Here is a 57,671-nt window from a genome sequence, read left to right as displayed (position 1 = left end):
GAGGTCATGCGGATCGTTCATGAAAAGGCGCATGAAGATGCCAATATTATCTCCGGCATCGTTGTTGATGAAGAGTTTGAGGATAATCTCAAGGTGACCGTGATTGCGACCGGCTTCGGCTCGGCCTTTGACAAGACCCGCAGAATCGAGGAGGAACTGAAGGATCGCCCGGTCGGTCTGCCGATCAAGGAAGATAATCATGACCTGCCGACCTTTATCCGGATGAAGCAGAAGGAATCGCCCCGGGCAATGCGCCAGGCTGTGAACAGTGATGATGAATACGATATTCCGACCTTTATCCGCAGGCGGGTCGATTGATCTCCATACTGTGAACGCAAAAAAGGTGAAATAAAACGTAATTGTTGACACCGCGGTCGACGGCCGCACGCTGTATACATTGAATGTTCTGATTCAGACGCTTCTCTGCTGAACTCCGCCCGGCACCAAGGAGAAGCGGGCTGCTATGTAATGACGACTCCCTCGTCGGGGCTGCTTGTGCAGCCCCTTTTTCTTTAATGCGAGTAGCTAGTTGGCAGTAACCAGTTGACAGTAGGCTGCCGGCAATGTTTGTTGATCGGTTTTTACTGACAACTGGAAACTGTTCACTGTAGACTGTTTTTATGTCCCGCAAGTTACAGGCAAAAGCACGAAAGCGGCGCGCCGCCGAATCCGGAATCCGCTCCAGCCCCTGGGGCGGGCGTTTGACCGTTGCCCTGGTTTATCCCAATACCTATCATCACGCGATGAGCAATCTCGGTTTCCAGACGGTCTATTATCTGCTCAACAGCCGGGACGATACGCTCTGTGAACGGTTCTTCCTGCCGGACCATGAAGACCTGGAAGAACACAAAAAAACAGGAACACCCATCTTTTCCCTGGAATCCGGGCGAAGCCTGACCGATTTTGATCTGGTCGCGTTTTCTCTCTCCTTCGAAAACGATTACCTCAATCTGCCGGTGATCTTTGAGCTGGGTCGTATACCCTGGCTTTCCAGGGATCGAGGAGATAGCTTCCCACTGCTGCTGGCCGGCGGCGTCTGCGCCTTCATGAATCCGGAACCGCTGGCCGAGGTGATCGACCTTTTTGCAATTGGTGAAGCCGAAGCAATCCTTCCCGGTCTCGTCACAGCACTGTTCAGCCAAGGGTCTGGTAAGAACGTTTTATCCGATCTCTGTCGTCTTCCCGGGATTTATATACCCTCACTCTACCAACCAACATACGATACAGCCGGTTGTTTGACCGGCTGGGCGGTTTCCGAAAACGCGCCGCTGCCAGTCGGGCGGGTCTGGGCCGCCGACCTCGAGCAAAACGCAAGCCGTAACTTTGTCCAGACGACCGCTACCGAATTCGGCGACATGGCGCTGACCGAGATTTCGCGCGGCTGTTCACGTGGCTGTCGGTTCTGCGCCGCCGGGTTCCTGTTTCTGCCGCCGCGTACCCGAAGCCTGGAGAGTTTAAAGAGTCAGATCGATGCCGGGCTCTGCTGGCAGGATAAGCAGGGACTGGTCAGCCCGGCGGTTGGCGACCACCCGGAGTTGGCCAAAATTGAACAGTACATCCTCGATCACGGAGGGGCCGTTTCGGTCGCGTCATTACGGCTCGATGCGATCACTACAGCCGATATTGAAGCGCTCAAGGTTTCGGGTCATAAAACAGTGACCCTGGCGCCCGAGGCGGGGAGTGAGAAGTTACGCAAAGTCATTAACAAGGGGGTCACCGAGGAGCAGATACTTGAAGCGGTCAAGCGCATCGCCGGGGCCGGCATCCCGAATCTCAAGCTCTATTTCCTGATCGGTCTGCCGCTGGAGGAAGAGAACGATATTACGGCGATTATCGATCTCACCGCAGCGATCCGGACGGTCTGGATTGAAGCCGGCAAAAAGCGGGGTTGGCTCGGCTCGATTCATCTTTCAATCAACCCGTTCGTACCGAAGCCGTTCACGCCGTTCCAGTGGGCACCGATGGCGACCGAGGCGGAATTAAAAAAAAAGATCAAGGCGATCCGTTCGGCAATCGGCCGCCTGCCGAACGTCGTGGTCTCCTTCGAGTCACCACGCGAGGCGATTCTGCAGGCGCTTCTGTCGCGCGGTGACCGGCGGTTGGCCGGTCTGATAAAGAGAATCGCCAGCGGTGAGAAATATAAAAAGGTCTGTCGGGAGTCTGGAATCGACTATGAATCCTTGTTGCATCAAGAAAGAACTCAAAACGAAAATTTTCCCTGGGATCTCCTCGATAGTCGCGTGCAAAAAAAATATCTCTGGCGTGAGTATCAGTCCGCTAAGGCTGAAACGACAACACCCCGCTGTGTGGCGGGGTGTGTAAGGTGCGGTGTATGTAGTAAATCAGAAGGTTAAGTTTTAGTCACCATCCTTGCTGTAATCGATGCCTTCTTGCTTGCCGAAACCGTAAACCGAAATTTTGGACAACATATGTGGGCCGCCCTGGCTCGATACTGCAATGATGTATTCAATGTTAAATCCAGGCTTAGCTAGCTTTTTCAATGCTTCGGGGACATCGTAACTGATCGCAATGCCGGCCGGCATCCAGAGAGAATTGTTGTCACCGGTCGAACCAAAGTACATGAGTGGGTCACCATCGGTATTCAAAATCTGGACGTTCTGAAAAGCGACGTCAACAGCATAGATGTTTCCGTTTTTATCGACCGCGGTCCCCTTTGGTCGGGCAAAATTACCGGCCCGGTCTCCGGGAGAACCAATTTGTTTGATCGAAGTACCATCCTTTGTATAGAGGCGAAGTGCAGCTGCGAGTGTTTCAGTGACAAGAAGATTACCATTCGGCATCAGGGAAATTGAGGTCGGCCAGCCAAGTCGATCATTCTGGCCAAAGGTGTTCAGCAACTTACCGGTATCTTTATCGAAAACCCTGATCAGGTTGGCTTTTAGGTCTGATACATAAAGTCTGTCGTCTATTATTTGCAAACCGGTTGGCCAAAAATTCTTTTCATCTAATTTGATTTTTCTGAGATATTTATCATTTTGATTGAATACTATCACGGCTCTGTTAACAGTGTCGGAGATATAACGGTTACCTTCAGCGTCTATTGATATATGAATTGGCTTTATAAGCTGTCCGGCGTGTCTCTCCATTGTGGAAAGATCAAAGTCGACTATCAAATAACTAGGGGATGCTTTACCGGAATCAACGATGAAAAGCTTACCGTCCTTAAAGGTGAGGCCGAAAGCTTTTGATAAGGAATCAGATCCGGTATCCCCAATTATAAAATCAAAAAGCTTGTTGTCTTCTTTAAGGGTCGAGCCGTTATGGAATTGCTTAAGCAACTGAATGCGCGGCGCCGCTGGTTCCGGTGGGAAGAGCGTATACTCCACTGGTTTGGTGGCACAAGCCGACATCAGGCTCGATAATAAAAAAACGATTATTACCCTGCAAAAGCTGCTGGTTAATGTTTTATGTGCTCGATATTTCACTGTCTGTACCCTTTATCCTTTATAGAAAAAGAGAAATAATTTGTGAACTTGTTCGTTATCTGATTATCTGTAAATTTGAAAGGAAGATCAATAAGAAAACTGGCGATCAGACCTGCAGCTCCGATCGCCAGTATCAGGTGTTACTTACTTAAGCCAGGCAAAATTACTTAATGTGGCAGGCCAAGCACATGTTACTACCAGCATTCGAGAAACGGAGCAGCGGAGCAACATCAAACGAGTTGTGAACATCGTGGCAAGATGCACATTCGACCTGATTTGAACAAGCGCAGTAGAAAACGATGCCATCAGCTGTAGCATTGGCGATCGTATTGTAAGCAGCGTCTTGAGCTGTATCGTAGGTAATGCTGATCGGATGGTCATCACTCAAGTCAGTGCCGAGGTTTGCAGCAATACCTGCGGTCATTGTAGTGCCGGTAGTGGCGCTGCCGATGAAGTCGTCGAGGTTTGTCTCGCCGTCATGGCAGCTCAGGCATGCCAGAGATTCAGCTTGCGGAGAGCCTGCGATGGTCATATCAATGGTTGCGTTCGAGTACATGGTAAACGAAGTCGCGGTAGCCGATGAGTGTGACCACAGTGGTCCGACACCAGTTGTTCCGTTATGAGGAACATGGCACGGTGCGCAGATGTCATTGGTAAACGTTCCGGTGAAATCATGACCGGAGTTGGCAATCAGCGCAAAAGCGCTGCTGCTCATAAAAACCAGAGCAGCGGTTAGGACAATAAACTTCTTCATACCTTCTTCTCCTTTTGTCTGTTGGCCAGCATCACCTTCAACCCCATCAGTCTGCAGCCTTTGAGGTTCTGCAGGGAAGATAAGACCGGCATTTCATGGATATGGATATATAGGAATCCACGTTTGAAAATAACTAGCAAGCAATATACCAAAATCAGAACTTTATTGTCAGTTTAGGGATTTGGCCGTGTTTTTTTTGTAAGCAATTGATTTCATAGAACTTTATGGCGTGGAGTCATGTTTAATCTTTTTGCTAATGGATTATGATACGAGCCTTGGCATGAACTCAAAATTAATATGTGTTAAATCACGGTACCAAAAAACGTAAATTGACAAGGCTGCCAGAGATAATAATCATTATTGATGCTTTCTCTGGTTGGTTGCGTCATTCGTCTTGATATGGTAATTGATAACCCTGTTTGTCAACAATCAACGGACCCTCAAAATGAATATTGCACAAATGAAATCGGTTCTTCACGAAATCATTCTTCACACCGAGCTCACACCATGTGTTGTAGGTCACCGCGGAGTCGGCAAATCGGCCGGAATCCTCCAGGTCTGTAACGAGATTGGTCGGAAATATGTTTCTCTCCGCCTCGGCCAGATGGAGGTTGGCGACCTGGTCGGCATCCCGTATCGCGAGGGCAAGGTCATGTACTGGTCGCGGCCGTCGTGGTGGCCGGATGATGAGAACGAAGCGTCCATCATTCACTGCGATGAGCTCAACCGGGCCCAGCAGGAGGATACCCTGCAGGCGATCTTCCAGTTCGTCGAGCCGCCGCTGGCGGGTAGGTGTCGAGCTTTACATACCCACACCCTGCACCCGAAGCATAAGGTTGTCGTTTCGATCAACCCGCCGGATGGAAGCTACCAGGTGGCGACTCTCGACCGGGCCCTGCTCGACCGGATGGTGATGCTTTACGTTGAAACCGATTACCGCTGTTGGGCCGACTATGCCCGGGAACAGGATTTCGATGAATCGGTGCGGCAGTTTCTCTCCGGCCAGCCGCAGTTCCTGGCGCGCCAGGGGGCGCCACTCGATATGCAGATGGAACCGAGCGAGCGGGCCTGGGAGATGGTCAGCACCTTGCGCAGGTCGTGCCGGTTTGCTGACGAACTCGAAATGGAAGTCTATGCCGGCATCGTTGGCCAGGAAGCCGCGGTCAGCTTCCTGCGCTGGTGCCGTGAAAAAAGCGAACGGCCGGTTAGCGCCAATGAAGTCCTCGATACCTGGCCGGAGGTCGAACCCCGGGTTGTTGCCCAGCGTGATGATGCCCAGGCGGTGACCATGAACGACCTGGTGTCGACCCTGCAACTGGAGCCGAGCCTCAGCCCGGTGCGTGAGAAACATCTGGTCGCTTACATCGCGGTCCTGCCGCGTGACGCCCGGTTCGGACTGGTCAAGTCACTGGTCAAGATCCCGGAGGTAGCAGCTTTGCTCTGCAAGGATGAACACGATGCCTTGGTACTCGACGCCATCAGTGCGATCAGCGAAGAGGCTTCCTGATCGGTGACCGCTATGGCTGAATTCTCCTCATTGCAGCAGAATGGACAACGTGCGCTCGAGAATTCGGTCATCCGCCTGTTGAAGGAAAAGCCTTTTTACGGGCATTTCCTGATGAACTTTCGCCGTGAATTGACTTCGACCGATGGCTGCCTCGGCGCCACGGTGCGCAATGGCACTCCCCTGCTGGCGATCAACCCTGAACCTTTTCTTCAATTCAGCAACTCGGAACAGCAGGCTCTTCTTGAGCACGGACTCAAACATATCCTGCACATGCACCCGTTTCGCCGTGGAATATTTCATCCGCTGACCTGGGATGTCGCAACCGACCTGGCGATCAACCCGACCATCGACAACCTGCCGGCCGAAGCTCTGCAACCCGACCGTTTTCGCCTCGAACCCGGTCGGGCCGCCGAAGAGTATGCCCGCCTGCTGACCCCACAATTCGATACCGGCAACCTGCGCGGCGATGGCTATGGTACGGCCACCCCTGAAAAGGAAAGCGCTGACGGCCCGGAAAGGGAAAGCACTTCGGCGCAGTCCTTTGCTCCTCGTACCATTGATGACCACAGCCTCTGGGATGATGCCGGCTCGACACCGGAGCGCCTGGCGGAACAGGCCGTTCGCGATATGGTCGTTGATGCGCACCGGAAAAGTGGCGGCGAGGTGCCGGCCGATGTCCAACAACTGGTTGAAGGCTGGCTGGTCCCACCGGCCATTCCGTGGCGAGAAATTCTGCGCCAGTTTGTCGCGACCGCCGGACGGGTCGGCATACAGTCAACCTGGAAACGCCAACATCGGCGTTTTTCGCACAGTACCCCGGGAGTTCGCAAGAAAAAGCGCCTGAATCTGCTGGTCGGTATCGATACCAGTGAGTCGACTGATATTCTCGAATTGCGGAAAGCGTTCGCCCGCGAACTGCTGCAGATCGCCAGAAGCCGCGACAGCCTGATCACGGTTCTTTATGCCAACAGCCGCATTCAGAAGGTCGATTCTTTCACCGGCAGTAATGTGGTTGCTGAAGTCGTGACCGGTGGCGGGTTTACCGATCTGCGCCCGGTTTTTGCATATGCCCGAACCATGCAGCCGCAACCGGCCGCCGTCATCTATCTGACCGATGGTTATGGTCCTGTCCCGGAGACGATGGAGTTCCCGACCCTCTGGGCTCTGACCATCGATGGCCAGAAACCGGCCGACTGGGGAGTGGAGCTGCGACTGCACACGTGATAAATGACAGGCGTGTTTGCCACGAAGGCACCAAGAAGTTATTAAAACTCACGGCATTTAACGGAGAGGCGGAGAGAGGTAGAGGCAACAGGAAACGAGTTATCAAGCGTCAGATCGAATACTGAATTTTTTGTGTGTGTGGATTCCCTCTCCACCTTCGCGTCTCTCCGTTAAAAGGTGTGTCTATTGAGATTGTTTTTCTTCGCGGCCTGCTGGCGAATTTATTTTTAGAAAAGGAATTTGTTAATGACCGAACAAAAACCGATGACCGAGGAGACGGTCAAGGAAATGCTTGACGCGGCCGGTGCCCGGGCGATGTCGCGCAGTGGCCGAACCGATAATTACAGCGCGCCGCGCGAATATTCGTTCGAGGTGCGGGCGCAATTTCCGAATGGTTTGATGCTCAACATTATCGCTCGGCAATATGATTATCGTGATCCCTGGGAAGCAGAGGGTCGGGTGAACGAGATGGTTGACGTAATGTTGATGCGCGGCGGCCGACCCTCTGAATTGCCGAAAGGGTATGCCTGGTTTCAAGGGAAAGATGAGGAAGAGAGGGTTGATGAACAGGGTTTGCAGGATATTGTTGAATGTGTCAAAATCCTGAATCCGAAATTGTTCAGGCTTCAGAAATTAACAGGGGATCTCTGAAATCTCTCCACTAATAATCTAACTATAGGATCTACAAGGTTTTTCAGGTGAAAAAGCTTATTGGAAAATATAGCCAGATCAATCACCCTCTCCAGGTGGTCGGCCTGATAGTCGTTACTGCAAGTTTTTTCATCTTAGCTATTGAACCGATCTCGGACATCGACATCTGGTGGCATCTCGCGACAGGACGGCATATCTGTCAAACCGGATCCCTGTTGAATCATGATCCTTTCGGTCTGGCCGGTCGAGCTATTTCTCCAGATCGTGAGATAATTCTGAACGGCTATTGGCTTTCCCAGATTATACTTTATAAGGTTTTCATCTTTAGTGCTGAACAGGGCATGGTTATCTTTCGCGCTGTCCTCATCTCTTTACCCATTGTTGTTACCTTTTTATATTTCCGCATCCGTAATATCAGCTTCGAAGTCGCGATCCTAGCTTCACTGCTTTTGGGATGGGGGCTGGTCTATGTTCCCGGTCTGAGGCCGAATCATTTGACTTTGCTATTAGTCCCAATATTTTTCATACTCCTGGCAGCAGTCGGTTTTTCTGCGGAGATGGATGAAAAGAAGCAATACAATTTGCGAGCGGCAATACTCCTTCCACCGTTTATGCTGCTATGGGCCAACCTGCACGGTGGTTTTCTCCTTGGGGTTGCTGTTCTCGCTCTTTTCATTGTATTTGAAAGTGGTAGTATACTTCACAGCGGCAACCCTAAAAAAAGACTCATGATTTTATGGGGGATTATCGTTCTTGCAATTTTTTCAACTCTCCTTAATCCGAACGGACTCAATATTTACATGCAGTTTATCCAGTCCCAAGGGGGGCTGATTCAACAGAAATCATCGGAATACCTGTCGCCCTTTGTTCTTGCGAAAAGAGATATTCTGGTCTACTGGCCATATTTTTTCGCTCTTTTCCTTTTTATTGCAATTCTGTTCTTAAACAGACTGAAAATATCATTAACCAAACTCGCCATTGTCTCTTTTTTGTTTCTCGTCAGTACGACGGCTTTTCGTTACGCTCCGTTTTTCATCAGTGGTTTTGTCGTTTTCATCTTTGATAAGTATGAAATCAGGCGTCGTGAGAATAATACCTTGAAAGTATTTACTGCCGGAGTGACCCTGTCACTGATAGTCCTCCTGGCGTGGCAGGCTGTACGCCAGGTTTCGGAAAGTTACCGTGTGTTGTCGGAAAACCCTGTGAATGAAAGACGGTTCCCGGAAGAAGCTGTCGCATTCTTGCAATCCCATGAGTTGTCAGGAAATATTTTTAACCATTTTAATTGGGGGGGCTACTTGGCATGGCATGCACCGGGACAGCTTGTCACATTTATCGATGGCAGAAGTTTGAACCTTCGTCTTTTCGACGCCTATACGCGTGTGTTGTGGCTGCCTGATAAAACGAAAAGGATTCTGGATTCAAATCAGATTGATATTATCCTGGTTCCGAGACTAAACCCTTTTACCGGTGAGTTGTACAAATTAACAGATTATTTATGGCAAACTCCTGAGTGGAGTTTTGTTTACCATGACGAAGTTTCCATGGTTTTTCTAAGAAGAAACGCGTTCCCCAATTCTAAATTACCTGAAATTAAAAACAGGTCAGTGATTTATCGGGATGTTTTGAAGGATATTGCATTTATGGAGCAGACATCAGGAATGAACAGGGATTTGTACGCGGCTCAACAATTCGCCTACCTCAGGCTTGGCAAAAGCAGCTCTTCTCAATAATGAAAGGTGAAGTCTTTACTCGATTCTGACCGTTCCCGGCCGTCCGCATGATATAACGCCGACGATGCGGGCATCGACCCCTTTGTTGGCAAGAAGCTGGATCAATTGTTCTTTTTTGTCGGCGGCAACCGATATCAGCAGCCCTCCCGAGGTCTGCGGATCGGAGACAAGGTCGATGATGTCGGTTGTCGGTACGTGGCCGTCGAGAACTTTCGGCCAGTAATAGTTGCGGTTCCGCCGGTTGCCGGCCGGGATCATCCCCATCGCAGCCATCTCGCGGACGCGTGGATAGACCGGAAGTTTTTCGGCTGAAATTTCAATGCAGACCGAGCTTGCTTCAGCCATTTCGATGGCGTGACCGAGAAAACCGAAGCCGGTAATGTCGGTACAGGCATTGACTCCGACGGCCAGCATCGCTTCGGATGCATCGCGATTGAGAGATTCCATCCCGGCAATCGCTTCAGCAATATCCACCTCGGTGAGAACCTCGCCCTTGAGTGCTGTTGCCAGGATGCCGGTACCGAGCGGTTTGGTCAGAATCAGAACGTCGCCCGGCTGGGCTCCAGCGGTCGTGATCATGCTGTCGGGGTGAATCAGTCCGGTCACTGCCAGGCCGTATTTTGGTTCATCGTCTTCTACGGTATGGCCGCCGACGATAATGGTTCCCCCTTCGGCGGCTTTTTCAGCCCCCCCCTTGAGGATCTCGACGAGAATGCCGTGATCGAGGCATTTCGGGAAGCCGACCATGTTGAGGGCCGTAATTGGTTTGCCGCCCATCGCATAGATATCGGACAGGGCATTGGCGGCGGCGATGCGGCCGAAGGTCGCCGGATCATCGACAATCGGCGTAAAGAAATCGACCGACTGGACAAGGGCGCAATCGTCCGCTATCCGGTAAACTCCGGCGTCGGCAAAGAGAATCCCGGCCGTCAACAGATTGGGATCTTCAGTTTTCGGTAACTGACGCAGCACCTGCGCCAGCGGCTCGGGGGCCAGTTTGGCGGCTCAACCACTGGTGCGTGAAAGGCTGGTCAACTTGACCTGTCCAGACATTTATCATCCTCGTTTGGCTAAGTTTTTTCGGGCAGTTTCCATGCGACCCTGACATCACCTTTGCGCATCGTGTATTTCTGCGCGTCAAAGTATTCGAGTAAAGCCTGGACCGCCTTGCGGGCACTGCCGAGTTCATCGCGAAACTCGGCAAGGCTGAACTCTCTATCGGCAAATTTATCACGGAGCAGCGAGATGGCGAAATCAAAAGTTTTATGATGAAAAAAGTTTTCGTCATTCAAGCGGATCAAAAGCCCTTCGGCAAACAGGTAGCCCAGGCAATCGTTTGCCTCGGCTTCACTCAGATTGAGCCGGGCCAGCATTTCCGTCCGGTTTTTGGCTAATGCCCCGGCGTCCTCGTAGTTTTTCAGGATGGCGTCGATGTTTTTCTTTTGCTCAGGTGATGGTTCCGGCCGGAAACCGGGCAGAGCCGCGTTGTCGAGACGCCGCGTCAGCTCACCACGCTCTTCGAGCCGGTTGAGCAGTGCATCAAACCCCTTGGCAGCCAGGGGGTGCGGCAAAATCCCTTTCAGGGTTGCCAGCGGAATGCCGTTGAGGAGCGGGTTGTCCGCGTGGAACCGGGTGCATCGTTCAAGCAGCAGTCGCTCCCAGGCGCGAACCGTCTCTCCGGTCAACCACTGATCGCCAAGCCGGATGACCGTGCCATCTTCTGCCAGTCTCTCGAGGTGGTCCTCGATCCTTTCCCGACCGAGGCCGGAGGCCTGCTCAAGCTCCTTGACTTTCGGGCCGGTCAGTTCACTGATTTTCTGCAACAGGAACGAGGTCTCACCCGATTCGAGCTCGGAGAGGGTCTGCATGACCTCATCACGAAAACGTTTGTGCTTGGCCGGTCCCGGATCGATGATCATGCCGCCGCCAATGGTGGTCATCGGCGAATAGGAACGGACGATAAATCGATCCTGGCGATGGGCGACCAGGGGCCGATCGAGATGGATCTGAACGATGGCGGTTTCACCAGGTTTGAGTTCATCGCGGTCGAGGAGGGCTACGATTCCAACGACCCGGGCGGTACCGAGGTAAAAGTGGACCGGATCACGGAACTTGAGAGTCCGCGGAGCGCCCGGCAGAAGGTTGAGCCGGACGTCGATCATTTCGGTCTGTTCAAAGATTCCGGGCGTACCGATCACCGCTCCCCTTTTCAACTTGGCGCGGTCAACGCCGGCGAGGTTTAGAGCAACCCTCTGCCCGGCGGCTGCGGCCTCGACCTTCTTGCCATGCACCTGAATTTCACGGATCCGGGCTTCGATTCCGGGCGGCAGCAGCTCGGTGGTAACGCCGGTGTTGATGCGGCCCGAGAGCAGGGTGCCGGTGACAACGGTGCCGAAACCGGCGACACTGAAATGGCGATCAATCGGCAGGCGCAGGGGGCCATCGCAATCCTTCGATTCGACCTGCCTGAGGATTTTGGCGATCTGCTCCTTCAGCTCCGCAATGCCGCTGCCGCTGATTGACGAAACCCGGCAGAAGGGAGCATGTTCGAGGAATGTTTCCTGTAGCTCTTCACGGACCTCTTCTTCGACAATATCGATCCAGTCATCTTCGGCGAGATCGCACTTGGTCAGGACAATGATTCCCTGTTGGATTTGCAACAGTTCGAGGATCTGCAGGTGCTCACGGGTTTGCGGCATGATCCCTTCCTGAACATCGATAACCAGCAGCACCAGATCGATTCCGCCGACGCCGGCGAGCATATTGTGAATAAAACGTTCGTGACCCGGAACATCGACGACACCGGCCACCGAGCCGTCCGGAAGTCTGAACGGGGCAAAGCCGAGATCGATGGAGATGCCGCGCGCCTTTTCTTCCTGCAGGCGATCGGTGTCGGTCCCGGTCAGGGCCCGGATCAATTCGGTTTTGCCGTGGTCGACATGACCGGCCGTGCCGATAATATGGTGTCGTTCGGGCGGCGCCATGGTCAGTCGGTTATCCTTAAGGCATTCGCCAGAGATTGGCAGAGCAGGGGCTCTTCATCTACGGCTAGAGTCCGTGGGTCGATAATGAAATATTCGTTCTGGATCCGGCCGATAACCGGTGGTATCGACTGCCGGAGGTTTTCGGCCAGCCGGTTCGGCGAGATCGTTTTCGGTTTGAGGGCAATACCGAAGCCGGGAAGCTCGGCCAGCGGCAGGGCGCCGCCGCCAACCGTAGCCAGTGTCGAGATTAATTCCATGCTGCATGCCCCGTTCAGTTCTTTCATTAGTTTCTCGATCAGCTGCTCGCTTTTTACCTTTAACTGGTCATCATGCTGCGCCAGCATCCGCAGGGTCGGGATTTCGCGCAGTGCCTGCTCCGGATCGAGGTAAAGACGCAAGGTCGCTTCGATCGCCGCCAGGGTCATCTTGTCGATACGCAGGGCCCGGGCCATCGGGTGTTTGCGTATCCGCTCAATACACTCTTTGCGGCCAACGATAATACCGGCCTGCGGTCCGCCGAGGAGCTTGTCGCCGCTGAATGTCAGTACATCTATCCCGGTCTTCAACGCTTCACCGACTGTCGGTTCCGGCGGCAGGCCGTAATCTGACAGATCGATCAGCAGTCCGCTGCCGAGGTCTTCGAGTACAGTGACGCCCTTTTCCCGGCCGAGGTCGGCCAGGGCGCTGCCCGGAACCGCTTCGGTAAATCCGACAATGCGGTAGTTGCTGGTATGGACTTTCAGGATCAGCGCCGTATCGGCTGTGATCGCCCTGCGGTAGTCCTCAAGATGGGTCTTGTTGGTGGTTCCGACTTCGACCAGTCTGACGTTTCCGGCCGCCATGATGTCGGGGATGCGGAACGAACCGCCGATTTCGATCAACTCGCCGCGGGAGACGAGCGCTTCTTTCTCTCCGGCAAGGGCGGCAAGCGCCAGCAGGACGGCACCGGCGTTGTTGTTGACCACCGTCGCCGCCTCGGCCCCGGTCAGGCGGCAGATCAGGTCTTCGACATGGCGGAAGCGCTTGCCCCGTTGACCGGCATCGAGATCGTATTCGAGATTCGAGTACCCGGCCGAGACTTCCTGCATCGCCGCAAGGGCTGCCTGGCAGAGCGGGGCTCGCCCGAGGTTGGTATGGAGCAGGGTGCCGGTAACGTTGATCACTTTCTGCAGTGAGGGAGTATTCAGCTTTTCCGCAATTGCGAGCGCTTTTTTGGCAACGATTTCAGGCGTGCACTCCGGTGCCGGCATTTTTTCATCGAGAATCTGTCTTCGCAAGTCATCGACCGTCCGCTGAGCTGCTTCAACCAGCAGCACGTGCGGGCAGGTTTCGGCCAGCGTGATCATCTCGGGCGCGTGCAGTATTTTGTCTATGGCAGGGAGGGTTTTGAGCAGGTTCCGGCGGTCAGACATCTTCACCTCCGGAGTAGAATGGAAGTTCAGCTATTCTGAATTCGTTTCGGCTTTTTTCATCAGGGCATTGACCTTGCCGGCCGCGACCGCAATGACAATCCCCTGGGTGGCGCCGATTTCTTCTTTCGAGATGTTGTCGTCCCTGGCAACGCCAAGGTAGTGCTCGATTCATGGTTCGCAGCCGATCGCCATGGCCGAAGCGAGCCCGACCAGGATGGTCGTTTTCCTGTCGAGGTTCGATTCGTCACGGACCGCATCGTAGAAGTTGCAGTACTTTTCGTGCTGTTTCGGTGGCAGCATAACAATGCTTCCTTTTCTATTGGCGGGAGCAGATGGGAATCGAACCCACCGGGGACGGGATACGCCCCCCATCGGTTTTGAAGACCGAGCGCGTCACCAGACTACGAACTACTCCCAGTATAATTAATATTCAAAAAGCTGAATTCAAGAGGTAGCATGTTCGATAACGGGTTGTCAACGGTCGTGAGAGCTCTCTCATAAAAAACGGGCAGCTGTTATGGCTGCCCGTCAGAAAATTCATATTGTTTTATGTCGACTAGTAGAGGAAGCGGAAAGCAAGATTACCGTTGTGCGTTGTCAGGTAGCTCGGGTTGATCGGTCCGAGGTTCGGCTCCACGACGCTCATAGCCTTGTAGCCGAGATCTAACTCAAGGTTCTCGCTGATATTGAAATTCAGGCCGATACCGAGCTGAATAACGGCAGCACCATCCCGGTTCTCGCCGAGGGTTGAATCATCCATCTTGATATGGCAGGCGCCAATGCCACCACCAAAGTATGGAGACATGATGCCGTCCTTGTTGAATTCCCAAAAAACGCTCATCAGAAATGAGACGAATTTCAGATTACCTTCAAGATTGGTCGTTGCCCCGAGAGAGTCTTTGAATTCTTCGAACTCTGCCTGGTTGTAATGCAGTGAGAACTCAACCCGGCCGGCATCATAAGACATGCCGGTTGCGAGAAAACCGTTGAATCCCTTGTCGGAGCTGATAGTTAGTGGCTGGTTAACAAAGGTGACCGAATCGTCATGGTTCTGATCGGTCTCCTGCATCAAAGTGAAGCCACCACCCAGGGTCAGGTACTTTCTGTAGTCCTGGTCAAATGCGAATGCTGAAGTTGCGGTGACGCAGATCAGGATAATAAGTATGGTACAAACTTTACGGATCATCTTTCCCTCCTGCCGGAAGTTGTAATTGCAACTGACAATTGTATAATTTGTTGATATTCAACGGAAAATAGCATAATTTATTCGACAGATCAAGCATCAGAATTACCTCAAATTAATGTTTTTTCAGCTGTTGTGCAAGCGGTATGTCGTCGTTAGCCCTGTTTTTTACTTCATTGGCTTGACAAAACAGAGCCAAGTTATTAGATTATCGCCGAACTTTTATGGAGGTCATTGAATACCATGCCGATGTACGAATACAAATGCAGCGCTTGTGATCTGGTTTTTGAAGCCCGCCAGAAATTTTCCGATGCACCGCTCACCGAATGTCGTGAGTGTGGCGGCAGTGTGCAGAAATTGATTTCCCAGACAGCTTTTACCCTCAAGGGCGATGGCTGGTATGATCAGGGTTATGGCCCAAAGCCGTCCTGCGACTCTTCCGAGAAGAGCCCGGCCTGCGCCGGTTGTCCCAAGGCGGCAAACGAGTAGGTTGATGTTTACCATTTTCTAGGTACGTTTCGAGCCCCGGAATCCCGGGGCTTTTTCTTTGTTCAATGCAGCTGTTGACGCGCCCGGAAGCTTGCATCAAAAGACTCTCTTTTAAATTGACAAACCGCTCTTTTCAAAAAGCTTGTTCCGGCTTGCCTATCATCTTTACAATCTCTCTTATATCTGTTTATATTTGGTGTTCATTTTCAAAGGAGTCTTATCTAGGATTATGGCGCAAATAATTGATGGCAAGCAGATCGCCAGGAATCTGCGAGGGGCAATATCGGATGATGTTGCCGGCTTGAAGGAAAAAGGGGTGACTCCGGGGCTGGCTGTGGTTCTGGTTGGTGATGATCCGGCCAGTCGGGTCTATGTCTCGATGAAGGAGAAGGCTTGTGAGGAGTGCGGCATTTTCTCCGACGAGCATAAACTGCCGGCCGAGACCAGCGAAGAGCAGCTTCTCGCCCTGATTGACGAGTTGAACAATGATGAGCGGATCGACGGCATTCTGGTTCAGTTGCCACTGCCGGACCAGATCGATGAAGCGAAAGTGCTCGAGGCGATTTCACCCAAAAAGGATGCCGACGGTTTTCATCCGTACAACGTCGGTCGCCTGGCGACCGGTAACGCCCTGTTCAAACCCTGCACTCCGTATGGGGTCATGAAGATGTTTGAGGCTGAAGGTGTCGATCTCAAGGGGAAAGAGGTCGTCGTCGTTGGCCGTTCCAATATTGTCGGCAAGCCGGTGGCCCTGATGTGCCTCGAAGAACATGCGACGGTGACGATCTGTCATTCGCGTACGCGTGATCTGGCTGACAAGGTGCGCCAGGCTGATGTTGTTATTGCCGCGGTCGGCCGGCCGGAGATGGTCAAGGGTGACTGGATCAAGGATGGTGCGGTCGTTATCGATGTCGGTGTCAACCGGGTGGGCGAGAAAAAACTGGTCGGTGATGTCGATTTCGAAGGTGCGAGCCGCCACGCCAGTGCGATTACCCCGGTGCCGGGTGGTGTCGGTCCGATGACGATTACCATGCTCCTTTATAACACGGTTGAAGCGGCCAAGCGTCGCCTCGCCGCCATGGGCTAGTCTTGACTCAATGATTATCAGCAGTCGGAAAAATAACGAAGAACTGCTCGCCGCTCTCGACGGGGCCGAACGGGTTTTCCTGGTCGGGTGCGGGGCCTGCGCCACGGCGTGCAAATCGGGTGGCGAGGAAGAAGTCTTTCAGATGCAGGAATGGCTTGAAGCGGTTCAATGTGATGTGACCGGAAGTGTTGTTATCGATGAGGCTTGCCATATTATGCGGGCCGGTCGTGATCTGCGTCATCACAAGCAGGCGGTCGAAGATGCCGATGCCCTGCTGGTGCTCTCCTGTGGCGCCGGCATCCAGTCGATTTCTGCAAGTAGTGACAAACGGGTGATCGGCGGTCTCGATTCACTGTTTCTCGGTAATATCAGACGCTTTGGCCAGTATGAGGAGAAATGTTCACTCTGCGGTGACTGCATCATCAATGATACCGCCGGGATCTGCCCGGTGACCAATTGTTCCAAGGGCTTGCTGAATGGTCCCTGCGGTGGCATGGAAGAGGGGCGATGCGAGGTCGATCACGAGATTGATTGTGCCTGGCACCTGATTTACGAGCGGCTGAAAAAGCAAAAGCGTTCCGGGGTATTTGCCCGTACGGTTGCCCCGAAACACTGGGACCGGCGGCGCAAGCCGGGACGATTCAATATAAAGAAGTAACGATGCGATTCCGGCTCAGATTTTTGGCTTGCGGGAGTCATTGATGTCACGATTGCAGGAGGCAATGGCCGGCGGCCGGTTTGTCGCGACGGCCGAGGTCGCTCCGCCGAAAGGCGTTGCTGTGGCCGAAGCGCTCGCAACCGCCGCCGCTTTTGACGGAATTGCCGCGGTCAATGTTACCGATAATCAGGGCGCCAACATGCGGATGACCCCGCTGGTCCTGGCCGGGAAATTGGCGGAAGCGGGGGTCGAACCGATTCTGCAGTTAACTTGCCGTGACCGCAACCGCATGGCCCTGCAGTCCGATCTGCTCGGGGCGGCTGCTCTCGGTATCGAAAACCTGCTGTTACTTTCGGGCGATCATACCCGGTTTGGTGATCATCCCGAGGCACGGTCGGTCTTTGATCTCGATTCGGTACAGCTCCTTCAGGTGGTACACAGCCTGGCGCAGGGGTGTGACATGTCGGGAACGGAGTTGGCGGGACTTCCTGCGTTTTTTCCCGGTGCCGCAGTCAATCCGGAGTCGGAACCGTTTGAGCTGATGTTTCAGAAGTACCGGAAAAAAATTGAGGCCGGGGCCCGGTTCTTTCAGACCCAGGCCGTATTCGACAGTCAGAAACTCGAACATTTCATGGATGATGCCGGACCGCTCAATGTTCCTGTTCTGGCCGGAGTCCTGTTGTTGAAAAACTCCCGGATGGCGCGTTTTCTCAATGCCAACATCCCGGGAGTTAAGGTTCCGGCGGCGATTATCGAGCGGCTTGACAAGGCTTCAGACCCGCTTGCCGAAGGTGTTGCAATTGCCCGGGAGATGGTTTCCGTTGCCCGTGATCGGTGCCACGGAGTCCATCTGATGACCTTGGGCCTTGAGGCGAAAATCCCTGAAATTCTCAGGCAGAATTAACTTTAAGTATTAAGCATAATAAACGAGAACCTCAAACGATCAGGAGGAAAATATGGACTATCCTGTAGATCTCAAGTACACAGAAGAACATGAATGGCTGTCGATCGAAGATGATGTCGTAACGGTTGGTATTACCGATTTTGCCCAGGATGCATTGGGTGATGTTGTATTCGTTGAACTTCCCGAGGAGGGCGTTTCGGTCGAATGCGGCAAATCCTTCGGCGTTGTTGAATCGGTCAAGGCTGTTTCCGATATCTATGCGCCCGTTTCGGGTGAAGTTGTTGAAGTTAATGATGAACTGCCCGACACCCCGGAACTGGTTAATGCCTCTCCGTACGAGGATGGCTGGATGATCAAGATCAAGCTGACTGATTCATCGGAACTTGATGGTCTGCTTGATGCGGAAGGCTACCAGGCTTTTGTCGAAGAAGAGAGCTAATCGCCGCCAGCAGGAGTTTGATATGCGCTATATCCCCCATACCGAGGAAGATGTCCGGCAGATGCTGGCAGCTATCGGTGTTCAATCAATTGAAGACCTTTTCGAGGAGGTGCCGGCCGAGCTTCGTCTGGACCGCCAGATGCAGCTTCCGGAAGCTCTTTCCGAAAGTGAGTTGCTGCGGCAACTGCAGGAAATGGCTGCGGAGAACGCCTCGGTCAGTGAGTACCTCTCTTTTCTCGGGGGTGGCGCTTACAATCATTTTATTCCGTCAGTTATCGACCAGCTGGTGTCGCGTAGTGAGTTTTATACCGCTTACACACCCTACCAGCAGGAAATCAGCCAGGGGACCCTGCAGGCTATATTCGAATACCAGACCCTGATCTGCCAGTTGACCGGGATGGATGTCAGCAACGCGTCGATGTACGATGGTGCTTCGGCCTGTGCCGAGGCCGTACTGATGGCGGCCCGGGCGACCCGACGCAAGAGAGTGCTGCTTGCCGGTTCTTTACATCCCGAATATCGACAAACGGTTGAGACCTACTGTCGTTACCTCGAGATGGAGTTGGCGGAGATCCCTTATCTTGCGGATGGCCGGGTTGACCAGGATGCGCTCGCAGCTGCTCTCAACGAACAGACTGCGGCTCTGGTCATCGGGTATCCGAACTTCTTCGGCGTTATCGAGGATATCTCGGCTCTGGCCGAAACCGTGCACAAGGATGGCGCTCTGCTGGTAACGGCGGTACCGGAGCCGGTTGCACTCGGCCTGCTTAAATCGCCGGGCGAGGGTGGGGCCGATATCGTCATCGGCGAGGGCCAGAGTTTCGGTATGCCGGTTTCCTTCGGCGGTCCGGGGGTCGGTTTTTTTGCCGCCCGGCAGAAAACCGTTCGCTCGATGCCGGGCCGTCTGGTCGGCGCAACCACCGATACCGAAGGGAAAAACGGATTCGTATTGACCCTGGCGACCCGTGAACAGCATATCCGGCGTGAAAAGGCGACCTCGAACATCTGTTCGAACCAGGGGATGTGCGCTCTGATGGCCAATATGTATCTTTGTCTGATGGGCAAAAAGGGGATTCGCGAAGTAGCGGAACAGAATCTGGCCAAGGCGGAATATGCCAAAAATGCGATCGCCGACATTCCCGGATTCACAATTCCCTTCAGCGGCCCGACCTTCAATGAATTCGTTGTCTCCTGCGATCAGGATCTGTCGGAGCTGATGGAACGACTTGAAGGTGACAAGGTTCTCGGCGGTATTCCGTTGGAACGCTTCTTTACCGGGATGGAGAATCATTTCCTGGTTTGTGTCACTGAGCAGCATCGCCGGAAGGATATCGACCGGCTTGTCACTGCCCTGAAGGGAGGTGCCGCATGAGGCCGGGAACCAGTGGTTTGCAACTGAACGAAAAGCTGATTTTTGACCATACCGATCCGGGGCGCAAAGGCTACAGTCTGCCAAAACTCGATGTGCCGACAGCTTCTCTGCCCGAACATCTGACGCGGAATGAAGTCGAAGGCTTCCCCGAGGTTTCCGAGGTCGACGTGGTCCGGCACTTTACGCGGCTGTCGACCTGGAATTACGGTGTTGACTCCGGTTTCTATCCGCTCGGCAGCTGTACCATGAAGTACAACCCCAAGGTCAACGAAGCCGCGGCCCGGATTGCCGGTTTCAGTCAATGCCACCCGTACACGCCCGAAGCTCTGAGCCAGGGTTCTCTTGGCCTGATGTACGATCTGCAGCAGGCGCTTGCCGAAATTTCCGGTTTCGCCAGGGTGACTCTTCAGCCGGCGGCCGGGGCTCACGGTGAACTGGCCGGAATGCTGATGATTCGCGCCTGGCACGAAGCCAGGGGCAACAAGCGGACAAAAGTTCTGATCCCGGATACGGCGCATGGCACCAATCCGGCAACGGCGTCTCTGTGCGGCTACGAGGTTGTGCCGATAGAGTCGAAGGGGGCAGGGGTCCTGACGGCGGAAACGGTCGCCGAGTTCATGGATGACGATGTCGCCGCGCTGATGGTGACCAACCCGAACACCCTCGGCCTTTTTGAATCGGATATCAGGAAGATTTGCGATATTGTTCATGCTGGCGGCGGCCTGGTTTACTGTGATGGTGCCAACCTCAACGCTCTAATGGGCATCGCCCGGCCCGGAGACATGGGGATCGATGTCATGCACTTCAACCTGCACAAGACGTTTTCGACTCCGCATGGCGGCGGTGGCCCGGGGGCCGGGCCGGTTGGTATTACCGCCGAGCTGGAGCCGTTTCTGCCGACTCCGATCATCATCAAGGACGGTAATGGTTACGCCCTCAAGTCCGACCTGCCGCAGTCGATCGGTCGGCTCCGCTCTTTTTACGGCAACTTCGGTGTTATGGTCCGGGCCTGGTCTTATATCCTGACGATGGGTGCCGCCGGCCTCAAACGGGCCAGTCAGATGGCGGTTCTCAACGCCAACTACATCCGCGCCCGGTTGGAACCGGTCTTCGATCTGCCGCACAAGCATCGTTCCCTGCATGAGGTCGTTTTTTCCGACAAGGACCTTGACGGTGATTGCCATACCCTCGATGTTGCCAAGCGCCTGATCGATTACGGATTCCATCCACCGACCATCTATTTTCCGCTGGTGGTCAAGGGGGCGATCATGATCGAGCCGACCGAGACCGAGAGCATGGAGATACTCGATGAGTTCTGTGATGCGATGCTGGCGATTGCCGAAGAGGCGAAGACCAATCCGGAGCTGTTGCACGAGGCGCCGCAGTTAACCCGGATCAAGCGGCTCGATGAGACAACGGCGGCCCGTCAGCCATGCCTCTGCTGGCCCACGGAAGAAAAATGATCAGCAAAAAGCCCCGCAATGCGGGGCTTTTTGGTTTGCAATATATGGCCGATCCATGGTGTAGCGGAAAAGGGGAGTAAATAGGGACACTTCCCGGGTTTCGGGGAGGTGTCCCTGCGCGTTTTTTACGGGGTGATCTCCGGTCTGTATCCCATGGTGTATCTGAAAAAGGCGAGGATGCTGAGCTCTTCCTTCTTGTACGCATCGGGAAGTTTGCCGTATGGTTCACCTTTGTAGACGGCGGCGACCGCTTCCCGATCAAGTCTCGGATAGCCGCTGGTTTCAAGCAGTTCGACATCTTTGACCGTCCCATCCCGGTTGAACGTCATCCGGATCAGGCAGGTCCCCGCTTCACCCCGGTCTTTCGATTTAGCCGGATAGTTCCAGACCCGGTAGATGCCGGAACGCAGCCTCTGGTAAAAGGAGATCAGAAAGTCTTTTTCGGTGTCGAGCCAGACACTCTCGCCTTCTTCAACTTCTGCCCGGTACTTGGTACGGAGTTGATCATCGAGGCGCTGCACAGTCGTCTGCGGTAGCGTCATCAGTTGTGCCAGATCCGGAATCGGTACCTGCTTCCCTTTACCGGTTTCGGCTGGAGTCGGCTGCTCGGTCGGTGCCGGTTGCGGTTGCAACGGTGTGGCCGGAATCCGGTCCTCAATAAAATCCCCTTGCGGAGCCTGCTCTTTCTTGACTGCCTGGTCCGCCGGGCCGAGACGTTTTGCCGGTTCTGTCCTGCTCTGATCTTTTGTCTCCGGCAGGTCAAGTTCGCGGCTCCTGGTTGGAGTCCTGACTTCGACATAGACCGGCTTGTTGTCTTCAACTTGAGGGATGAGTTGTAAATCAGGCAGCAGAAAAATAATGCAGAGATGCAGTAAAAGCGAAAGGCTCAGAAACGCCAAAAGGATCCGGTTTTCATGGTGTCTGAAGTGCATAACATTCCGAAAATTCATTAACATAAATGTAATCAGTATATCTGATTATGGCAAGAGTGTTCCAGAAATCAGTTGATGCAAAACTGCCGGGGGAAAGACTTGACCGGTCATCAGGGTTCGGATATAAATGGGAGCTCATTCAAACCATGTTCTATTCGAACATCTTTTACTTTATAGGAGGATTATTATGCATCTGGTAGACCAGATCAAGGCGAAAGCCAGGGAGAGCCTGCAGACAGTCGTTCTGCCGGAGAGTTATGACGATCGGATGATCGAAGCCGCGGGCCGGATTGTCGGGGATGGGCTGGCGAAGGTAGTTCTGCTCGGTGATCCGTCGGCACTGCAAGCAAAAGCGCAGGAAATCGGGGTCACGCTTGACGGGGTTGACCTGATCGATCCGAAGACTGCATCGGCTCTTGGCGGCTACGTTGATGAGTTGGTGATGTTGCGCGAAAAGAAGGGGATGACCGCTGACCAGGCCCGGGAAATTCTGACCGCGGAAGATAATCTTTTTTACGGAGCGATGATGGTCCGCAAAGGCGATGCCGGCGGTATGGTTGCCGGTGCTGACAATACGACCGGCGATGTTTTGCGGGCCGCTTTTCAGGTGATCGGCACCGCCCCGGGGATCAAGACGGTTTCGTCCGTATTCCTGATGGTGACTAATAATACCGACTTCGGCGAGAACGGCGTCCTCTGCTTTGCCGATTGCGCAGTTAATCCGAACCCGGATGCCCAGGCGTTGGCTGAAATTGCGATCAGTACAGCCGCCAGCTGCAAGAGCTTCCTCGGAGTCGAGGCCCGGGTTGCAATGTTGTCGTTCTCGACCAAGGGTAGCGCCAGCCATCCCGATGCCGACAAGGTTCTCGAAGCTTTGAAGATTGCCCAGGAAGCGGCCCCGGAGTTGCAGATAGACGGTGAACTTCAGGCAGATGCCGCACTGTTGCCGAAGGTCGGTGAGAAAAAGGCCCCGGGCTCGCCGGTTGCCGGCAAGGCAAATACCATCATTTTTCCCGATCTTGATGCCGGCAACATCGGCTACAAGCTGGTCGAGCGGGTTGCCGGCGCCGAGGCGGTCGGTCCGATCGTCCAGGGGCTGGCCAAGCCGGTCAATGACCTGTCACGTGGCTGTTCGGTCGATGATATCGTTTCGGTATCGGCGATTACCGCGGTGCAGGCGCAAGGCTAGAGGGTTTGACATGTTGTATTGAAAAGGGTCAGGCAACAGCCTGACCCTTTTCAATACCATCAATTGGAAGCAGGAAATTATTCTTTGACAAAATCCTTCCTGCTGAAACTGTACTCGAAATTCATGTGATCGGTATAGGTGTTTTCGAGGATCGCCACAACGTCCTCGGTGAAGACCAGTTCCTCATCGGTCGGAATAACGAAAACCTTGACCGGTGAGTCGGGAGTCGTGATCTCGGTTTCTACCTTTCGGGTCATCGTCCTGGTGTTAACTTCCTTGTCGAGAATAATACCGATATGCTCGAGGTTTTCGAGAGCTTTCTCACGGATGTCCGCTCCCATTTCGCCGACACCGGCAGTAAAGACGACGGCATCAAGCCGGCCCAGGGCGGCACAGTAGGAGCCGATGTATTTCTTGAGCCGATAGGCTTCAATCTCGAGTGCGAGCTTGCATTTTTCGTCGCCGTTTTCGATCCCCTCAAGAACGTCGCGCCGGTCAGTGTAGTGACCGGTGATCCCGAGAACACCCGACTTCTTGTTGAGAACCGAGTCGATCTCTTTCGGCGACAATTCCTCTTTCTCCATGATGAAGGCCGGTATCGCCGGGTCGATATCGCCGCAGCGCGTCCCCATGACAGCCCCTTCAAGTGGAGTCAGGCCCATTGAAGTGTCGACCGAGATACCATTCTTGATAGCGCAGTGCGAAACGCCGTTGCCGATATGCATGGTAATAATATTGCAGTCCTTTGGCTCTTTGCCGAGCAGAACCGAAGCCCGTTTAGACACATAGAGATGACTGGTCCCGTGAAAACCGTAACGGCGAACGCTGTGTTTTTCATACCACTCGTACGGCAGCGGGTAGATATAGGCATGTTCCGGCATAGTCTGATGGAAAGCCGTATCAAAAATTGCGATATGCGGCACGTTCGGCAGGTTAGCCTGCGCCGCTTCAATCCCCGAGATGTTGGGCGGGTTGTGCAGCGGTGCCAGATGCTGAACTTCCTTGATCGCGTTGAGAACTTCATTGTCGATCATAACCGAGCGGGCAAACTTCTCGCCACCATGCACGACCCTGTGGCCAACCGCAGAGATTTCATCCATACTGCTGACGACCCCGGTCTCATTTGCGGCGAGGGTTTTTAATATCAGGTGAATGGCGACTTCATGGTCGGGACATTCATATTCTTCGCGATAGGTATCACGACCCGGCACCTCGTGAATGATGAATGAATCACCGATCGTGACCCGCTCAACCATCCCCTTGGCAATGATCTCTTTTTTCTCCCAGTCAAAAAGCTGGTATTTGACCGAAGAACTTCCGCAATTCAATGCAAGAATATCCATAATAACAACCTCCTCCAGTGCTAGATTCCTATCAGTATGAAAAATAAACAGTGTTTTAAAGAAGGAATAAGATATATGAAGAGTATCGATTTAGCAAGGTTTTTCCGGTTATGTTGTTTGCTGTGGACAGAGATTCATAAGTAGGTTAAACTTTGTTCCGATTTACAGATTCCAAGGAATTAATTTTAGGTAAAGGAGGTGATTTCGTTGGCTCATACTATCAATGATGAGTGCATCAACTGTGGTGCCTGCCTGCCGACCTGTCCGGTTGACGCGATCAGTGAAGGCGAGGAAAAGCACGTTATCGATGCCGGGCTCTGCACTGATTGTGCCGCTTGTGTCGATTCCTGTCCGGTCGATGCTATCGAAGGACCCTGATCCAGGTTTGTGTTGTCGGGCGGGGTATTTGAATCGTCCGGCGCTTTCTGCAACAGAAAAAAGGCCACGCAAAAGCGTGGCCTTTTTGTTTGATTTCAGGCCGGCCTACTCGTCCGAACCGGGAGCCGATTCAGCGACTTCAACATTGAACTCGGCCAGGTTGTCCGGCAGTTTTCCGAATACGATAACGTATGGGAGTTCCACGCCCGGGGATACATCGAGATTTGACAGGGAATCACCAAACTGATTGTCGAGCCGTTCTGCTATGGTGTCGATGTCCAGTGTTTGCAACTCCTCATCCGACAGAATATTGCCGCAATAGACCTTCTTGCGCATCGTTGGCTTGCCTGACTGACCGTAAAGAATACCCCTGACTGCGATTGCTGACCGGGTCTCCTTGAATTCGTTCTTGACTGATCCCTCGATGATAAAGATCGTACCGGCATTGATGTTTTCAATAAAGCGGCCGCTCATCCCGAGGATTGAAATTTGCCCAACCGGGCCTTTTTTGATCTTCCCGCCGGTCAACTCGGCATAGATTTCCTTATAGGGCTGAAGGTGAACCGTCTTGTGGTCCATGTTGGTGAATTCTGTCGGATCGCCCTTCCAGTATCCTTTCCAGTAGAGGATGCCGGCATGACCACCTGCCAGTAGAAGAATGAAGAGGATAAAGAACAGAAAACCCCGCATTGCACCGCTTTTCTTCTTTTTCTTTTTACGGGATTTCTTGGCCCCGGTCCTTTTTTGCGGGCCTTTTGCCGATAAAGGCTTTTCAGCGTCTTCAGCGACCAAAGAGCTTGGTTCCGGTTCGGGAGGCGATGCCTGGGGCGCGGGCGATTCCTCATTGTTTTCAAGGGCGACACTACTGAAGTCCATGTCGCCATCGCCGCTGCTGTCGGCATCTCCGAAGTCGAAGTCATCATTGCCGCCGCTGCTTTCACCCGAGTTGCCATCCCAGTCGAAGTCAGGCGCCGCATCCACCGAAGCGGCTGGCGAACCACCTGCGTCATCGTCAAACGAAAACTCGTCCTGTGCACCTGCGCCGACCGGTTCGTCAAAACCGAAGTCATCATCGGCCGAATCGGAATCGGATGATGGTGAATCAAAACCGAAATCTTCGTCGGAAGACTCGGCAGAGGGCTCATCGAAGCCGAAATCAACGGAACTTGAATCGCTGTTGTCGTTGTCGTCAAAAGAGATATTACCGGTCTCGGTCGATGTGTCATCACCAAACGAGAAATCGTCACTGCTCCCTTCATCCTCCTGGTCTTCGGCGGCGTCATCGCCACCCATATCGCTCCAGTCGATACCGCCTTCGTCTTCTGAAGAGCTCTCTTCTGCACCGCTTTCACTGTCGGAATTGAGATCACTCCAGTCGGTGCCCGGACTTTCAGCTGAATCATCTCCGCCGGATAAGTCGAGAGAACTTTCTTCTTCCGCCGCTGCTTCTTCTTCCGGGGGCGTAACGGTGAAGACTTCCTTGCACTTCGAACAGCGTACTTTTACGCCGCCCGGTTTAATTTTGTCGTCCGCAAGTTTGAAACGGGTATCACAAGACGAACATTGTATGACCATCTCAGGTTCTCCTCGGTAACGGATCAGGCGTTTTCGACCAGATAAATTTCATTGAGGTTGCGGTACTTTTCATCAAAATCGAGGCCATAGCCGACTATAAATCCGTCATCCATAGCAAGGCCGACATAGTCGGCTTCAAATTCGACTTCGCGCCGACTCCTCTTGTCGATCAGGGTGCAAACCTTCAGGACTTTGGGCTCCCGCAGCGAAAGCCGGTGGTAGAGTGTTTCAATCGTGTGGCCGCTATCTATGATGTCCTCGATAATAATGACATTTCTGTTTTTCAAGGGCATTTCGAGGTCTTTACGAATCTCGACAAGACCTGAAGATCGAGTATCCGAGCCATAACTGGCGAGTCGTACAAAATCGATCGATGCCGGAATTGAGACCTCGCGAATCAGATCGGAAACAAATAAAAACGAGCCCTTCAGGACACTGACCATCAACACTTCTTCGTCACGAAAGTCCTCACTGATTTCCTGTGCCAGCCGAGAAACTTCTTTGGCGATTGCATCTTTGGAGTAAAGCAGCTTCAGCTGGGGGGGTGTCATATTTGTCTCGAACCTTTCAAATGCTGATTATTAAACCGGTATTCTATATCAAGTAATGCGTTTTGTGTCAATTTTTCATAGTTGGAAGAGCTGTTTGCTTGCTGATGACTTGATGTTGTATTATGGTTGAATTGTTGATTCATTTCGGCGAGCCCGATTTTCTGTCTGCTGGAGAAAACTATGTGTCATAAGTTCACCTGCCTGTTAATGGTATTGTTCCTTTCAATAGCTTTAATATCAACTGTCAGTGCAACTCCGGTTTTGCATGCCGAACAGTCAACCTACGATTTTGGCGAAGTTTTTCAGGGAGACAAGGTGGTCCATACCTTTTCTTTTGCAAATGCGGGTGATGAACCGCTTTTGATTGATCGGGTCAAGAGTTCCTGTGGGTGTACGGCGGCTCTGCTTTCGTCGAAAAAACTTGCGCCCGGCGAAACCGGTACGATCAAGGCGACTTTTGATTCGTCGCGTTTTCGCGGTCGCGTCCAAAAGGTGATCTATCTTTACGGCAATTTGCCAAACAAGACTTCCGGCAGATTTATGCTGCAGGGGGAGGTCAAACCGCTGGTTGGATATTCGCCTCTGACACTGGAATTCGGTTCCGTGAAGGTCGGCCAGGAAAAGAAATTACCTTTGGTTCTGACCAACGCTACGAATAATTCACTCAAAATTGAAAACATCCGCGCTAACAATATTGCCCTCGGTGCGACCACCGGGGCGAAGAATCTGCCGCCGGGAGAGGATGTTTCTTTTGAAGCCTATGCCAGGCCTAATGAAGAGACCAGGCATCTGAATGGGTATCTTTTGATACGAACCGATGACAAGAGCCTCGGCGAAATAAGGGTCCCGGTGCGCGGACTTGTCGAGCGCTAGATTATCAATTAGTATTGATATTCGTTTTTTGACGGGAGTTCTGGTCAGGAGGGATCCCCCGTTTGGATAAATGAAGAGTTTTTCACGCGTGCGTCTTTGCTTGATCGAGGAGGTGTAATGGACGATCGTACTGTGTTGCCATCCCAGCGTCGGCGGTTTCTGCTGGTTATGCTGACCGGCGTCGGCGGGGTTCTTGCTGCGGCCGCCGGTTGGCCGATTTTCAGATTTTTGTCACCCGAGAATCAATCCGGAAGCGGCGGTAAAATCAAGATTGCCAGGGAGACCGTGGCCGTCGGAACTGCCCATTTCTTTGATTATCGTGGCAAGCCGGCCGTTCTGCTCCAACCCGAGCCGGGTCGATTTGTCGCCATGAGTGCCGTTTGCACCCATCTCGGCTGTATCGTCAAGTGGATTGCTGAGGATAATCATTTCCTTTGCCCCTGCCATGGCGGCAAGTTTTCACCGGCCGGTGATGTTGTTGCCGGACCGCCGCCGTCGGCTCTCGAAAACTTCCCGGTTGCCCTCGAAGGCGACCAGGTTCTGGTCGGATAGGGGGAGTTATGAAAATTTTTGATATGGTTATCGACTGGGTTGATGTCCGGCTCGGAGTCCGTGAGATCTGGCGTGAAAATACGACCGGATATCTTGTCCCGGGCAATATCAACAAGTGGTACTCCCTCGGCACTGTTTTGCTGGTGCTGTTCGGCCTTCAGTTCCTGACCGGAATCCTCTTGCTGATTTACTATGTCCCGCACGTCGACAAGGCGTTCGCCAGTGTCGAAACTATTGTTAATGAGGTCCCTTACGGCTGGCTGATCCGTAATCTTCACGCCGTCGGCTCAAACCTGATCGTTGTCGTGCTGCTTCTGCACATGCTGTCGGTTCTGTTCATGGGGTCTTATAAAAAACCACGCGAACTGACCTGGCTCTCCGGTTTCGTTATTTTCAATATTGCCCTGGTCCTCTGCCTGACCGGCTACCTTCTGCCCTGGAGCCAGCTCTCCTTCTGGGCAACGACCGTCGCTACCGATGCCGCCGGAGCGGTGCCGATCATCGGCGATAAACTGGTTGAGTTCGCCCGCGGCGGACCATCGGTCGGAGCGCAAACCCTGGGGCGGTTCTTTGCCCTGCATGTCGTGGTCCTCCCTCTGGGTCTGCTCGGGCTGATTGGATTTCATCTCTTCTGCGTCCGGAAAATCGGGATATCAACGCCGCCTTTCGGCGAAAAGGCTCGGCCGGCAAAAGTTGGTACCGAATTCAAGCACGAGAAGCACGAAGATGGTATTCCATTCTTCCCGCATTACACCACCGAAGAGATGGCGATGGTCTGTTTCTTTCTGGCGGCGTTGGTTGCGGTCACCTTCTATGCCCCACAGTTGTTTATTCCCCCTGATGCCCTGGAACCTGCCGATCCGTTCAATACGCCGGAGCATATCAAGCCGGAATGGTATTTCCTCTGGGCCTATCAAACCTTGAAGATTTTCCCGAGCAAGTTCCTCGGGCTGGCTGTGCAGGGCGGACTCATGACATTTCTGGCGCTGTTGCCCTTCCTTGACCGGGGTGAGGAGCGACGACCGGCCAAACGACCGGTTTTTGTTACGGTCTATGTCCTGATGCTTGTCGTGATGATCGCAATCTCAGTTTGGGGGCATTACTCATGAAAATTAAATGTATGCGGATTGTAAAAATCGGGTTGGTTTTCGGTCTGTTGTTTTTACCGACCGTGCTTTTTGCTGCTGAAAATGAACCTGTCTGTACTCAGTGTCATGCCGGCCAGCCGGGCCACCTCGGAGAGCCTGTCGGCCTTTGGCAGACAAGTGTTCATCATGAAAACGGCATCTCCTGTCACGATTGTCATGGTGGTGATCCGACCGATTTCGCCATGGCGATGAGCCCGGAACGTGGTTTTATCGGCGTTCCGGAAAAACAGGATATTCCTGCTTTTTGCGGGCGATGCCATGTCGGAATCAAGGAAGATTACATGAAAAGTGCCCATGGCCAGGCCTTGGGCTCCGGTGGGCCGCAATGCGTTACCTGTCACAACAGCCATGCGATCGTGCGGGCTTCGCTTGATCTGATCAATCCCGAATCGTGCAGTCGTTGTCACGAGTATGGGCGAGCCGCCGAGATCCGGGGGGCGCTTGAGGCAACGGATAATCGCATTGCCGACCTCGAGTCGGAACTGAAAAGTTTACACAATGACGGATTCTCAACCGATGAAATGGAGGGGGCGCTCTTCTCCCTGCGTAACGATTATCATCGTATCTTTCACAGTGTTGATGTCGATCAGGTCGTCAGTCAGACCAAAAGCTTCCAGGAACGACTGGATGAAATTTCAGCGCGGGCGCAATCAAATCAGGATGATCTCGGTCAGAGAAAGGTTTTCGGCGGCATAGTCATTGTTTTGCTGATTGTCGGCGGTGTTCTTCTGTTGATGCTGAAGCGGACCTTTGAGGAGGAGGAATAGGGCGGCTGCGCCACCAGTCTTATCGCCCAAGATAGCAGTTGCAATAGGTCGGCAGTTATTGTATAAATCCACCTTCGTGCGCGATTAGCTCAGCTGGATAGAGCGCTGCCCTCCGGAGGCAGAGGTCGCAGGTTCGAATCCTGCATCGCGTGCCAATAATATCAAAGGGTTACGGTTTTTTACCGTAACCCTTTTTCTTTGTCATCATTTAAGGTTTCTCTGCCCTTGTTCATTTCTTTATGAGGCTGACAGCAAACAACAGGACTACGGCTCCGCAAGTCGCAGTGATTATAGCTCCGACCAAACCTCGCATCGAGATATTGAGCAGATCAAACAGATAACGACCGATGGCTGCTCCCACGATGCCGATGATGACATTAACCGGCAGTCCGAACCCTCGTTTTTTCATCAGCACTCCGGCCAACCAACCTGCGATAGCGCCAACGATCAATAGTATGACCAATTGTTCGATATTCATGTTGCCATCCTTCCTGATATGTTAAATGAAAAACATTGATCAGCTGCAAGCTTATCAGAATAAAGCCAGATGTCCGATTCGAACAGAATAAAAAAGGGGATTATGTTAGTTGATTTAACGCAAAAATGTAGATAAGGGCTCCAACCGTCAAAAAAAATCGGTGTCGACGAGACCACAATAGGCAAGGTCCGTCGTCTGAGGTGCGAAGACTGTGCGAGGATCGGCAGCAGGCAACATTGATTGATGTGGTCAGGGGAATACGGTTTTTGCAGTAATCCTTTTTCTTTTTTTATTTACTTCTCAGGACCAAATGGTTTGAAGAGAATGATCAGCTGCGGCAGCAGGGTCAGGGCAGCGACCAGCGCGATGAGCATGGCCAGACCGGTTAACAGCCCAAAATAAATGGTCGGGATGAAGCTCGACAAAATCAATATTGAAAAGCCGATAATGATGGTTGCCGAGGTGTAGTACATGGCAAAGCCGATGCTGCTGTGGGCCCGGTGCATACTCTCGAGATACCGTCCGGTCTGGCTGAATTCCTTCCTGAACCGATGAATGTAGTGAATCGTATCGTCGACGGCGATGCCGACACTGATCGCCGCAATCGTGATGGTCATCAGGTCGAGCGGCATCTTGACCCACCCCATGAATCCGAGAACGACTGCCACTGAGAGCAGGTTGGGGGTGATGGCGATCAGGGCAATCTTGATAGACCGGAACAGCAGGAGGAACATGCCCATCAGCGCCAGCATGACGGCCCCCAGGGTTTTGATCTGCGAGTCGAACAGGCTCTGCAGCAGGTTGTCGTAGAGAATCAGCAGGCTGCCGAGGGCAAAGCGATCCGGTTCCAGGTCGAGCTCGTTCTCCAGCCCTGTGCGGATACGCTGAATCAATTCGTGACGACGCAGATCCGGCTGTGAGTCGCGAACCCTGACGGCGAAGCGGACCTGGTCATCTTCAACCGAAACGTAGGGGCTCAGGATGATCTTGCGGAACTTCTCCGGCAGTTCGTTGTAGATCAGGGCGAGCATGAAATTGTCGAGAGGCTTGCCGTCGTTCAGCTTTCTGCCGACCTTGAGCATAGTCGCGAGCGAGAGGACCTTGCCGGTCTCAGGGATACTGTCGAGATAGTCGTGTACCCGTTCGACCTCGGCCATTCGCTTGGCGGTAAACCAGTATTGAGCCTGGTCTTTGGCGGCCTCGAATTCGTCTTCAAAGGCATCGAATTCGGCAAACTCGTCATTTTCGCTCTCCGCCGGCGCTTGCTCGTCCGGCGTGCCAGCATCGGAATCAAAGTTGAGGACGATATCGAGGGGGGTGGTTCCGCCGAGTTTCTGATCGATCACCTTCATGCCCTGGAAGATTTCCGTACTCTCCTTGAAGTAGCTGATAAAGCTGTTTTCGACCTGCAGGCGCGCTGCTCCGACGATGCAGAACAGTCCGACGATGAAGCTGACCAGAATGATCTTGCGGCCGTGGCGCTCCGTGAATTGCGCCAGATGCCTGGTCAGCATGAAGCGTGTCTCGAACGAAGTGTCGGGGTCGACTTTCGGCATCAGCATCATGACTGACGGGAAGATCAGGAAGGTCAGAACCAGGGAGACAGCAACACCGATTGTCATCATCCAGCCAAAGTTGATGACTGGAAGAATGTCACTGAGGACGAGTGAGCTGAAACCGGCCATGGTGGTCAGGATGGCATAAAAACAGGGGGTCGCCATACTCATGACAGCTTGCAGCACGAGCTGCTTTTGATCCTCTTCCGGCTGCTCGAGCGCCAGCTCGCGGTAGCGCACGATCAGGTGGATCGTCACGGCCATGGTGATAATCAGCTGAATCGAAATAAAGTTTGATGAAATGACTGTAACTTCCCAGCCGAAGATGCCAAGAAAGCCGCTGGTGACGATCACCGAAAAAAGACAGGTTAATACCGGCAGGATGAGCCAGCGGAGTTGTCGAAAGATGATCCACAGCATGACAACGAGAAAGACCAGGACCCCGGCGCCGAAATATTTCAGGTCGTTTTTAACAAAAGTCACCATATCGTCGGCGATCATCGAGACGCCACCGAGGAAAATATCGGCCTGATCACGATATTTTTCAAGGATGTCCCGGACCTGCACGATATTCCGGTGTTCGGTGTCGCGAACCTGCTCGCGATGCTTCTTGAATTCTTCTTCGAGGCGCTGCAAATTCACCCGGTCGGCCGGGGTGAGCGAGCCGTCTGCTTCCTTGTTGCGCAAGACATTCCGTTTACGAACAAATTCCTGCCACTGATCGTCAACCCGAAGGTTGGCCAGCAGTGCCGTGGTTTTGAAGTCGGGGCTGACCAGGTTGTTGCTGTAGATCGGACTTGTCGTCAACTCCTTTTTTGCCAGGTTTTTATCAATGTCGGGTGATTCGAGGGTCGGGATGTCGTTGATCACTTCGTTGATCGGCCTGGGCGGGCTTTCGAGGAGCGGCACATCGAGGATGGTGGTGACCGATTCGATGAGGTCGAGCTGAAGAAGGTCCTTTTTCAGCTCCCTGATCTGCTGCAGGGTCTCATCAGCCAACAGTTCGCCATTGTGCGGCGAATAGGTGACGATGTGAAAACTCGGAGTCTGGTAGCGATTGTTGATTTCCCTGGTCAGCTTGAGGTCTTTGTCGCCCTGCAGCAGCAGGGTTTCGGAGGATGCATCAATCTGCAGCCTGGTCGCAAAGAATGCAAAAAATATAATGGTCAGCGTGACCAGGACGAAAACCGATCGCGGGTGTTGCAGTACGTAGGCCTGGTAGAATTTTTCCAGCATCTATTTTATTTCTAGCCGTTGTCGGTTTCGATTTTCATGCTGCCGGCCTGACGCAGCTTCTTCAGCAGGTCTTCAACCGACTGGTTTTCAAGGATGCCGGCAAATTGAGAGCGGTATGTTTGAACGATGCTGACACCCATGATTTCAACATCATAGACCAGCCATTGACCGCCTCTTGATTTGTAAAACTTGTAAAGCATTTCGATCTTGTTGCTGTCCGAGACAAGGCGGGTGAGAACATGGATCCGTGTTTTCACAGATTCAGCCTCTTCAACGATGACCTCTTCGTCGTTATAAAGATCGAGCTTTTCAAGGTAGGACTCTTCGAGCCGTTTGACAAAAAGGTCGTTGAACTCAGCCCTTTGCGCTTTATTCATCCGCAACCAGTTTGTTTTTCCCATGCTCAGTTTGGCCATCTGACTGAAATCGAAAAGAGGTTTGATCGCCTTTATGACCAGGCTGTTCCGGGTCTCCTTATCGATCGCCTGGTCTCTCAGGTGATTAATAACAGTGTTTATTCTTTCGCTGGCCATTTTTCTGACGGCATCAGCTTCATTAGCCGCCACGGGCGTCACCAGCATCAAAATCATAATAAATGAGCTAATTAAAAGGCGCATGATATTAATCCTCTATTTCCCTGATCCGGTTTTGTTCATAAACGTCGCGCATAAATGGATAAAAATCAACAGCATCTTTTTTCAGGTTTTCATATTCACCAAGATGCAAAGAAACATAATTGACCTGGTTCAATGCTGCGGCTCCGAATCGATGCGCCGGTTTTTCGATATAGCTGACCGGATTGAGCAGCCAGTCAGCCGGTAGGGCAAGCGTGTCGCGCAGATTCGACGGACCGAAAAATGGTAGTACGAGATGTGGTCCGGAGCCGAGGCCCCAACTGCCGAGCGTTTGCCCGAAGTCTTCATCCCGGGATTCAAGGCCAAGCCAGCTCTCGGCCGGATCGAATATGCCGCCGATGCCGATGGTTGAATTGACAGCAAAGCGGCCGGTCTCAACGCCGGCATCTTTCAGTTTGAACTGGAGTAGGTTGTTGATAAAACGTTGCGGAAATAAAATGTTGGTAAAAATATTATTGACGCTGACCCGGACCATTTTCGGGATGATATATTGATAACCTTTCGCGACCGGCCGGAGAAGCCACGAGTAAAATTTATCGTTAAAGGTTGTCATGGCACGATTGTAGCCGGCAAAAGGGTCATAAACCGCAACCCGACCGTCATCGTTGAATTCGTCTTCAAACTCTGCAAATCCACCGAATCCGTCATCCGGGTTTGCAGTGGCTGTGCCGACGTTTTTATTGGTTTTTTCGTCGTTTGTCTTGTCAGGCTGCTCCTTCTGCACTTGAGCAATGGTGTTGCCGTCCTGAATCAGCACTTTCTGCTGACTGCTTTTTTGTGGCAGGGAGGGGGTGCAGCCGGTCGCCATCAATGCCGCCATGAACAGCACCATGGCGAAACCGTGAACGTATTTTCCCGGTCCGGTCTTTGGCGCATGACCTGCTTTGATATCAATAGGTCGATGCCGATCTGTTTCGTGTTTTTTTGCAATAATCATTGAAAAAAAATTCGGATTCCGGGGGGTGGTGTTGCGGCCGGCTCTCATCTTGTATTTGCCCGAGACCTTGTCAGAAGATCATACTGCCGAAATATCTTTATAATTCTGCGGCAGAAACCGATTATTTGCCCCATTAAAGTGATTGATAACGAGTTGATTATATAAAATGCCCCGACGTTTTTCTATCAGTAAATTCATCGACCCGGATCGATAAGGAAGGTCGTGCATGCTGCCGGTCAGGTAGCTGCCAGGTTTTTGTTTAATTTTTTCTGAAATTAATGTACATTAATATCTCAGTGCGAATCTGGAAAGGGGCACCCGATGACCTGTGAAAACCACGAAAAATGCGGATTTTTTGAAAAGCACGGTGATTTTGATCTCGCCATTTTTCCGATGCTGGTCAATATCTATTGTCGTGGGCCGCTTCAGGATCAGTGCTTGCGTAAGCAGTATCTCGATGAGACCGGAAATTTTCCGAATGACGATATCGCTCCGACCGGGCTGAATTTCGCAAATCTTTAACCCGTCGGTTCAATTCAGTAGCGCCAGCATCCAGGCAGCTGCAACAATTGCCGGAGTGATAATGGCCAGTGCCAGATTTCGCCCGTCCGTCAACTTTCCCTTGTTTCTCAGATAAAGCCCGGCACCGATGCCGAGCAGCGCTCCGGCCAGAAAGCCGAACAGGTGCGCACCAACATCGGTGCGACTGTCCGTCCCGGTGCCGAGGAGACCAAGCAGCACCGCGGCCGCGGCCAAGGGCAACAGCCATTGACGTATCAAATGGCGTGGTGAAAGGGTCGAGCTGATGGCGCCGGCAATTCCGATCGCCCCGAAGATGGCGGTTGACGCACCGACCGCATTGTGTGTGCCCGACTGGAAAAAAGCATTGAGCAGATTCCCGAGAGCCCCTGAGCCGAGGATCAGGAACCACCCCATGCCCGAACCGGTTATCTCACAAAGCCGTACAACGAAATATCCACCTATCAGGATGTTTCCCATCAGGTGCTGACCGTCAGCATGCAGGGTTAGCGCTGTGATGATCCGCCACCACTCTCCGGTAAAAATCAAGCTGCTGTTGGCGCTGCCGAGATTGAGCCAGTCGATCGGATTGTAACCAAACCCTGAAATGTGAAAATAGGTCAGGTTATGAAAAATGCCGAGCAGCAACAGGATGGATATCGATGCGATCCTGTTTTCTGTTGTCGGCAGTGGTTTGACCGGGGGTGTGTTATCGGGGTTTTCTCTTCGGTAAAGACTGATTTCATGCACAGCGATTGCGCTGTACTGTTCAGGGATTAAGATTTCATGCGGTTTTCTTTCCGGGATTGTTCGGTATGGGATGCCGCGGGCGGCAAGGACAAGGCTCCAGGTCCGCAGGGTTGCCGGAGTCGGGTTCTCTGGGTGTGGAATAAGTCTGGTGAGTGGCACCCAGCCTGGATCGTTATGTTCGCTTTCTGTCATTTTTATGTCCGGAATAGAATGATACTGTTCCCGGACAGTCTACGCGAACAGATGCTGAAAATCAGGAAAAATCTGTTCAATCAGAATGGACTATGGCTGAAATGGCGTTTGGTTGCATCCTGTAATTTACTGACCGCATGAAAGGATTCCTTGAGCAGATCCTGTTCGGTTTTGCTCAGATCGTTCGGGTTGATGAAGTGTGATGATGGTTCTCCGGTTTCGAGCAAGGCGATTTCGTGCCTGAGACGCAGATAGTTAAGGGCTTCGTAAGACGCCCGGAGATGTTCTGCCGTGTCAGCCGCGAAAACGTTTCTTTCGACGAGTGCCTCCAGTCGCTTGAGGGTCGAAATTTCCTGGAGACCTTCCTCGAGGGCGAACATTCTGATGCAATCGGTCAGGAAGACTGTCCCGCCGAGTTTGAGGGAGAGCATGTTTTTGTGCGGGCCACTCTTTTCGACGACAAAGCGACCGAGTAATCCGATCGGAGTTTTGTGCCGGATGTCGAGCGCCATCATCTGATACAGCAACTGCGGATTATCGGCAATGATCTGATTCAAGCTTTCACGCAGGTCATGAACAAGTTCAACGTCGCCGAACAGCGGCGCAAAATCGAAAAAGATCGAGGAGTTGCGGATATGGACCGGCTCCGGATCGAATGCCCACTGTCCGATTCTCTCCTCCCAGTCACTGACCCGACCGCGCCAGGCAGGATTGTTGGCCATGACTTTTCCGCTACAGAGGTCATAGCCGATAGCGCTCAGGGCATTAACAATTTTTTCAGCCAGTGGGATGAAAAACCGATCAACCTCGGGTTGTTGTTTGTCCGGGAAGTTTTCGAAGATGAAACCGTTGTCCTGGTCGGGGTTTAAAAGCATTTCGCGTCGACCGCCGCTGCCCATAATCAGAAAGCAGTATCGTATATTCGGTGCTGGTCCCGATTCACTGGTTTGCAGGTTGAGGCAGATTTCAAAAGCGCGTCGGATGATACCGTGATGAATGTACGAAAGAATCTCCATCGCTTCCGGGGTGCTGCGGGTTTCCGATAAGAGTGACCGCGCAACCTTGATGATCTCTTTCCTGGTCGATCGCAGACCGTCAATTGTCGTCTGCTCACGAATTGTCCCAAGCAGCATCATCGCCTTCTGGCTACGGTAGCGCATCAGCTCATGCAATGAAACCATGCCGACGGCCTTGCCGTCGGTGATGACCGGAAGATGTTTTATGTTATGACCAATCATGTAGGCCATTGCCTCATACATGTAGGTGCCGGGCGGCAGGCTGTATGGCTGTGCGGTCATTATTTGTTGCGCGGTAATCGAATTACAGTCGATGTTGCCGGGGGCGACAACTTTGCGGACAATGTCATTTTCTGTGATGATTCCGAGCGCATCGCCATTTTCATCGGTCACGATGACTGCTGTTTCATTGCTCTCGGTCATCTCTCGGGCAACCTTTTGGGCGCTGGCATCGGGCCGGCATGAGGTTGCCGGAGTTGACATGATTTCGGAGAGTCTCTTCTTGAAAGGGAAAGCCTCCATCTGGGTGACGGAAGCGGTCGTATGTTCGGAGACGATATCTGTGTAAAGTTTGCGAACCCGTGACAGGACGATACGGGTGAAATAACTACTGAAGAGAGGAAAGTTGCCTTCGGCTTTTTTCAGAACGTCTTCCGGGACGAGATAACAGATGGTGTCACTCGCCGTTCGGGCACTGGCCGAGTAAGGCTGGCCGGTGAAAACCGGAGTGCCTCCGAAAAAAGCGCCATTTTCCCGATAGTCGACAACCATATCGACCCCACCCGGGGTCAGGACGGAAATTTCGACCAGACCTTCTTTGATAATGTAGAGGTAGCCGGTCGGCGGCTGTTCTTCACGACAAACCCATGAGTCGGCCGGGAAGGTCTTTTCAACGACTGAATCGGTGATTTCCTGAAGAATATCTTCGGGCAGGCTTGAGAAAGGCTCGGTGTCTCTAAGATGTCTGATCAGGCCCATTTTGATTTATTCTAAGTCGGCGCTAAAGTGCAAAATTCTTGATATCGCACAATATCATCTATTTGATTTTCAGTAAATATCTATCTGTTGGCTCTGGTCGTGACTGCTCCGGTTCAGCTCCAGATCTGCAGGATTTAGTTGGGCAGAAACTGTCAGGCAGGCCAATGGGGGCTACACAGCCAAAAGAAGTCGAATATTGTTCTTCTTGCCATTTAGTGTCCCTGAACGTAAAGACCTCACAGGTGATAAAGCCGGTTGTCAAAACAAAAACCGAGTTCATTGCATCTTCGGAAATCATCTGAACAAACTGTCCCCTGCGCTGTGCATGTCAGCGATCATCACCCTCTTTGTCATCATTTGTCAACAGCGAGTAGTCAGCTGATTCGTCGGGTTATGTAGGAACTATGAAAGCCGAGCTTTGAGGAAATAATGTTTCCGGTTTCTCTGAGATTTGGCAAAAGTTCCGCTTCGATTTTTTCCGATGTTATTCTGAAATCAGGACCGACCAGGCAGAGGCAGCCACTTAATTCCCCGTCAGTTGCAAAAAGGGGGACTGCAAGACAGCAGATGCCGTCACCGAGGCCGCCGGTTTCACAGGCATAGCCATTCTGGTTGATCCGGTTGAGCCGGGATTTCATTTCGGGAGTTGCCTCGGCCGGTGCTGCCATCGGCCGGTTAGCCATAATGACCTGGCCCGGTGCCGTGGTTGGCTGGGGGAATCGCTTGCCGATAAGGGGAACAATCTTGACCTGTTGAGATGTGTCGACCATGTCGAGAAAAAGAATTTCATCGCCGCGCGGAACGGCAATATAGACAGCTTCATCAAACTTGCGGGCTAGGCGTTCCATAACCGGATGAGCGTGTTTGATCAGGCCCATTCTTGAAATCAGCTTTTGGCCGATTTCATAAGCCGAAAGTCCGAGTCGGTATTTACCGGAATCCTTCTTTCTTTCGACGTAGCCTCTGCTTTCAAACGTGGCGAGGAGTCTGAATACACTTGTTTTGTTCATCTTGAGCTTTTCGCTCAGGCGGGAAATGCGTACTTCGTCATCCTCTTCACAGAGGGCTTCGAGGACATCCAGGGCGTTCTCGACAGATTGAATAGAATAGGAGCCCTTGTTCCGAGATGGCAAAATCCACTCATTTGGGGGGCAAGCCGTTTCCGGCATAATAAAAACATTGCATACAAGAACTGATGTAGTGATGAAAATAATACACTGTTTTATTATTGTCAATGTTATTTTAATATTTGTTTTTATAAACTTGAAATAAACGTAAATAAAAAGAAATTCAGTGATTATTGATTTCTTAATGATAAATTAAGGATACAACAGATTGGTTTATTTTATGACTCAACACGACAGTTTTTACGGTTTTTAATGTTTTGTTAGACTGGTGTTTTATAAATATGAAGACATTTTATCCGGATCAGGAATGTTTATCGGCGATGAGTTGGTTGATAACAGGCCAGTCTGCTTCAAGGATGTCGTATTCGGCAAGTTTGTCCAGCAATACGAAGCGATGTTCTGCGACGTCCCGGTTTTCAATTTTGTCGGAAAGAGGGTGGCAATCATAGAACAGAAGCAGGACCGCGCCCCAGTCATAAATGTGGTGAACAACCTGGTAGATTTTGCCGATCCTTGCCGGCAGATTCAGCTCCTCCAGCAACTCCCGCTGCAACCCGTCCTCGGGGGATTCATTCGGGCCCAGTTTACCGCCCGGAAACTCCCATTTGCCGGCATCGCGCTTGCCAGCCGGCCGCCGCGTCAGTAGGATTTGGCCCTCTTTGCGGATGACCGCGGCAGTGACAATCAGTGGATGCGCCATATATTCTCCTTTCTGATGGATCCACATTATAGACATACCAACCAGAGGGAAAGAGTTTTCGTGACTCATGCCCCGTAATTATGTTAAAAAATCCGAAAATATTTCCAGGGTGTTTTATGACAAATTTGAGTGACAAGGGACGGGGTATTCGCGATATGTTTCAGACGATTGCCCCGCAGTATGATTTTCTCAACCGGCTGATTTCTCTCGGAATCGATCGTTACTGGCGATCCTTTGCCGTTGGCCAGCTGGAGATACCGGAGGGTGGGAAAGTCCTTGATATCGCGACCGGGACCGGTGATGTCGCCTTGAAAATTGCGTCGACAACGCCCCGTACGGTGACAATTGTCGGTGAGGACTTTACGCAGGGGATGCTGGTCCTTGGCCGGGAAAAAATCGAACGATCCCTCTACGCGGACAGGATATCCCTTGTTAACGCACCCTGTGAGTCGATCCCGCATCCGGACAACACTTTTTCCGGGATTACGATAGCCTTCGGTATCCGTAATGTTGTTGATCGCAACCAAGGATTACGCGAGATGCGCCGGGTTCTGAAGCCGGGAGGGCGGGCTGTTATTCTCGAATTTTCAAATCCCCGTAATCGTTTCTTCAAATTTATCTATCAATTTTATTTTCGGCGGCTCCTGCCCTTGATCGGAGGGGTTTTTTCCAGGCGTAGCGCCTATCAATACCTGCCGGACTCGGTCCTCGAATTTCCGCCGCAGGAAGAATTCTGCGCAATGATGCAGTCGGCCGGATTTGCCGATACTCAATACTATGACCTGACATTCGGCATCGTCTCCGTTTATGTCGGCACCAAATGATTTGAATAATCGGTTTCCCGTGCGCGCCCGGGCGCATTTTTTTCAGCGTAAAAACTGATATAGTTGCAGGCAGGAAAAGAGGAGGATTAATCATGCGAGAAGCGATTCTTGTTGTCGATATGCTGAATGACTTTGTTCTCTCGGGTGCGCCGCTTGAGGTCCCACACAACCGTGAAATACTCCCGGCTCTGGCAGACCGGGTTGAGCAGGCCCGCCAACAGGGGACACCGGTTGTTTATGTGTGTGATGCCCATGCCGAAGACGATTCAGAATTCGAAAAGATGGGTTGGCCGCCGCATGCCGTTGCCGGGACCCGGGGTGCCGAAATTGTCAGTGAACTGGCCCCGCAGGAAGGCGATCGCATCGTCAGAAAAAAAACCTATTCGGCATTTTATCAGACCGAGCTTGAAGAGGTCCTCAAGGAAATTGGTGCCGAAGCTTTGATTATTACCGGCTGCGTTTCAAATATCTGTATCATGTCGGCTGTCGCCGATGCGGCCTTGCGCGGTTACCGGGTCACGGTCCCGGTCGATTCGGTCGCGTCGATTAACAAAGATGATGGCGAGTTCGCGTTCCGCCAGATGGCATCGGTATACGGTGCGGTCGTCGAACGATAGCCGCTTAATTGATTGCCTCGTTGACGTCGGAAATAATTTTGACCGGCAGGGTAAAAAGCCTTCGGAAAAGTCCAATAACCTGTTTCGATGCCGACTCGATCGGAATGGGAGTGACATTGGGGTCGTCTCCCGGTCCGCTCAACTTGAAGTGAGCTGTAACCAATGCCTTCTTTTCGCCGGTCAATATCCACCCGGCAAGCGTAATCTTGGTGAGCAGCCGGTCAATGGTTCGTAACGGCATAATACCGAGTTCCAGATCGACCTCGTTTGCGATCAGATCCTGCGTACCGGTCATTGTCATATTCATGACATCACCTTGCATCGATATGTTTTCGGATGCCAGAATCCCATTCTTCAATATGGTATTGCCCTGCAGTTTGTCGAAGGGGACACCACGCTCTTTTCCCGATGAAGTGAAAATCGGATAAACATTAAACAGGGTCAGGGCATTGCTCAACCCGCGCAGTTTTTTTAATACGCCGTCCCGGACAGTGAAATCAAAGGCGCCGAAGGAGGAGGGCAGAAAAACCTCTTTAAGATTGCCGGCTGTCCCCTCGAGGTAAAAGTCTCCCCACAGTCGCCCGGTGATAATCCCTTTCCTTTGCAGCAGTTGTTGGTAGACCGCAAGCGCGTCGAAGTTTTCGAGATGTCCGGAAATCTTCATGAGCGGTGGCTGGTTGTCCCGGTACTTGACGAGCACTTGGCCGATCCCGGTGCCGGGGCCAGATTTAAACTCGATCGGATTGATAATCAGAGTGCGATCACGATAGCTGATATGGCCGGTGCTTTCCTCGAATGGCAGGTTGGCTATTTCACCAGCTGCGGTGTGGATATCTATTTCCAGGCTACCTTGCTGTTTTCTCTGCTTCTGTTTGAATTGTTGAGGGTTATCGGCAAGCCAGAGGCTGATCACTTCATCGATATTTCCGTATCGCCCTTCAATCGTCAGCTTGGTGTTGGCGGCCGGCAGGTTGCTTACAGTCCCGTTTATCGTGACATTTGTACCTCGATCCATGCGTAGATAAATCGGCCCGAGATAGATTGCATTTTCGGTGATGCTGAGTCGGGAATCGACGTCACGCAGATACGCTTTGTCTGAACGGAAGATCAACTCGTCGGCCCGGATTGAATCCCCCCTGATAATCATGTTGACCTTGGCAGTATTCAAATCCGGAATTTCAAGGCCGAGTTGAATCGGAGATTGGCCAAGCTGGGCACTTAGCCCTTCGCCCCTGATTTCAGGCCAGTCGAGCCTGATTTTACCGTTAAGCCTTGTCAGGTCGGCGATCGGGCCGGCAATCTGCAACGATGCTTCATTCAGGATGATTTTTCCTGAAAGATCGGAGGGTGATGCGGTGCTGCCGGTCCATTCGATATCGCCAGACATTTTGCCGCCGGGTTGGATTGCCGAGATAGCCGGTGATATCAGGAAAAGGTCGCTGAGCGAAAATTCGGGCATTGTTGCCCGGAGCGAATATTCCCGGTCGCCGGTCGTCTCGTAATGGCCCTGGAAGATAATCTTGATTGAAGGCAGCGCCAGGAGATTGTCCTTCAAATTCCATGTATTGCCGGAATATACAGCATCGAGGTGCAGAACCGCCTTAAGGCCTTTTTCGGGAAAAACAGCATGAGAGTCTTTTGCCCGGATCCGGTTTTGTAGAGTCATGTTCCATTGGCCGGTCAGGTTCAGTTTTTCAAGAGCTGCGCCCGGACTGGCAATATCGAATCCGGCGTCGCTTGAGACCTGGATATCGCCGCTATTGAAATGCAGGTGTTTCAGGCTGATCTTTTGATTCTTCCAGCCGAGATCGAAATTGATGTCGGTCACTATGGTGCGCCCGAGAATGAGTTCTCCCTGCAACAGCTCGATCTCGAGATTCTGAACCGCATTGGCCCGACCGACGCCGTTCATCAATGTTGAGAGTTTAGCGTTGATGTCGAGTCGATTCAGTCGGACGGTGCCGGATCTTGCCTGCAGGGCGCTATCCGCCGGCAAAAAATGGTTCAGCATGGTCAGAGGGAGATGTGGCGCCGAAATTTCAGTCGTCAGCACCGGGTCTTTTTGTGCCAGATCGATTTGGCCGTCGCCGTAGAAATGGGTTGAGTCGAATAAGAGATCTATCCCCGCAAACTTATGGAGTTGATCTGTCTTCTGCCAATTGCCTTCGATGCCGATTTGTTTTGCCGAAATTACTTCATTTCTACCGGGCAATCTGATTCCGAGGTCACGGCCGCTCAACGCTATGTTGAAGTTGAGCCCTTCGGCCGGTGAGCCGGAAAAGCGGGTCGTGATGTCAGTGCGGCCTTCAATTCTGAAGCGGGAAGAGAGATGCTGGTACCGGTTTGACAAAACATCCGATGCAAAGTCGTTGATGTTCATGTCAAGATCAAAGGTCGCGTGGTTCCAAAAAGGTTTTGATTCTCCGGCCCTGATATTGCCGCTCAATTTCAATGGTGACCGGATGTCGTTGCAGTTTATATCAGCGGTGATCTCGACTTTTCCAGATTCCTGCAGGCTGAGGTCATCGACGACCATTCGCAACTGCTCGAGGGCAACCACAAAGGGCGTCTCAGAACGGCTATAGTCTTCAATCCTGAAGTGACCATCATGGATTCTGATTGATCGGACGAGGGTATCAGTCCAGAGCGTCTGTTCAAGGTCCGGTATTCCGGTAGCCTTGTTAGAGTTGCCGGTTAGCTTTTGGCCTACCTTGAGAGTGATGTCAGGCTTTTCAAAAAGGATTTCTGAAAATCTGAAGTCGCCTCTTAATAGCGGCAGGACATCAAGTCGAAAAAAAATATGCTCTGCCGTCAGGTAAAGCGGACCCTGCTTGGTGCCGATCAGAATATCATCGAAGGCAAATGATGGTCCGTGCTTGATCGAGAAATGGGCTTTTCCGAGGTTGGCGGGTTGGGAAAGCTGCGTGCTGATGGAATCAGAGATCTGCGCCCGGAAGTTGTTCAGGTCAAACTCCGAAATAAAAATACTGACTATTGTTGTTGCCGCAATGATCAGAACAAGAGTGATCGTGACAATAAGTCGGCGAAGAGAGAATTTCATGCAGCTTGTTCCGCTTCTATCCTGTATTAGCTCCTGGCTTTATTTCTCCAGTCGCGCAGGTGCTATGAAATGAAGTTTTGCTTTAATTAAATGATATGCTTTCACTGGCTAAAAGTCCAGAATTCTTGGAGGGATGATCACTCATCCCGGGCCTGTCATTAATAAAGAAAGGTCGTCAAGGCCGAGCGTTTGAAGTGTCTCCAAAAGGGCAGGTGGTAGCGGGTCGTAAAGGGTCATCTGCTCACCCGAAAACGGGTTTGTAAGTTCAATGTAATGGCAATGCAGGAAAAGCCTTTCCATGTTGCCGGTCGCTGGCCCGCTATAGCGGTTATCGCCGGCGATCGGATACCCGCGGTCGGCGAGATGTTTCCGGATCTGGTGTTGTCTTCCGGTGCGGAGTTCAAGCTCGAGCAGGTCAAAACCGGAGAGCGTATCAAGAATTCGGAACCGGGTTTCCGCGTATTTGATTTTTCCTTTGCTGGCAATGCCTCCGGAGAAGAGACCTCCCTGTGGCAGGCCGCTTTTGACCAGGGCCAAATACTTTTTCTTAATACCGTTCTCCTGCATAAGACGCCCGAGAGTGGCGATCGCCTGTTGCCCCTTGCCGAAAATGACCGGACCGGAGGTCGGCACATCAAGGCGATGAATCGCCGCAATCTTGAATTTCTGACCTTTCATTTTTGTTCGACTGACGACTTGTGACACCAGGTTGTCGTGTTCATGGCCCTGGCTGCTGTGGGTTGCCAGGCCGGCCGGTTTGTGTACGATCAGCACCTCTTCTGATTCATAGAGGATGGTCAGTGGTTGTACACTCCTCTCAATCAGGTCAAGAAGCCTTTGACTCTGCGGCAGGGTAATGCAATCTCCGGCTACCAGAAGCTGTTCGGGCGTCGAACGCGACCCGTTCAAGTTGATTTTCCCGGTTCTGATCAGTTGTCGAAGATAAGATACCGGTGCGTGTGCAATCTGCTGCTGCAGGTATGTGAGAAGTGTGCTGTTTGCCTCGTTGTTTTTTACCTTTTTTTCGATCATGACAAGTCGAGCATACCCTCACTTGCCACGGCCGGCAAGATTAGTCTGTTTTGTGACATATATCCTTTACATGGTCTGGTCCGCTTGATAATATGGCGCGCTGACATTCTGGCCAATACAACCGTGGGTTCCCTGCCGATTTTCAATGAAGATTAAACGTCTTGACATAGTTGGTTTCAAGTCCTTCGTCGATAAGACCTCTTTCGAATTTTCTGAGGGCATTATCGGTGTGGTTGGACAGAACGGTTGCGGCAAAAGCAATATCGTCGACGCGATCCGTTGGTCGATGGGCGAACAGAGCGCCAAACAACTGCGTGGCCGTTCGATGGAAGATGTCATTTTCGGCGGGAGTGAGACCCGCAAACCACTCGGCATGGCCGAGGTTTCGATCGCATTCTCCAATGATGAGGGCCTGGCTCCGGCGGCCTATCGTGAATACGCGGAAATTGTTGTTACCAGGCGACTCTACCGTAATGGAGACAGTGAGTACCTGATCAACAAGACGCCCTGTCGACTCCTCGATATTACCGAACTGTTTATGGATACCGGTGTCGGCACCAAGGCTTACTCGATCATCGAGCAGGGCAAGATCGGCATGGTTCTCAATGCCAAGCCAGAGGAGCGGCGCTTTCTCATTGAAGAGGCGGCCGGTGTTACCAAGTTCAAGGCCCGCAAGAAATCAGCATTACGCAAGATCGACGCAACCCGGCACAATCTCGAACGACTCAACGACATTATCAGCGAAGTTCGCCGTCAGACCAACAGCCTGAAGCGCCAGGCCAAAAAAGCGGAGCGATTCCGGACTTTGCGTGACGAGCTGCGTGGCATTGAAACGGCTATCGCGCACGATCGCTATCGCGAACTGCTTGACGGCATCGGTGACAAAACTTCACTCGAGCGTCAGCATCAGAACATGGTCGAGGAAAAAGCCGCGCGGCTTGCCGAGCAGGAAGCTTCCCTCGAAAAGCTCAAACTTGATCAGTCGGTGCGCGAACGTGAGGTCAGTCAGGAGCAGGAGCGGATGTACAGTATATCGTCATCAATCCAGGGGATTGAGGCGAAAATAGATAGTAATAATAATGAGTCCGACCTGATTGCGCGACAGAAAGAAGAGTACGTTGCCGAGTCGAAAGAGGCAACCGAACGGCTTCAATCTCTGGCCGGGGAGGAAGAAACCGTACGCAAGAGTCTCGAGTCGTTTCAGCAGGAGCTCAATTGCGAAGGTGACCAGCTCGATAAAGCGGGCCAGGAACTCGCCGGTTTGCAGGCCAAGGAAGAGGCCGCCGCAGCCGAACTCGAAGAGGCGCGTAGCCGGGCCTACAATATTGTTGGCGAGCTGACCAGAATGGCTTCTCAGAAAGAAGAGGCGGAGCGCCGCCTCAAAACACTGCAACAGCAAACCGACAAAAGCCATACTGAAGCCCTGACCCTTAAAAACGAACATCAGACTGCACAACAGCAGGTCGATGTACTTGAAACCTCTCTGAAAAAAATCAGGGGTGATCGTCAGTCGATGCTGCAACGCAAATCTGAACTTGAAAAGAGTATCGAGACCTTTGAACAGCAGACCGATGACAACGAAAATCGTTTACTGGTCAAACGTGAAGAACTGAACCGTCATCGGGCGCGCCTCGAATCACTGCAGCAACTTGAAAAAAACCTCGAAGGTTACGGTGGCGGCGTCAAGGCCTTGATGGGTAGCGATGAATACGGCCAGCGGTTCGGTGGCTTTCTGGCCGATGCTATCGAAGTTCCAGCCCGCTACGAAGCGGCTGTCGAAGCAGTTCTCGGCGACCGCCTTCAGGATGTTCTGGCGAAAAGCAGCAATGATGTTTTTGCCGCATTCAGTTTTTTGCGTGAGAACAGGGGGCGGAGCTCTTTTCTGCTCTCCGATTTTCAGGCGGTTAAACCACAGGGTCATCATCCCGGCGAGGCACTTTTTGACCTGATCAAAGTTAAAAACAGCGGTTCAGCCGTTGAGGCATTGCTCTCCGGTGTTCGGCTGGTTGACTCTCTCGCATCCCATCTGGCCGGGAATCTGCCGGCCGGTTGTCTGCTTGTCACCGAGGCCGGTGAGACCCTGTCGTTCCGGGGCGAACTTGCCGGCGGATCGAGTGATGTTCTTGAAGAGGGGTTGCTGCACCAGAAGCGCGAAATCAAGGAGCTTGAACAGCAGGTCGCCGAGTTGCGTCAACAGGTTGAGCAGATGCAGCAGCAGCGTGAACAGCTTCGCGAAGAGTTCAGTGCCGCCAGCAGCGAGCTGCGCGAGGTCAGTGCCGCATTGCATCAGTCTGAATTGCAGACTGTCGACAGTGAACGTGAGCTTGGCGGACGAAAACAGGAAGCGGAGCGCCTGCTCGATCGACTCGAAGTTCTCAGCCTTGAGGAGAATCAGCTCCATGAAGAACATGAAGAGTTGCAGCGTCTGCTTGAGGAGTCGTCGCGCGGCCATGAAGAAAGGGTTCAGGAAAAAACCGAACTCGAAAATTCGGTGTCGCGGTTACAGGAATCAGTTTTCTCCCTGCGGCAGCAGCGGGAAAAAGCGAATGAACGTTTGATGACGCTCAAGGTTGCGGTCTCAACAATGCGCGAGCGCGAAGAGGGCTCGCGCCAGACCTTGCAACGGCTGGAACAGCTACGCAGCGAATTGCAAAACCGGACAGTATCGCTACAGCAGCGTCAGGAGCAGGGTGAGGTTGATCGGAAACGATTGCAGCTTGAGAACGAAGAGTTGAAGGGTAAATTGGCCGAGCTGTTCGAACAGCGTGAAAAGCTGCAGTCCGATGTCGTCAAGTTGCGTGAAGATTTCGATGCCGGGCAGTTGCAGGTTGATGAACGGGAGACCGCCCTCAAGCTGTTGCGCTCGGAAGTGACCCAGTTACGCGAGAGTCTTTCGGGTCTGCAGCTGAAAGGGCGTGAACTGGAACTGGAAGCGGAACATTTGCGCGACAGTATTCTTGAAAAGTATCGGGTTGACCTGCAGATATTCAATCCGACTGAAGGGGATCGCGATCGCGACCGTGAATCGGTTCGCATGGAAGAATTGAAACGTCAACTCGATGCAATGGGTGAAGTGAACCTGACCGCCATAGAAGAGTTTCAGGAGCTCGAGGAGCGATATGAGTTCCTGACGGTTCAGCAGGAGGATCTTCAAAAATCACTGGCCGGATTGCAGGCTGCCATCAGCAAGATCAATCGGACCACCCGGCGCCGTTTCCGCGAAACATTCGATCTGGTCAATACCAAGTTTCAGGAAGTTTTTCCGCGTCTGTTCCGGGGCGGTAAGGCAATACTCAATCTGAGTGACGAAGACGACCTTCTGGAAACCGGAATCGATATCATTGCCCAGCCCCCCGGCAAAAAACTGCAAAACGTAACCCTGCTGTCCGGAGGCGAGAAAGCCCTGACCGCGGTTGCCCTGATTTTCTCGATCTTTATGGTCAAGCCGTCGCCGTTCTGTCTGCTTGACGAGGTCGATGCGCCACTCGACGATGCAAACATCGGGAGGTTTAACGAGATTGTTCGCGAAATGTCTGCAATCTCGCAGTTTATCCTGATAACTCATAACAAGCGTACGATGGAAATTGCTGATACCTTATATGGCGTAACGATGGAAGAACCCGGTGTGTCGAAAACCGTTTCCGTCAAAATTAATGAATATTGAGATGATGAAAAATGTCGTTTAAAGATACACTCTCAGATCTCCTCGAGCGGGTCCCCGGTTCGATTGGAGCAATTCTGGCCGACTGGGAAGGTGAGGCGGTTGACCAGGTTTCGTCGCGGATGGATGAGTTCGAAATGAAAGTTATCGGTGCGCACAAGGGGATTATTCTGGCCAATATGCGCAAGGCAATGCGCGATCTCGACAGTGATGATCTGCAGGAAATTATCGTAACGACCGAAAAGACCCAGACCCTGATAATCCCGATTACCAGCGACTACTATCTTGTTCTGACCTTGCAGAAGGATGCCTCTTTCGGCCGTGCCCAGTTTGAAGCACGTAAAACGGTTCTGGCCCTGCGTGCAGAGATTGCCTGAGGATTGTGAAGCGGTGCGGGTCATGATCTGCATCAGAAAGATTCTTGTATGAACGCCCCCTGGTTGGATCAATTACTGCAGAAAACTCAAAGCCTTCTGGGTGCCATCGGTGTGGCTGAAGCCTCGCGTCCGGTCGGTGCGCTGATCCTTCTTTATGTTTGTGCAACCCTGATCTCTCTGTTGTTCGTATTCGTCGTCTGGCGCATCAGTCGCCGCAAGTCAGGGCTCTCTGTAAATGAAACAACGGCGCCCGAAAAAAGCGGCGAGCCGGTTGTGCAAGAAGAAAAGCGGCCAGACGACTCCATTGCCATCGGCATGGATCCGGAGGCTGAAGCGGTTGTCGCCCCTGAGGTAACGGTTCTGGAACGAATGCGCTCCGGTCTCGGCAAAACCCGGGATTCGCTGGTCGGTCGTCTGGACGGCCTTTTCGGCAGCCAGAGCCGGTTCAGCCCGGAAATGATTGAAGAACTCGAAGAGATTCTGATCACTTCCGATTTCGGGATGCCAACGACGCAGGCTCTGGTTCGGGCCCTGGAAGAGAGATTCTCCGGCAGTGATGCGCCATCGTCAGAGATATATGCCGGGTTAAAGGAAGAGATCAGCCTCCGGCTCAGGCTGGTTGCCGTCCCGGATCGCGAAATTGCGGCGGGTCCGAAGGTTATCATGATGGTCGGCGTCAACGGCGTCGGCAAGACGACGACGATCGGCAAGCTGGCCAGTCGCTACGCCGCTGACGGTAAAAAGGTATTGCTCGGCGCCGGCGATACTTTCCGGGCCGCGGCTGCTGAGCAACTTGAAGTCTGGGCCAGGCGGGCCGGAGTTGATATCGTTCGGCACCAGGAGGGCGGCGATCCGGCGGCAGTCGCCTTTGATGCAGTCAAGGCGGCGATTGCCCGGAAGAGCGATCTTCTGATTATCGATACGGCCGGCCGGCTTCATACCAAGGCCAACCTGATGGAAGAGCTCAAGAAGGTATGCCGTGTGCTCGGGCGCGAACTTGCCGGGGCGCCGCACCAGACTCTTCTGGTTGTTGATGCAACGACCGGTCAGAATGCATTGGCCCAGGCCCGCCTGTTCAAGGAGGCGGTCGATGTCGATGGCATTGTGCTGACCAAACTTGATGGTACGGCCAAGGGCGGAATCGTTGTCGCGATCAGCAATGACCTTAAGATTCCGGTCCGCTATATCGGCATCGGTGAGGCGATCGATGATTTGCGTCCGTTTGATCCCGATCTTTTTGCCGCAGCACTGTTTGACGGCAGTGATGGCGCTTGACTTTAAGTATTAATTTTTCTACAATTTTCCTATATTTGAGGAAAGACTCGTGTCTGATGATATTGTTGCACGTCTGGAAAAGAAAATTGATGAGCTCCTTGCCCGGAAAGCACGTCTGGAGAAGGAGAATGACAGACTCAGCCGGATTCAGCAGGCCTTTCTCGATGAAAGAAAGCACTGTCGCAAAGAGCTCGATTCAATCCTTTCCAAATTGGATCAACTGGGATAGAGGATATTTTGAAACAGGTTGCTGAGGTTACAATTCTGGGTCAGCAATATACTTTCAAAAGCGATACCGACCCCAGGGTCATTGAAAAAGTCGCTGATTTCGTCAATGATCGTATTCAGCAAGTCGTTTCCTCGGGACATACCGCCGATACCTTGAGTGCTGCCGTTCTTGCACTGATGAATGTCGCCGGAGATTATTTGCAACTCAGGGACGGGAACGAAGCGGTCCAGATGCAGGAGCGCCTTGAGGCGCTTCTCGAAAAACTCGCTGAAGCAGTACCGTCCACGGAATGAAAACTGTCTCTGTATGGAGCGTTATATATAGATATCAGCAGTACAATCCACGCTTTTCAGCGTGCTTGAACCGCCACCAGGTACGGTGGTTATTGCATAAAATGTGAGGCTTGAAGAGCCTTCCGGTACGAACGGACTGATAATGGATTCAGCTATCAGAAATATACTCGATTTTGATCAATACTTGATTGTCCTGTGTCAGGATGTTTTTTGATCGAGGTGCAACGTACCGGTTTACCCTAATATCTATAACCTCCCTACAGAGATTCCGGAACTGGAGTCTCTGTCATGCCGAAAAACCTTTTACGGCAAAAACTACTTAAGCAGAGACAGCGAATCGATGGTTCGGATTGTCTGCGGCGCAGTGATGTAATCCAGCAGGCGTTGTTGAATCGACCCGAATATCAGGATGCCGAATTGCTGGCATTGTACGCGCCAATCCGGAATGAGGTTCAGACCTCGGCTCTTTTTTCAGCGGCCCGAAAGGTCGGAAAGAGGGTCTGCTTTCCGCGGGTGCAGGGTGACTCTCTGGAGTTTTTCGAGGTCGACGATTGCTCAGCCTTAAAGCCCGGCTCGTTCGGGATCGCCGAACCACTCGATGGCAAGCCGGTGAGTGTCGCTGCTATCGACCTGATGGTTGTGCCGGGAGTCGGTTTTGATCGGCTCGGTTATCGACTCGGTTACGGACGCGGTTATTATGACCGGCTTGTCAACTCCGGTCGGCCGGCGGTAATGGCCGGTTTGGCCTACGAGATTCAGATCGTTGAAGAATTGCCGAAAGAGGATCACGATGTTCGTCTTGACCTTCTCGTGACTGACAACGGGATTATAAAAATTGAACGCTAACAGATACCTTAAACAGATACGGAGGGAGTATTTACCGTGAAGATAGAAATAGTAATCATGATAGGAATCGCAGCTGCCGGCCTCGGTGCCGTGGTTGGTGCGATATTGCGGAGCAAGCTTGGCAGTACGAAAATAGCCAATGCCGAAAGGGTCGCCGCGGAGATCGTTGGTAATGCCAATCGCGATGCCGAATCGGTGCGTAAGGAAGCTGACATCCTGGCCAAGGATACGGTTTTCAAGGCCAAGTCAGCCTGGGAAGATGAGGTTCGCGAAATGCGCCGTGAGATACAATCTCAGGAAAAGCGGCTGCAGCAGAAAGAAGAGAATCTCGATCGCAAGTCGGAACAACTCGACAGCCGGGACAGCGACCTGTTGCGGCGCGATCAGAGTCTGCGCGACAAGGAGGCGAATCTGACCAGCAAACAACAGGAAGCGGAAGAACTGGTTGCCGAGCAACGCAGCAGGCTGGAGAAGGTCTCCGGCATGAGTTCGGAAGAGGCCAAGAAGATGCTGGTTGAGTCGATGGAAAGCGAAGCACGGCACGATGCCGCCAAGCTGATCAAGCAGATCGAGGAAGAGGCGCATGAGGTTGCCGACAAGAAAGCGAAAAATATTCTCGCGCTCGCAATCCAACGTTACGCCGGTGATTATGTCGCCGAGAAATCAGTCAGTGTTGTGCCGTTGCCGAATGATGAAATGAAAGGCCGGATCATCGGGCGAGAAGGAAGAAATATCAGGGCAATTGAAGCTGCCACGGGGATCGATCTGATCATTGACGATACGCCGGAAGCGGTCATTATCTCAGGCTTCAACCCGGTGCGGCGTGAAGTTGCCCGTCTCTCTCTTGAAAAACTGATTGCCGATGGCCGGATCCATCCGTCGCGGATTGAAGAAGTGGTCAAGAAGTCGGAGCAGGAGGTTGATGAGTCGATACGTGAATCGGGAGAGCAGGCGACTTTCGATGTTGGCGTCCATGGTATCCATCAGGAGATTATGAAACTGGTCGGCCGGCTCCGTTACCGGACCTCTTACGGACAGAACGTGCTGCAGCATTCTCTGGAAGTGTCGTTTCTGTGCGGTATCATGGCCTCCGAACTCGGGATTGATGTCAAGATGGCGCGCCGGGCCGGTCTGTTGCATGATATCGGCAAGGCGGTCGATCACGAGATTGAAGGGTCGCATGCGGTCATCGGTGCAGATCTTGCGCGCAAGTATGGAGAAGCTCCTGAAATTATCCATGCCCTGGCCGCGCATCATGAAGATGAAAAGCCGGAAACGATTCTGGCCGTACTGGTACAGGCTGCCGATGCTCTCTCCGGCGCCCGGCCAGGGGCCCGTCGTGAAATGCTTGAAACCTATGTAAAGCGTCTTGAGGAACTCGAGAAAATCGGAACCTCGCTACCCGGTTGTAACAGCTGTTTTGCCATTCAGGCCGGCCGGGAGATCAGGGTTATGGTCTCGAGTGACGATGTATCGGATGAGCATGCCCATGTTGTGGCACGCGACATTGCCAAGAAGATCGAACAGGAGATGACCTATCCCGGTCAGATCAAGGTTAATGTCATCCGGGAAACCCGGGCTGTCGAATATGCGAAATAAGGTTCGGGTGTGAAGCTTCTTTTTATTGGAGATATCGTCGGTCGACCCGGGCGCTATGCTCTCAACGAACGGCTCGGGCGGCTGATCGATCGGCACGCTATCGATCTGACGATTGCCAATTGCGAAAATGCTGCCGCCGGCTTCGGGTTGACAGTCGATGTAGCCGAGGAGCTGTTTGGTTACGGCGTTGATGTCATGACCTCCGGCAATCATATCTGGGACAAGCGGGACATTGTCGATTATCTGAATGCCGAGGAGCGGGTTCTGCGGCCGGCAAATTATCCCGGAGAGGTTCCGGGCAGAGGGGGCGGGCAGTTCCGAACCAACACCGGAATCACGGTTGGCGTAATGAACCTCGAAGGCCGGGTATTCATGAATGATCTTGATTGCCCGTTTCAGACCGTTGATCGTCTCATCACCGAGCTTGCCGACAGTGATATCCTGCTTGTTGATATGCATGCCGAAGCGACCAGTGAAAAAATGGCGCTCGGCTGGTACCTGGCCGGTCGGGTTTCTGCCGTTATCGGGACCCATACGCATGTGCAGACCGCAGACGAACGGATTCTGCCTGGCGGCACGGCGTACATTTCTGATGTCGGCATGACCGGGAGTCGTGACGGGGTCATCGGGATGCGGCGGGAGCCAATTATTGAAAAGTTCCTGACCCAGAGACCGGTCCGTTTCGAAGTTGCAAAGAAAGATCCTGCACTCTGTGCGGTTGTCGTCGATATCGATGAATCGAGCGGCAAGGCACGACAGATTGAGCGGGTGATGGAGCTGGTCAGCTGAACCTTTAATCTGCGTGGCTGTATATTCACGGCAGGCCCAAACTGGACTGAACTGTAGGTGTTGGAAATGAACCTTGTTGAAGAATTGACCTGGCGCGGGATGGTCCACGACATCACCCCCGGCGCGGAAGAACAGCTGCAAAAAGAGATGACCGCGGCTTATGTCGGGATCGACCCGACGGCCGACTCATTACATATCGGTCACCTGGTCAGCGTGATGATGCTTAAGCATCTCCAGATTGCCGGCCATAAACCGATCGCCTTGATTGGTGGGGCGACCGGGATGATCGGCGACCCGTCCGGCAAGTCGGTCGAACGCAATCTGCTCGACGAAAAAACCCTCCGTCATAACGAAGCATGTTTAAAGAAACAGCTGACGAAGTTTCTCGACTTTGATTCGGATGTCGACAATGCGGCCGAGCTGGTCAATAACTACGACTGGATGAAGGATTTCGGCTTTCTCGAGTTCATTCGCGATATCGGCAAGCATATTACCGTTAATTACATGATGGCCAAGGACAGTGTTAAAAAACGTTTGGGCGAAGAAGCCAAGATGGGTCTCTCTTTTACCGAGTTTACCTACCAATTGGTTCAGGCGACCGATTTTTTACATCTTTATCGTGAGAAGAACTGCAAGTTGCAGATGGGGGGCTCCGACCAATGGGGGAATATCACGACCGGGACAGAGCTCATCCGCCGAAAACAAGGGGGTGAAGCCTTTGCCCTGACCTGTCCGCTGATCACCAAGGCGGACGGCGGCAAATTCGGCAAAACCGAAAGCGGCAATGTCTGGCTCGATCCGAAATTGACAACTCCCTACAAGTTCTACCAGTTCTGGCTCAATGTCTCTGACGCCGATGCAGAGAGGTACATTAAGATCTTCACGCTCTTGCCCAGGGATGAGGTGGCCGCACTGGTTAAGGAACAGGAAACCGCACCACACCTGCGGCCGCTGCAGAAGCGCCTGGCCAGAGAGGTGACCTGCATGGTTCACGGCGAGGAGGAGTACGATAAGGCAGTCGAGGCTTCACAGATTCTGTTTGGCAAAGCAACGGCTGAAAGCCTGACACGACTCGACAGAGAGACCTTTCTTTCAGTTTTTGAAGGGGTCCCGACCTATAAGGTCGGCCGGGCCATGCTCGACGCGGGGGTTCCGGTTATTGAACTGCTCGCAGAGGAGACCGATGTGTTCCCGTCAAAAGGCGAATTGCGCCGCACGATAAAAGGGAACGGACTCAGTCTCAACAAGGCCAGGCTGAGCGACCAGGAGTATATAGTCACGGCGGCGGACCTGGTCAACGGGTCATATATTCTGGTCCAGAAGGGCAAGAAGAATTATTTTATCATCGAGGCGGTTTGATTCCTTTCGCGCGTTTTGTTCGGTTGCCGCGGTCCCATCGAAACAAGAACATATTGAGTTGTCTCTGCGTGATGCTGGCCAGGTTTTTTCGGGCTGAATCAGGTGTCTGATGTCGGGATAATTTGTAATTTAAAATAAATTGCATCTGATGGAAAAAACCCTTGACTGTAGTATCTCGTATCAGGTATAAACTCCCCTCGTTGCCGAAAAACATCAGGATTTATTCCGGTGGCAGAGTAGGCTCAAGGCAGGTCAGAAAGTGTCAGCCCAGAAGGGTGAAATTATTTTTAAAAAGCCCTTGACACTGGCAGCGCGAATCGGGTATAAACTCCCCTCGTCGCTGCAAAACACCGACAGAAAACAGGTGTTTGGGCAGACAGAAAAAAAGTTAATAAATTTAAAATAAATTTATTGACAAACAGAACGCACAGAGTTATCTTGTGCGTCTGCGCTGAACGGCAAGAGCGCAGAGAAAAGCACGGAATTACTGGTCTTTGAAAACTGAATAGCAGATGTTTGAGATAGTTTACGCGTTATAGTTAAATCAACTATTGAGTAAAAAATCAGAATCAATTTTTCAGTTTAAACTGGAGAGTTTGATCCTGGCTCAGAACGAACGCTGGCGGCATGCTTAACACATGCAAGTCGAACGAGAAAGTTTCNNNNGAACGCTGGCGGCATGCTTAACACATGCAAGTCGAACGAGAAAGTTTCCTTCGGGAAGCGAGTAGAGTGGCGCACGGGTGAGTAACACGTGGATAATCTGCCCTAGAGTCTGGGATAACCTTCCGAAAGGGGGGCTAATACATGATAAGCCCACGGAGTCTTCGGACTCAGTGGGAAAAGATGACCTCTTCTATGTTATCGCTTTAGGATGAGTCCGCGGCCCATTAGCTAGTTGGTAGGGTAATGGCCTACCAAGGCTACGATGGGTAGCTGGTCTGAGAGGATGATCAGCCACACTGGAACTG

At 52.4% G+C, this 57,671-nt stretch carries 52 protein-coding genes, 2 tRNA genes, 1 rRNA gene and 1 other annotated feature (1 of these 56 running past the window's edge); of the genes, 33 read left to right on the top strand and 22 right to left on the bottom strand.

Annotated features, from left to right (window positions below; translation table 11 throughout):
- Together C0623_11675 and C0623_11670 are read left to right on the top strand one after the other, a co-directional pair.
- On the top strand, window positions 1-318 hold the end of the coding sequence (locus C0623_11675) for a cell division protein FtsZ (protein ID PLX98660.1). 837 nt of this gene lie to the left of the window's left edge; 318 of the gene's 1,155 nt are visible here — the last part of the coding sequence; its start codon lies off the left edge, out of view; its stop codon occupies window positions 316-318.
- Between the two features lie 302 nt (window positions 319-620).
- Entirely contained in the window at window positions 621-2,354 is a 1,734-nt protein-coding gene (locus tag C0623_11670) for a radical SAM protein (protein PLX98659.1), read from the top strand.
- Window positions 2,355-2,357: 3 nt separating this feature from the next.
- On the opposite strand, the gene C0623_11665 is transcribed toward C0623_11670, so the two are convergent.
- Together C0623_11665 and C0623_11660 are read right to left on the bottom strand one after the other, a co-directional pair.
- Window positions 2,358-3,299, bottom strand: a complete 942-nt coding sequence (locus C0623_11665) for a hypothetical protein (protein PLX98658.1) — start codon at window positions 3,297-3,299, stop codon at window positions 2,358-2,360.
- Between the two features lie 310 nt (window positions 3,300-3,609).
- Entirely contained in the window at window positions 3,610-4,200 is a 591-nt protein-coding gene (locus tag C0623_11660; GenBank protein PLX98657.1) for a cytochrome C, read from the bottom strand.
- A gap of 445 nt (window positions 4,201-4,645) precedes the next feature.
- On the opposite strand from C0623_11660, the gene C0623_11655 reads away from it, so the two are divergent.
- The 4 genes from C0623_11655 (at window position 4,646) to C0623_11640 (ending at window position 9,315) form a co-directional block, all read left to right on the top strand.
- Window positions 4,646-5,707: a hypothetical protein gene (locus tag C0623_11655; protein ID PLX98723.1), complete on the top strand. Its 1,062-nt coding sequence runs from the start codon at window positions 4,646-4,648 to the stop codon at window positions 5,705-5,707.
- 12 nt (window positions 5,708-5,719) lie between these two features.
- Complete coding sequence (locus tag C0623_11650; protein ID PLX98656.1) at window positions 5,720-6,931, top strand: hypothetical protein; 1,212 nt, start codon at window positions 5,720-5,722, stop codon at window positions 6,929-6,931.
- Window positions 6,932-7,177: 246 nt separating this feature from the next.
- Window positions 7,178-7,582: a hypothetical protein gene (locus tag C0623_11645; GenBank protein ID PLX98655.1), complete on the top strand. Its 405-nt coding sequence runs from the start codon at window positions 7,178-7,180 to the stop codon at window positions 7,580-7,582.
- 47 nt (window positions 7,583-7,629) lie between these two features.
- Entirely contained in the window at window positions 7,630-9,315 is a 1,686-nt protein-coding gene (locus tag C0623_11640) for a hypothetical protein (protein PLX98654.1), read from the top strand.
- A 15-nt stretch (window positions 9,316-9,330) separates the two neighbouring features.
- Here the strand turns inward: C0623_11640 and selD are convergent, their stop codons facing one another.
- From selD to C0623_11615, 5 genes are all read right to left on the bottom strand, one after another.
- Complete coding sequence (selD, locus tag C0623_11635) at window positions 9,331-10,368, bottom strand: selenide, water dikinase SelD (protein ID PLX98653.1); 1,038 nt, start codon at window positions 10,366-10,368, stop codon at window positions 9,331-9,333.
- Between the two features lie 17 nt (window positions 10,369-10,385).
- Complete coding sequence (gene selB / locus C0623_11630; GenBank protein ID PLX98652.1) at window positions 10,386-12,299, bottom strand: selenocysteine-specific translation elongation factor; 1,914 nt, start codon at window positions 12,297-12,299, stop codon at window positions 10,386-10,388.
- Between the two features lie 2 nt (window positions 12,300-12,301).
- Window positions 12,302-13,717 (bottom strand): L-seryl-tRNA(Sec) selenium transferase, encoded by a 1,416-nt coding sequence (locus C0623_11625; GenBank protein ID PLX98651.1) that lies wholly within the window; start codon window positions 13,715-13,717, stop codon window positions 12,302-12,304.
- A gap of 314 nt (window positions 13,718-14,031) precedes the next feature.
- A tRNA-Sec gene (locus C0623_11620) sits at window positions 14,032-14,126 on the bottom strand.
- A 141-nt stretch (window positions 14,127-14,267) separates the two neighbouring features.
- Window positions 14,268-14,897, bottom strand: coding sequence for a hypothetical protein (locus tag C0623_11615; GenBank protein ID PLX98650.1), 630 nt, complete (start codon window positions 14,895-14,897; stop codon window positions 14,268-14,270).
- Between the two features lie 240 nt (window positions 14,898-15,137).
- On the opposite strand from C0623_11615, the gene C0623_11610 reads away from it, so the two are divergent.
- The 7 genes from C0623_11610 to C0623_11580 all read left to right on the top strand — a co-directional run bounded on the left by C0623_11610 (window position 15,138) and on the right by C0623_11580 (window position 21,306).
- Entirely contained in the window at window positions 15,138-15,383 is a 246-nt protein-coding gene (locus C0623_11610) for a transcriptional regulator (GenBank protein PLX98649.1), read from the top strand.
- 229 nt (window positions 15,384-15,612) lie between these two features.
- Window positions 15,613-16,470: a bifunctional methylenetetrahydrofolate dehydrogenase/methenyltetrahydrofolate cyclohydrolase FolD gene (locus C0623_11605; protein PLX98648.1), complete on the top strand. Its 858-nt coding sequence runs from the start codon at window positions 15,613-15,615 to the stop codon at window positions 16,468-16,470.
- A 10-nt stretch (window positions 16,471-16,480) separates the two neighbouring features.
- The gene (locus C0623_11600) at window positions 16,481-17,128 is read left to right on the top strand and encodes a 5,10-methylenetetrahydrofolate reductase (GenBank protein ID PLX98647.1); all 648 of its coding nucleotides are present in this window, start codon (window positions 16,481-16,483) and stop codon (window positions 17,126-17,128) included.
- Between the two features lie 43 nt (window positions 17,129-17,171).
- Complete coding sequence (locus tag C0623_11595) at window positions 17,172-18,032, top strand: 5,10-methylenetetrahydrofolate reductase (GenBank protein ID PLX98646.1); 861 nt, start codon at window positions 17,172-17,174, stop codon at window positions 18,030-18,032.
- Window positions 18,033-18,084: 52 nt separating this feature from the next.
- Entirely contained in the window at window positions 18,085-18,471 is a 387-nt protein-coding gene (gcvH, locus tag C0623_11590) for a glycine cleavage system protein H (GenBank protein PLX98645.1), read from the top strand.
- 22 nt (window positions 18,472-18,493) lie between these two features.
- On the top strand, window positions 18,494-19,843 hold the full coding sequence (locus C0623_11585) for an aminomethyl-transferring glycine dehydrogenase (GenBank protein PLX98644.1): 1,350 nt from the start codon (window positions 18,494-18,496) through the stop codon (window positions 19,841-19,843).
- Window positions 19,840-21,306, top strand: a complete 1,467-nt coding sequence (locus C0623_11580; protein ID PLX98643.1) for a glycine dehydrogenase (aminomethyl-transferring) — start codon at window positions 19,840-19,842, stop codon at window positions 21,304-21,306. The genes C0623_11585 and C0623_11580 overlap by 4 nt, the downstream gene beginning before the upstream one ends.
- Window positions 21,307-21,431: 125 nt before the next feature.
- Here C0623_11580 and C0623_11575 read toward each other — a convergent pair whose 3' ends face one another.
- The gene (locus C0623_11575; protein ID PLX98642.1) at window positions 21,432-22,262 is read right to left on the bottom strand and encodes a hypothetical protein; all 831 of its coding nucleotides are present in this window, start codon (window positions 22,260-22,262) and stop codon (window positions 21,432-21,434) included.
- A 163-nt stretch (window positions 22,263-22,425) separates the two neighbouring features.
- Here C0623_11575 and pta point away from each other — a divergent pair, with 163 nt between their 5' ends.
- On the top strand, window positions 22,426-23,427 hold the full coding sequence (gene pta, locus C0623_11570; GenBank protein ID PLX98641.1) for a phosphate acetyltransferase: 1,002 nt from the start codon (window positions 22,426-22,428) through the stop codon (window positions 23,425-23,427).
- A 77-nt stretch (window positions 23,428-23,504) separates the two neighbouring features.
- Here the strand turns inward: pta and C0623_11565 are convergent, their stop codons facing one another.
- Window positions 23,505-24,770 (bottom strand): propionate kinase, encoded by a 1,266-nt coding sequence (locus C0623_11565; GenBank protein PLX98640.1) that lies wholly within the window; start codon window positions 24,768-24,770, stop codon window positions 23,505-23,507.
- Window positions 24,771-24,977: 207 nt separating this feature from the next.
- Here C0623_11565 and C0623_11560 point away from each other — a divergent pair, with 207 nt between their 5' ends.
- Complete coding sequence (locus tag C0623_11560) at window positions 24,978-25,148, top strand: ferredoxin (GenBank protein ID PLX98639.1); 171 nt, start codon at window positions 24,978-24,980, stop codon at window positions 25,146-25,148.
- Window positions 25,149-25,253: 105 nt separating this feature from the next.
- Here the strand turns inward: C0623_11560 and C0623_11555 are convergent, their stop codons facing one another.
- Together C0623_11555 and hpt are read right to left on the bottom strand one after the other, a co-directional pair.
- Complete coding sequence (locus C0623_11555; GenBank protein ID PLX98722.1) at window positions 25,254-26,723, bottom strand: hypothetical protein; 1,470 nt, start codon at window positions 26,721-26,723, stop codon at window positions 25,254-25,256.
- A 23-nt stretch (window positions 26,724-26,746) separates the two neighbouring features.
- Window positions 26,747-27,274, bottom strand: a complete 528-nt coding sequence (hpt, locus tag C0623_11550) for a hypoxanthine phosphoribosyltransferase (protein ID PLX98638.1) — start codon at window positions 27,272-27,274, stop codon at window positions 26,747-26,749.
- Window positions 27,275-27,454: 180 nt separating this feature from the next.
- On the opposite strand from hpt, the gene C0623_11545 reads away from it, so the two are divergent.
- The 5 genes from C0623_11545 (at window position 27,455) to C0623_11525 (ending at window position 30,769) form a co-directional block, all read left to right on the top strand.
- Entirely contained in the window at window positions 27,455-28,147 is a 693-nt protein-coding gene (locus C0623_11545) for a hypothetical protein (protein ID PLX98637.1), read from the top strand.
- A gap of 117 nt (window positions 28,148-28,264) precedes the next feature.
- A complete protein-coding gene (locus tag C0623_11540; protein PLX98636.1) occupies window positions 28,265-28,699 on the top strand; it encodes a cytochrome B6 in 435 nt (144 codons plus the stop codon).
- Window positions 28,700-28,707: 8 nt separating this feature from the next.
- Window positions 28,708-29,808: a cytochrome B6 gene (locus C0623_11535; protein PLX98635.1), complete on the top strand. Its 1,101-nt coding sequence runs from the start codon at window positions 28,708-28,710 to the stop codon at window positions 29,806-29,808.
- On the top strand, window positions 29,805-30,614 hold the full coding sequence (locus C0623_11530) for a cytochrome C (protein ID PLX98634.1): 810 nt from the start codon (window positions 29,805-29,807) through the stop codon (window positions 30,612-30,614). The genes C0623_11535 and C0623_11530 overlap by 4 nt, the downstream gene beginning before the upstream one ends.
- A 78-nt stretch (window positions 30,615-30,692) precedes the next feature.
- A tRNA-Arg gene (locus C0623_11525) sits at window positions 30,693-30,769 on the top strand.
- 74 nt (window positions 30,770-30,843) lie between these two features.
- Here the strand turns inward: C0623_11525 and C0623_11520 are convergent.
- From C0623_11520 to C0623_11505, 4 genes are all read right to left on the bottom strand, one after another.
- On the bottom strand, window positions 30,844-31,092 hold the full coding sequence (locus tag C0623_11520) for a GlsB/YeaQ/YmgE family stress response membrane protein (protein PLX98633.1): 249 nt from the start codon (window positions 31,090-31,092) through the stop codon (window positions 30,844-30,846).
- Window positions 31,093-31,385: 293 nt separating this feature from the next.
- Window positions 31,386-33,884, bottom strand: coding sequence for a hypothetical protein (locus C0623_11515; protein ID PLX98632.1), 2,499 nt, complete (start codon window positions 33,882-33,884; stop codon window positions 31,386-31,388).
- 11 nt (window positions 33,885-33,895) lie between these two features.
- Complete coding sequence (locus C0623_11510) at window positions 33,896-34,501, bottom strand: hypothetical protein (GenBank protein ID PLX98631.1); 606 nt, start codon at window positions 34,499-34,501, stop codon at window positions 33,896-33,898.
- A gap of 4 nt (window positions 34,502-34,505) precedes the next feature.
- Complete coding sequence (locus C0623_11505) at window positions 34,506-35,504, bottom strand: hypothetical protein (protein ID PLX98630.1); 999 nt, start codon at window positions 35,502-35,504, stop codon at window positions 34,506-34,508.
- A 273-nt stretch (window positions 35,505-35,777) separates the two neighbouring features.
- Between C0623_11505 and C0623_11500 the strand changes: the two genes are divergently transcribed.
- A complete protein-coding gene (locus tag C0623_11500; GenBank protein PLX98629.1) occupies window positions 35,778-35,978 on the top strand; it encodes a hypothetical protein in 201 nt (66 codons plus the stop codon).
- 9 nt (window positions 35,979-35,987) lie between these two features.
- Here C0623_11500 and C0623_11495 read toward each other — a convergent pair whose 3' ends face one another.
- From C0623_11495 to C0623_11480, 4 genes are all read right to left on the bottom strand, one after another.
- Entirely contained in the window at window positions 35,988-36,917 is a 930-nt protein-coding gene (locus tag C0623_11495) for a rhomboid family intramembrane serine protease (protein PLX98628.1), read from the bottom strand.
- A gap of 80 nt (window positions 36,918-36,997) precedes the next feature.
- Window positions 36,998-38,911, bottom strand: a complete 1,914-nt coding sequence (locus C0623_11490; GenBank protein PLX98627.1) for a cyclic nucleotide-binding protein — start codon at window positions 38,909-38,911, stop codon at window positions 36,998-37,000.
- A gap of 374 nt (window positions 38,912-39,285) precedes the next feature.
- Window positions 39,286-40,080, bottom strand: coding sequence for an IclR family transcriptional regulator (locus C0623_11485; protein PLX98626.1), 795 nt, complete (start codon window positions 40,078-40,080; stop codon window positions 39,286-39,288).
- Window positions 40,081-40,339: 259 nt separating this feature from the next.
- Window positions 40,340-40,807: a (deoxy)nucleoside triphosphate pyrophosphohydrolase gene (locus C0623_11480; protein PLX98625.1), complete on the bottom strand. Its 468-nt coding sequence runs from the start codon at window positions 40,805-40,807 to the stop codon at window positions 40,340-40,342.
- A 47-nt stretch (window positions 40,808-40,854) separates the two neighbouring features.
- On the opposite strand from C0623_11480, the gene C0623_11475 reads away from it, so the two are divergent.
- Both C0623_11475 and C0623_11470 read left to right on the top strand, forming a co-directional pair.
- Complete coding sequence (locus C0623_11475; GenBank protein ID PLX98624.1) at window positions 40,855-41,562, top strand: bifunctional demethylmenaquinone methyltransferase/2-methoxy-6-polyprenyl-1,4-benzoquinol methylase UbiE; 708 nt, start codon at window positions 40,855-40,857, stop codon at window positions 41,560-41,562.
- Between the two features lie 92 nt (window positions 41,563-41,654).
- Window positions 41,655-42,179 (top strand): nicotinamidase, encoded by a 525-nt coding sequence (locus tag C0623_11470; GenBank protein PLX98623.1) that lies wholly within the window; start codon window positions 41,655-41,657, stop codon window positions 42,177-42,179.
- 4 nt (window positions 42,180-42,183) lie between these two features.
- On the opposite strand, the gene C0623_11465 is transcribed toward C0623_11470, so the two are convergent.
- Complete coding sequence (locus tag C0623_11465; GenBank protein ID PLX98622.1) at window positions 42,184-45,240, bottom strand: hypothetical protein; 3,057 nt, start codon at window positions 45,238-45,240, stop codon at window positions 42,184-42,186.
- Between the two features lie 141 nt (window positions 45,241-45,381).
- Window positions 45,382-46,272, bottom strand: a complete 891-nt coding sequence (locus C0623_11460) for a hypothetical protein (GenBank protein ID PLX98621.1) — start codon at window positions 46,270-46,272, stop codon at window positions 45,382-45,384.
- Between the two features lie 145 nt (window positions 46,273-46,417).
- Between C0623_11460 and smc the strand changes: the two genes are divergently transcribed.
- The 9 genes from smc to C0623_11415 all read left to right on the top strand — a co-directional run bounded on the left by smc (window position 46,418) and on the right by C0623_11415 (window position 56,700).
- Window positions 46,418-49,936, top strand: a complete 3,519-nt coding sequence (gene smc, locus C0623_11455; GenBank protein ID PLX98620.1) for a chromosome segregation protein SMC — start codon at window positions 46,418-46,420, stop codon at window positions 49,934-49,936.
- Window positions 49,937-49,947: 11 nt separating this feature from the next.
- Window positions 49,948-50,310, top strand: a complete 363-nt coding sequence (locus C0623_11450; GenBank protein ID PLX98619.1) for a GTPase-activating protein — start codon at window positions 49,948-49,950, stop codon at window positions 50,308-50,310.
- A gap of 48 nt (window positions 50,311-50,358) precedes the next feature.
- Window positions 50,359-51,585 (top strand): signal recognition particle-docking protein FtsY, encoded by a 1,227-nt coding sequence (locus C0623_11445; protein PLX98618.1) that lies wholly within the window; start codon window positions 50,359-50,361, stop codon window positions 51,583-51,585.
- 49 nt (window positions 51,586-51,634) lie between these two features.
- Complete coding sequence (locus tag C0623_11440; protein ID PLX98617.1) at window positions 51,635-51,814, top strand: cell division protein ZapB; 180 nt, start codon at window positions 51,635-51,637, stop codon at window positions 51,812-51,814.
- Window positions 51,763-52,107: a hypothetical protein gene (locus C0623_11435; GenBank protein PLX98616.1), complete on the top strand. Its 345-nt coding sequence runs from the start codon at window positions 51,763-51,765 to the stop codon at window positions 52,105-52,107. Before C0623_11440 ends, C0623_11435 begins: the two co-directional genes overlap by 52 nt.
- A 288-nt stretch (window positions 52,108-52,395) precedes the next feature.
- On the top strand, window positions 52,396-52,953 hold the full coding sequence (locus C0623_11430) for a 5-formyltetrahydrofolate cyclo-ligase (GenBank protein ID PLX98615.1): 558 nt from the start codon (window positions 52,396-52,398) through the stop codon (window positions 52,951-52,953).
- 36 nt (window positions 52,954-52,989) lie between these two features.
- Complete coding sequence (rny, locus tag C0623_11425; protein ID PLX98614.1) at window positions 52,990-54,552, top strand: ribonuclease Y; 1,563 nt, start codon at window positions 52,990-52,992, stop codon at window positions 54,550-54,552.
- 9 nt (window positions 54,553-54,561) lie between these two features.
- Window positions 54,562-55,341 (top strand): TIGR00282 family metallophosphoesterase, encoded by a 780-nt coding sequence (locus C0623_11420; GenBank protein ID PLX98613.1) that lies wholly within the window; start codon window positions 54,562-54,564, stop codon window positions 55,339-55,341.
- A 66-nt stretch (window positions 55,342-55,407) separates the two neighbouring features.
- Entirely contained in the window at window positions 55,408-56,700 is a 1,293-nt protein-coding gene (locus tag C0623_11415) for a tyrosine--tRNA ligase (GenBank protein PLX98612.1), read from the top strand.
- Here C0623_11415 and C0623_11410 read toward each other — a convergent pair.
- The gene (locus C0623_11410; GenBank protein ID PLX98611.1) at window positions 56,684-56,914 is read right to left on the bottom strand and encodes a hypothetical protein; all 231 of its coding nucleotides are present in this window, start codon (window positions 56,912-56,914) and stop codon (window positions 56,684-56,686) included. The genes C0623_11415 and C0623_11410 overlap by 17 nt on opposite strands.
- A 367-nt stretch (window positions 56,915-57,281) precedes the next feature.
- Window positions 57,282-57,362, top strand: a sequence feature (possible 16S ribosomal RNA but 16S or 23S rRNA prediction is too short).
- Between the two features lie 4 nt (window positions 57,363-57,366).
- On the opposite strand from C0623_11410, the gene C0623_11405 reads away from it, so the two are divergent.
- A 16S ribosomal RNA gene (locus C0623_11405) occupies window positions 57,367-57,671 on the top strand; the annotation flags it as partial.

It is taken from the genome of Desulfuromonas sp., from assembly GCA_002869615.1.
Taxonomy (GTDB): Bacteria; Desulfobacterota; Desulfuromonadia; order Desulfuromonadales; family UBA2294; genus BM707.
Note: the sequence above shows the minus strand (reverse complement) of the source record. Positions and strands in the feature narration are given on the sequence as shown.

Bases quoted from the DNA above. Each gene is read 5' to 3' on its own strand.
- C0623_11495 (PLX98628.1), bottom strand. From the start codon at position 36,917: ATGACAGAAAGCGAACATAACGATCCAGGCTGGGTGCCACTCACCAGA.
- C0623_11565 (PLX98640.1), bottom strand. From the start codon at position 24,770: ATGGATATTCTTGCATTGAATTGCGGAAGTTCTTCGGTCAAATACCAG.
- C0623_11485 (PLX98626.1), bottom strand. From the start codon at position 40,080: ATGCCGGAAACGGCTTGCCCCCCAAATGAGTGGATTTTGCCATCTCGG.
- C0623_11430 (PLX98615.1), top strand. From the start codon at position 52,396: ATGCCGAAAAACCTTTTACGGCAAAAACTACTTAAGCAGAGACAGCGA.
- C0623_11505 (PLX98630.1), bottom strand. From the start codon at position 35,504: ATGAGAGCCGGCCGCAACACCACCCCCCGGAATCCGAATTTTTTTTCA.
- C0623_11605 (PLX98648.1), top strand. From the start codon at position 15,613: ATGGCGCAAATAATTGATGGCAAGCAGATCGCCAGGAATCTGCGAGGG.
- C0623_11585 (PLX98644.1), top strand. From the start codon at position 18,494: ATGCGCTATATCCCCCATACCGAGGAAGATGTCCGGCAGATGCTGGCA.
- C0623_11465 (PLX98622.1), bottom strand. From the start codon at position 45,240: ATGAAATTCTCTCTTCGCCGACTTATTGTCACGATCACTCTTGTTCTG.
- C0623_11535 (PLX98635.1), top strand. From the start codon at position 28,708: ATGAAAATTTTTGATATGGTTATCGACTGGGTTGATGTCCGGCTCGGA.
- smc (PLX98620.1), top strand. From the start codon at position 46,418: ATGAAGATTAAACGTCTTGACATAGTTGGTTTCAAGTCCTTCGTCGAT.
- C0623_11580 (PLX98643.1), top strand. From the start codon at position 19,840: ATGAGGCCGGGAACCAGTGGTTTGCAACTGAACGAAAAGCTGATTTTT.
- C0623_11670 (PLX98659.1), top strand. From the start codon at position 621: ATGTCCCGCAAGTTACAGGCAAAAGCACGAAAGCGGCGCGCCGCCGAA.
- C0623_11555 (PLX98722.1), bottom strand. From the start codon at position 26,723: ATGGTCATACAATGTTCGTCTTGTGATACCCGTTTCAAACTTGCGGAC.
- pta (PLX98641.1), top strand. From the start codon at position 22,426: ATGCATCTGGTAGACCAGATCAAGGCGAAAGCCAGGGAGAGCCTGCAG.
- C0623_11610 (PLX98649.1), top strand. From the start codon at position 15,138: ATGCCGATGTACGAATACAAATGCAGCGCTTGTGATCTGGTTTTTGAA.
- C0623_11615 (PLX98650.1), bottom strand. From the start codon at position 14,897: ATGATCCGTAAAGTTTGTACCATACTTATTATCCTGATCTGCGTCACC.
- C0623_11500 (PLX98629.1), top strand. From the start codon at position 35,778: ATGACCTGTGAAAACCACGAAAAATGCGGATTTTTTGAAAAGCACGGT.
- C0623_11510 (PLX98631.1), bottom strand. From the start codon at position 34,501: ATGCGCCTTTTAATTAGCTCATTTATTATGATTTTGATGCTGGTGACG.
- C0623_11545 (PLX98637.1), top strand. From the start codon at position 27,455: ATGTGTCATAAGTTCACCTGCCTGTTAATGGTATTGTTCCTTTCAATA.
- C0623_11460 (PLX98621.1), bottom strand. From the start codon at position 46,272: ATGATCGAAAAAAAGGTAAAAAACAACGAGGCAAACAGCACACTTCTC.
- C0623_11655 (PLX98723.1), top strand. From the start codon at position 4,646: ATGAATATTGCACAAATGAAATCGGTTCTTCACGAAATCATTCTTCAC.
- C0623_11450 (PLX98619.1), top strand. From the start codon at position 49,948: ATGTCGTTTAAAGATACACTCTCAGATCTCCTCGAGCGGGTCCCCGGT.
- C0623_11515 (PLX98632.1), bottom strand. From the start codon at position 33,884: ATGCTGGAAAAATTCTACCAGGCCTACGTACTGCAACACCCGCGATCG.
- gcvH (PLX98645.1), top strand. From the start codon at position 18,085: ATGGACTATCCTGTAGATCTCAAGTACACAGAAGAACATGAATGGCTG.
- C0623_11445 (PLX98618.1), top strand. From the start codon at position 50,359: ATGAACGCCCCCTGGTTGGATCAATTACTGCAGAAAACTCAAAGCCTT.
- C0623_11530 (PLX98634.1), top strand. From the start codon at position 29,805: ATGAAAATTAAATGTATGCGGATTGTAAAAATCGGGTTGGTTTTCGGT.
- C0623_11600 (PLX98647.1), top strand. From the start codon at position 16,481: ATGATTATCAGCAGTCGGAAAAATAACGAAGAACTGCTCGCCGCTCTC.
- C0623_11415 (PLX98612.1), top strand. From the start codon at position 55,408: ATGAACCTTGTTGAAGAATTGACCTGGCGCGGGATGGTCCACGACATC.
- C0623_11490 (PLX98627.1), bottom strand. From the start codon at position 38,911: ATGGGCCTGATCAGACATCTTAGAGACACCGAGCCTTTCTCAAGCCTG.
- hpt (PLX98638.1), bottom strand. From the start codon at position 27,274: ATGACACCCCCCCAGCTGAAGCTGCTTTACTCCAAAGATGCAATCGCC.
- C0623_11595 (PLX98646.1), top strand. From the start codon at position 17,172: ATGTCACGATTGCAGGAGGCAATGGCCGGCGGCCGGTTTGTCGCGACG.
- C0623_11575 (PLX98642.1), bottom strand. From the start codon at position 22,262: ATGTTAATGAATTTTCGGAATGTTATGCACTTCAGACACCATGAAAAC.
- C0623_11660 (PLX98657.1), bottom strand. From the start codon at position 4,200: ATGAAGAAGTTTATTGTCCTAACCGCTGCTCTGGTTTTTATGAGCAGC.
- selB (PLX98652.1), bottom strand. From the start codon at position 12,299: ATGGCGCCGCCCGAACGACACCATATTATCGGCACGGCCGGTCATGTC.
- C0623_11480 (PLX98625.1), bottom strand. From the start codon at position 40,807: ATGAGTCACGAAAACTCTTTCCCTCTGGTTGGTATGTCTATAATGTGG.
- C0623_11520 (PLX98633.1), bottom strand. From the start codon at position 31,092: ATGAATATCGAACAATTGGTCATACTATTGATCGTTGGCGCTATCGCA.
- C0623_11470 (PLX98623.1), top strand. From the start codon at position 41,655: ATGCGAGAAGCGATTCTTGTTGTCGATATGCTGAATGACTTTGTTCTC.
- C0623_11650 (PLX98656.1), top strand. From the start codon at position 5,720: ATGGCTGAATTCTCCTCATTGCAGCAGAATGGACAACGTGCGCTCGAG.
- C0623_11645 (PLX98655.1), top strand. From the start codon at position 7,178: ATGACCGAACAAAAACCGATGACCGAGGAGACGGTCAAGGAAATGCTT.
- C0623_11410 (PLX98611.1), bottom strand. From the start codon at position 56,914: ATGTTTTTCGGCAACGAGGGGAGTTTATACCTGATACGAGATACTACA.
- C0623_11475 (PLX98624.1), top strand. From the start codon at position 40,855: ATGACAAATTTGAGTGACAAGGGACGGGGTATTCGCGATATGTTTCAG.
- C0623_11540 (PLX98636.1), top strand. From the start codon at position 28,265: ATGGACGATCGTACTGTGTTGCCATCCCAGCGTCGGCGGTTTCTGCTG.